This is a genomic window from Halorubrum coriense DSM 10284, assembly GCF_000337035.1.
Lineage (GTDB): Archaea > Halobacteriota > Halobacteria > Halobacteriales > Haloferacaceae > Halorubrum > Halorubrum coriense.
In genome coordinates this window covers 1-57,671 of the sequence record NZ_AOJL01000063.1, presented here as the reverse complement: position 1 = coordinate 57,671, position 57,671 = coordinate 1, and the positions used below count along the sequence as shown (strand labels likewise).

Annotated in this window: 47 protein-coding genes and 8 pseudogenes; 25 read left to right on the top strand and 30 right to left on the bottom strand. The window is 56.7% G+C overall.

Annotated features, from left to right (window positions below; translation table 11 throughout):
• Positions 1-285: 285 nt before the first annotated feature.
• From C464_RS18025 to C464_RS18015, 4 genes and pseudogenes are all read left to right on the top strand, one after another.
• Positions 286-918, top strand: coding sequence for a hypothetical protein (locus C464_RS18025; RefSeq protein WP_080510505.1), 633 nt, complete (start codon positions 286-288; stop codon positions 916-918).
• An 89-nt stretch (positions 919-1,007) separates the two neighbouring features.
• Positions 1,008-1,514, top strand: a complete 507-nt coding sequence (locus C464_RS18020; RefSeq protein WP_161781691.1) for a DUF1102 domain-containing protein — start codon at positions 1,008-1,010, stop codon at positions 1,512-1,514.
• Between the two features lie 81 nt (positions 1,515-1,595).
• Positions 1,596-4,067, top strand: coding sequence for a DUF1102 domain-containing protein (locus tag C464_RS16800; RefSeq protein WP_152421003.1), 2,472 nt, complete (start codon positions 1,596-1,598; stop codon positions 4,065-4,067).
• 113 nt (positions 4,068-4,180) lie between these two features.
• Positions 4,181-4,791 (top strand): annotated as a pseudogene (locus C464_RS18015) (transposase); the annotation flags it as partial.
• Between the two features lie 117 nt (positions 4,792-4,908).
• On the opposite strand, the gene C464_RS16795 reads toward C464_RS18015, so the two are convergent.
• Complete coding sequence (locus C464_RS16795) at positions 4,909-5,472, bottom strand: tyrosine-type recombinase/integrase (RefSeq protein ID WP_006114989.1); 564 nt, start codon at positions 5,470-5,472, stop codon at positions 4,909-4,911.
• Positions 5,473-5,821: 349 nt separating this feature from the next.
• Here C464_RS16795 and C464_RS19370 point away from each other — a divergent pair, with 349 nt between their 5' ends.
• Complete coding sequence (locus tag C464_RS19370) at positions 5,822-7,420, top strand: DUF1102 domain-containing protein (protein ID WP_006114988.1); 1,599 nt, start codon at positions 5,822-5,824, stop codon at positions 7,418-7,420.
• A 56-nt stretch (positions 7,421-7,476) separates the two neighbouring features.
• On the opposite strand, the pseudogene C464_RS18010 reads toward C464_RS19370, so the two are convergent.
• Positions 7,477-7,797 (bottom strand): annotated as a pseudogene (locus tag C464_RS18010) (PAS domain S-box protein); the annotation flags it as partial.
• Between the two features lie 358 nt (positions 7,798-8,155).
• Here C464_RS18010 and C464_RS16785 point away from each other — a divergent pair.
• Both C464_RS16785 and C464_RS16780 read left to right on the top strand, forming a co-directional pair.
• The gene (locus C464_RS16785; protein ID WP_006114987.1) at positions 8,156-8,374 is read left to right on the top strand and encodes a DUF7511 domain-containing protein; all 219 of its coding nucleotides are present in this window, start codon (positions 8,156-8,158) and stop codon (positions 8,372-8,374) included.
• A gap of 169 nt (positions 8,375-8,543) precedes the next feature.
• Positions 8,544-9,416 carry a hypothetical protein gene (locus tag C464_RS16780; RefSeq protein WP_049911392.1) on the top strand — a complete coding sequence of 291 codons (873 nt, stop codon included), beginning with the start codon at positions 8,544-8,546 and terminating at the stop codon, positions 9,414-9,416.
• Positions 9,417-9,691: 275 nt separating this feature from the next.
• Here C464_RS16780 and C464_RS16775 read toward each other — a convergent pair whose 3' ends face one another.
• Positions 9,692-10,330 carry a DUF998 domain-containing protein gene (locus tag C464_RS16775; protein ID WP_006114985.1) on the bottom strand — a complete coding sequence of 213 codons (639 nt, stop codon included), beginning with the start codon at positions 10,328-10,330 and terminating at the stop codon, positions 9,692-9,694.
• Between the two features lie 431 nt (positions 10,331-10,761).
• On the opposite strand from C464_RS16775, the gene C464_RS18005 reads away from it, so the two are divergent.
• Positions 10,762-11,202 (top strand): DUF3592 domain-containing protein, encoded by a 441-nt coding sequence (locus C464_RS18005; protein WP_080510502.1) that lies wholly within the window; start codon positions 10,762-10,764, stop codon positions 11,200-11,202.
• Here the strand turns inward: C464_RS18005 and C464_RS16770 are convergent.
• Positions 11,199-11,837 (bottom strand): annotated as a pseudogene (locus C464_RS16770) (IS6 family transposase). The gene C464_RS18005 and the pseudogene C464_RS16770 overlap by 4 nt on opposite strands.
• A 211-nt stretch (positions 11,838-12,048) precedes the next feature.
• On the opposite strand from C464_RS16770, the gene C464_RS18785 reads away from it, so the two are divergent.
• Positions 12,049-13,572, top strand: coding sequence for a DUF6498-containing protein (locus C464_RS18785; RefSeq protein WP_152421002.1), 1,524 nt, complete (start codon positions 12,049-12,051; stop codon positions 13,570-13,572).
• Positions 13,573-14,027: 455 nt separating this feature from the next.
• Here C464_RS18785 and C464_RS16760 read toward each other — a convergent pair whose 3' ends face one another.
• Both C464_RS16760 and C464_RS18780 read right to left on the bottom strand, forming a co-directional pair.
• Complete coding sequence (locus C464_RS16760) at positions 14,028-14,312, bottom strand: DUF5684 domain-containing protein (protein WP_239640266.1); 285 nt, start codon at positions 14,310-14,312, stop codon at positions 14,028-14,030.
• A 1,231-nt stretch (positions 14,313-15,543) separates the two neighbouring features.
• The gene (locus C464_RS18780; RefSeq protein WP_152421001.1) at positions 15,544-16,053 is read right to left on the bottom strand and encodes a hypothetical protein; all 510 of its coding nucleotides are present in this window, start codon (positions 16,051-16,053) and stop codon (positions 15,544-15,546) included.
• Positions 16,054-16,675: 622 nt separating this feature from the next.
• Between C464_RS18780 and C464_RS17995 the strand changes: the two genes are divergently transcribed.
• Complete coding sequence (locus C464_RS17995; protein WP_006114980.1) at positions 16,676-17,170, top strand: DUF3592 domain-containing protein; 495 nt, start codon at positions 16,676-16,678, stop codon at positions 17,168-17,170.
• 181 nt (positions 17,171-17,351) lie between these two features.
• On the opposite strand, the gene C464_RS17990 is transcribed toward C464_RS17995, so the two are convergent.
• The 3 genes from C464_RS17990 to C464_RS19365 form a co-directional block, all read right to left on the bottom strand.
• The gene (locus C464_RS17990) at positions 17,352-17,789 is read right to left on the bottom strand and encodes a TRAM domain-containing protein (protein ID WP_006114979.1); all 438 of its coding nucleotides are present in this window, start codon (positions 17,787-17,789) and stop codon (positions 17,352-17,354) included.
• A 103-nt stretch (positions 17,790-17,892) separates the two neighbouring features.
• Positions 17,893-18,186 (bottom strand): hypothetical protein, encoded by a 294-nt coding sequence (locus tag C464_RS18775; protein ID WP_152421000.1) that lies wholly within the window; start codon positions 18,184-18,186, stop codon positions 17,893-17,895.
• A 223-nt stretch (positions 18,187-18,409) separates the two neighbouring features.
• Positions 18,410-18,547, bottom strand: coding sequence for a hypothetical protein (locus C464_RS19365; RefSeq protein ID WP_006114978.1), 138 nt, complete (start codon positions 18,545-18,547; stop codon positions 18,410-18,412).
• Between the two features lie 53 nt (positions 18,548-18,600).
• Between C464_RS19365 and C464_RS17980 the strand changes: the two are divergent.
• Positions 18,601-19,690 (top strand): annotated as a pseudogene (locus C464_RS17980) (transposase); the annotation flags it as partial.
• A 369-nt stretch (positions 19,691-20,059) separates the two neighbouring features.
• On the opposite strand, the gene gdhB reads toward C464_RS17980, so the two are convergent.
• From gdhB to C464_RS16740, 3 genes are all read right to left on the bottom strand, one after another.
• Positions 20,060-21,352, bottom strand: coding sequence for a glutamate dehydrogenase GdhB (gene gdhB, locus C464_RS16745; RefSeq protein WP_049911380.1), 1,293 nt, complete (start codon positions 21,350-21,352; stop codon positions 20,060-20,062).
• Positions 21,353-21,354: 2 nt separating this feature from the next.
• The gene (locus C464_RS18770; RefSeq protein ID WP_152420999.1) at positions 21,355-21,498 is read right to left on the bottom strand and encodes a rubrerythrin-like domain-containing protein; all 144 of its coding nucleotides are present in this window, start codon (positions 21,496-21,498) and stop codon (positions 21,355-21,357) included.
• 195 nt (positions 21,499-21,693) lie between these two features.
• Positions 21,694-24,567, bottom strand: a complete 2,874-nt coding sequence (locus tag C464_RS16740; protein WP_006114976.1) for a bacterio-opsin activator domain-containing protein — start codon at positions 24,565-24,567, stop codon at positions 21,694-21,696.
• 338 nt (positions 24,568-24,905) lie between these two features.
• On the opposite strand from C464_RS16740, the gene C464_RS16735 reads away from it, so the two are divergent.
• Positions 24,906-25,142 carry a hypothetical protein gene (locus C464_RS16735; protein ID WP_049911378.1) on the top strand — a complete coding sequence of 79 codons (237 nt, stop codon included), beginning with the start codon at positions 24,906-24,908 and terminating at the stop codon, positions 25,140-25,142.
• 420 nt (positions 25,143-25,562) lie between these two features.
• Here the strand turns inward: C464_RS16735 and C464_RS16730 are convergent, their stop codons facing one another.
• Positions 25,563-26,336, bottom strand: coding sequence for an SDR family oxidoreductase (locus C464_RS16730; protein ID WP_049911376.1), 774 nt, complete (start codon positions 26,334-26,336; stop codon positions 25,563-25,565).
• A 455-nt stretch (positions 26,337-26,791) separates the two neighbouring features.
• Between C464_RS16730 and tnpA the strand changes: the two genes are divergently transcribed.
• A complete protein-coding gene (gene tnpA / locus C464_RS16725) occupies positions 26,792-27,184 on the top strand; it encodes an IS200/IS605 family transposase (protein ID WP_006114974.1) in 393 nt (130 codons plus the stop codon).
• 1 nt (position 27,185) lies between these two features.
• A pseudogene (locus tag C464_RS16720) lies at positions 27,186-28,449 on the top strand (RNA-guided endonuclease TnpB family protein).
• A gap of 106 nt (positions 28,450-28,555) precedes the next feature.
• Here the strand turns inward: C464_RS16720 and C464_RS17975 are convergent.
• Positions 28,556-28,798 (bottom strand): annotated as a pseudogene (locus C464_RS17975) (transposase); the annotation flags it as partial.
• Between the two features lie 71 nt (positions 28,799-28,869).
• Between C464_RS17975 and C464_RS16715 the strand changes: the two are divergent.
• Both C464_RS16715 and C464_RS16710 read left to right on the top strand, forming a co-directional pair.
• Positions 28,870-29,823, top strand: a complete 954-nt coding sequence (locus C464_RS16715) for an ABC transporter ATP-binding protein (protein ID WP_006114973.1) — start codon at positions 28,870-28,872, stop codon at positions 29,821-29,823.
• Positions 29,820-30,623 (top strand): ABC transporter permease subunit, encoded by an 804-nt coding sequence (locus C464_RS16710; protein WP_006114972.1) that lies wholly within the window; start codon positions 29,820-29,822, stop codon positions 30,621-30,623. Before C464_RS16715 ends, C464_RS16710 begins: the two co-directional genes overlap by 4 nt.
• A 268-nt stretch (positions 30,624-30,891) precedes the next feature.
• Here the strand turns inward: C464_RS16710 and C464_RS16705 are convergent.
• Together C464_RS16705 and C464_RS17970 are read right to left on the bottom strand one after the other, a co-directional pair.
• Positions 30,892-31,367, bottom strand: a pseudogene (locus tag C464_RS16705) (RNA-guided endonuclease InsQ/TnpB family protein); the annotation flags it as partial.
• A gap of 69 nt (positions 31,368-31,436) precedes the next feature.
• Entirely contained in the window at positions 31,437-32,282 is an 846-nt protein-coding gene (locus C464_RS17970; RefSeq protein ID WP_239640265.1) for a halocyanin domain-containing protein, read from the bottom strand.
• Between the two features lie 393 nt (positions 32,283-32,675).
• On the opposite strand from C464_RS17970, the gene C464_RS16700 reads away from it, so the two are divergent.
• Positions 32,676-33,995, top strand: coding sequence for a methyl-accepting chemotaxis protein (locus tag C464_RS16700; RefSeq protein ID WP_006114969.1), 1,320 nt, complete (start codon positions 32,676-32,678; stop codon positions 33,993-33,995).
• Between the two features lie 214 nt (positions 33,996-34,209).
• The gene (locus tag C464_RS16695; RefSeq protein WP_049911375.1) at positions 34,210-35,679 is read left to right on the top strand and encodes an aldehyde dehydrogenase family protein; all 1,470 of its coding nucleotides are present in this window, start codon (positions 34,210-34,212) and stop codon (positions 35,677-35,679) included.
• A 51-nt stretch (positions 35,680-35,730) separates the two neighbouring features.
• Here C464_RS16695 and C464_RS19020 read toward each other — a convergent pair whose 3' ends face one another.
• On the bottom strand, positions 35,731-35,898 hold the full coding sequence (locus C464_RS19020) for a hypothetical protein (protein ID WP_006114967.1): 168 nt from the start codon (positions 35,896-35,898) through the stop codon (positions 35,731-35,733).
• A 501-nt stretch (positions 35,899-36,399) separates the two neighbouring features.
• On the opposite strand from C464_RS19020, the gene C464_RS19360 reads away from it, so the two are divergent.
• Positions 36,400-36,573, top strand: a complete 174-nt coding sequence (locus C464_RS19360; protein ID WP_167539346.1) for a hypothetical protein — start codon at positions 36,400-36,402, stop codon at positions 36,571-36,573.
• Positions 36,574-36,666: 93 nt separating this feature from the next.
• Here the strand turns inward: C464_RS19360 and C464_RS16690 are convergent, their stop codons facing one another.
• Entirely contained in the window at positions 36,667-37,377 is a 711-nt protein-coding gene (locus tag C464_RS16690; protein WP_006114966.1) for a class I SAM-dependent methyltransferase, read from the bottom strand.
• Between the two features lie 61 nt (positions 37,378-37,438).
• Positions 37,439-38,011 carry a peroxidase-related enzyme gene (locus C464_RS16685; protein ID WP_152420997.1) on the bottom strand — a complete coding sequence of 191 codons (573 nt, stop codon included), beginning with the start codon at positions 38,009-38,011 and terminating at the stop codon, positions 37,439-37,441.
• Positions 38,012-38,135: 124 nt separating this feature from the next.
• Between C464_RS16685 and C464_RS16680 the strand changes: the two genes are divergently transcribed.
• Both C464_RS16680 and C464_RS16675 read left to right on the top strand, forming a co-directional pair.
• Positions 38,136-38,609, top strand: a complete 474-nt coding sequence (locus tag C464_RS16680; RefSeq protein ID WP_006114964.1) for a PaaI family thioesterase — start codon at positions 38,136-38,138, stop codon at positions 38,607-38,609.
• Complete coding sequence (locus tag C464_RS16675) at positions 38,602-39,444, top strand: amidohydrolase family protein (RefSeq protein ID WP_006114963.1); 843 nt, start codon at positions 38,602-38,604, stop codon at positions 39,442-39,444. Before C464_RS16680 ends, C464_RS16675 begins: the two co-directional genes overlap by 8 nt.
• Positions 39,445-39,827: 383 nt before the next feature.
• On the opposite strand, the gene C464_RS16670 is transcribed toward C464_RS16675, so the two are convergent.
• The 7 genes from C464_RS16670 to C464_RS16640 all read right to left on the bottom strand — a co-directional run bounded on the left by C464_RS16670 (position 39,828) and on the right by C464_RS16640 (position 48,214).
• Positions 39,828-40,994: a phenylacetate--CoA ligase family protein gene (locus tag C464_RS16670; RefSeq protein WP_006114962.1), complete on the bottom strand. Its 1,167-nt coding sequence runs from the start codon at positions 40,992-40,994 to the stop codon at positions 39,828-39,830.
• A 109-nt stretch (positions 40,995-41,103) separates the two neighbouring features.
• Positions 41,104-42,150: a branched-chain amino acid ABC transporter permease gene (locus C464_RS16665; RefSeq protein WP_006114961.1), complete on the bottom strand. Its 1,047-nt coding sequence runs from the start codon at positions 42,148-42,150 to the stop codon at positions 41,104-41,106.
• Positions 42,151-42,237: 87 nt separating this feature from the next.
• Entirely contained in the window at positions 42,238-43,191 is a 954-nt protein-coding gene (locus tag C464_RS16660) for a branched-chain amino acid ABC transporter permease (protein ID WP_006114960.1), read from the bottom strand.
• Positions 43,192-45,270, bottom strand: coding sequence for an AMP-binding protein (locus C464_RS16655; protein WP_006114959.1), 2,079 nt, complete (start codon positions 45,268-45,270; stop codon positions 43,192-43,194).
• A complete protein-coding gene (locus tag C464_RS16650) occupies positions 45,271-46,104 on the bottom strand; it encodes an ABC transporter ATP-binding protein (protein WP_006114958.1) in 834 nt (277 codons plus the stop codon).
• Positions 46,104-46,946 (bottom strand): ABC transporter ATP-binding protein, encoded by an 843-nt coding sequence (locus C464_RS16645; RefSeq protein WP_006114957.1) that lies wholly within the window; start codon positions 46,944-46,946, stop codon positions 46,104-46,106. The genes C464_RS16650 and C464_RS16645 overlap by 1 nt, the downstream gene beginning before the upstream one ends.
• Positions 46,946-48,214 (bottom strand): ABC transporter substrate-binding protein, encoded by a 1,269-nt coding sequence (locus tag C464_RS16640; RefSeq protein WP_152420996.1) that lies wholly within the window; start codon positions 48,212-48,214, stop codon positions 46,946-46,948. Before C464_RS16640 ends, C464_RS16645 begins: the two co-directional genes overlap by 1 nt.
• 172 nt (positions 48,215-48,386) lie before the next feature.
• Between C464_RS16640 and C464_RS16635 the strand changes: the two genes are divergently transcribed.
• The 3 genes and pseudogenes from C464_RS16635 to C464_RS17960 all read left to right on the top strand — a co-directional run bounded on the left by C464_RS16635 (position 48,387) and on the right by C464_RS17960 (position 50,473).
• Positions 48,387-48,782: a universal stress protein gene (locus C464_RS16635; RefSeq protein ID WP_006114955.1), complete on the top strand. Its 396-nt coding sequence runs from the start codon at positions 48,387-48,389 to the stop codon at positions 48,780-48,782.
• A gap of 117 nt (positions 48,783-48,899) precedes the next feature.
• Positions 48,900-49,402 (top strand): annotated as a pseudogene (locus tag C464_RS19770) (AAA family ATPase); the annotation flags it as partial.
• A complete protein-coding gene (locus tag C464_RS17960; protein WP_239640268.1) occupies positions 49,382-50,473 on the top strand; it encodes an erythromycin esterase family protein in 1,092 nt (363 codons plus the stop codon). The pseudogene C464_RS19770 and the gene C464_RS17960, both read left to right, overlap by 21 nt.
• Positions 50,474-50,933: 460 nt before the next feature.
• On the opposite strand, the gene C464_RS17955 is transcribed toward C464_RS17960, so the two are convergent.
• The 4 genes from C464_RS17955 to C464_RS16615 all read right to left on the bottom strand — a co-directional run bounded on the left by C464_RS17955 (position 50,934) and on the right by C464_RS16615 (position 56,102).
• Positions 50,934-52,079: an ABC transporter permease gene (locus C464_RS17955; RefSeq protein WP_006114952.1), complete on the bottom strand. Its 1,146-nt coding sequence runs from the start codon at positions 52,077-52,079 to the stop codon at positions 50,934-50,936.
• Entirely contained in the window at positions 52,076-52,741 is a 666-nt protein-coding gene (locus C464_RS16625; protein WP_006114951.1) for an ABC transporter ATP-binding protein, read from the bottom strand. The genes C464_RS17955 and C464_RS16625 overlap by 4 nt, the downstream gene beginning before the upstream one ends.
• Complete coding sequence (locus tag C464_RS18755) at positions 52,738-53,610, bottom strand: COG1361 family protein (RefSeq protein WP_239640264.1); 873 nt, start codon at positions 53,608-53,610, stop codon at positions 52,738-52,740. The genes C464_RS16625 and C464_RS18755 overlap by 4 nt, the downstream gene beginning before the upstream one ends.
• A gap of 587 nt (positions 53,611-54,197) precedes the next feature.
• The gene (locus C464_RS16615; RefSeq protein WP_049911368.1) at positions 54,198-56,102 is read right to left on the bottom strand and encodes an ABC transporter ATP-binding protein; all 1,905 of its coding nucleotides are present in this window, start codon (positions 56,100-56,102) and stop codon (positions 54,198-54,200) included.
• Between the two features lie 176 nt (positions 56,103-56,278).
• On the opposite strand from C464_RS16615, the gene purT reads away from it, so the two are divergent.
• Complete coding sequence (gene purT / locus C464_RS16610; RefSeq protein WP_006114948.1) at positions 56,279-57,475, top strand: formate-dependent phosphoribosylglycinamide formyltransferase; 1,197 nt, start codon at positions 56,279-56,281, stop codon at positions 57,473-57,475.
• The last annotated feature ends 196 nt before the right edge of the window (positions 57,476-57,671 follow it).

Here is a 57,671-nt window from a genome sequence, read left to right as displayed (position 1 = left end):
TTGAAACATTACAGAATCCGCTCTTGGGTCTTCAAGCTACTCTTGATCTGTCCGTAATGATGCCCTGAACGCTGTGATACAGATACATGTCCGCTTCAAGTACTGCTTGATGAGAATAATGAGGCGTGCCTGAGCCAAATCGAGTTCACCATTCGATTCATCAACTCCTCCAAGATGTAGCCTCGAGCGTCTCATAACGAAGTAGGTCCCCCTACATTCCTCATTCGAGTGCTTCCGGCCTGAACGGTCAGGCTCGGGGGTGCCAGAACACAGGTGAAATCCAATATGCAACGGCGAAAGTTTGTCGTCGGACTGGGCGCATTGGCTTCTGGAAGCGCAGCTGCTGTAGGGACTGGCGCGTTCACGAGTGTGACTGCGGATCGTTCGGTTACGGTCTCTGTCACTGGTGACGAAAGCGCATACCTTGGGATGGATGCGGAGGGCTCTACTAATGGAGCCTATGCTAACGAAAGCGGCGACGACGGCGACCTCTCGATCAATTTTGACGATCTCAGTAACGGCGACGACCTAACGGAAACCAGTGGCGGCTCGGGTGTAAATCCCAGTGCTGTCACGACGGCTGAGGATGTTTTCCGTATTACGAATCAGGGAACCCAAGAGGTGGAGGTTGACCTCAGCGGCGGTTCAAATATTAGTGTTACTGATCCATCGAGCTATTCAGCAGGTTCTGACGACGTATATATTTTCTTTAACGAGTCCGGCACCGGTACAAGTGTTAGTAGCGGTAACAAACTGACAGGATCTGCCAGTGATATTGAACTGGCCCCTGGTGATGTAGTTCAGGTGGACGTAGTTGTCACCACTGGCAGTGATACCTCGTTTGCGTCGTTGGGAGACCTCACTGTCTCGGCCAACGCCGGAGACGTTGACGGCGGCGCTGACGACTCTGCCACCTAATTAAAATGAGGCGGAGACAATTCGTATCGTCACTCGGTCTTATTTCCGCTGGTGGCGTCGGTGCTGTTAGTACTGGTGCCGTCACCAGTGTGCGCGGTGACCGACGAATCAGTGTCTCTGTTGCCAGCGAAACGGAGGCCTACCTCGCTCTAACGAGAGGGCGGGGACTAAACGGGGGCTTCTCTGAGCAAAGCGCCCCGATAGCGGGGAATCAGATTGGCCTTGACTTCAACGGAGCGAACATTAGTGCCAGTGGCGAGGGTGTCGGCCAGAACTCCACATACGAGTTCAACGATGTGTTTCGTGTAAAGAATCAAGGGACTCAGCAGGTATTCATTCAGATTGACAACGTTGACATCGATGGTAATGGCCCAGAAGCAGATGCGTATGCGGAGTTCTATGTGCTTGACACGGGTCATAACCGTGACCGAATTGATGGGACGGAGGCACAGCTGAGCCTCAGTCCTGGGTCACAAGCACAGGTAGGAGTTCGAATTCTCACAGCCGACACTCAGGAACAGTATTTCAACAAAAGCACTACTGTACACGCGAAAGTGGGAGATTTTGGCGCAACTGAGACAATTTCGGATCCCTGATCTCTGACTGGCTTGTACCCACGCTGGCATTTCGGCGGTTCGATTCCGCCGGTGGGCATTTCCCCCAAGGGGGAGGTCAATATGAACCGACGCAAATATCTCGCAGCGCTGGGCGTGTTAGGAAGTGGAACTGCTGCGGCAATGGGGACTGGCGCATTCACTAGTGTAAGCGCAAGCCGTGATGTAAGTGTCTCCGTCGCAGACGACACGAATGGGTACCTCGGGCTCTCTGCTTCTCCTAATGAAAACGGAGAGTTCGCATCAGTGGACACCAGCTCTGGTGGTGACGGCGAGATTGCGTTGGACTTCGGGACGTCAGACGGCGGTGGATCTGGTGTCGGCCTCAATTCAACGTACGACTTTGACGATGTCTTCCGACTTGAGAACCAGGGCACCCAGACGATCTACGTGTGGGCCAATTTCAGCGGCGAGGATCTCGACAACGACGATATTTGGTTCTATCCGGGAAGCGACTCGGATCGCGAATTAAACGACGGTAGTAATAGTGTTGTGACACTCACTACCGGCCAGCAGGTCAACGTTGGCGTCCATATTGACACGAGTGTTCTCAGTTCAACGGACGATCAGGCACTCACTGCCTCGCTAACTGCTGATGTCGATGTGCCGGGTGGCTCACAACCAAGTGATCCAGTTGGTGAGGACGCTGCCGTTGTTAGTAAGGATCCAGATACTGGAGAATTCGATTCGATTCAGGGCGCAATTGATGCTGTTGATGGAACAAGGATACTCGTTGAGCCCGGGACGTACGACGAGAGTGTAACAATTGACGTCGATGGCCTGACGCTTGAAGGCCCGAACGCAGGGATCGACGGTAACAGCGATACGCGGGGCGATGAAGCCAGCTTCGAGCTTGGGGGAGATATAACGGCCGACGGTGTCACTATCGACGGATTTGAGCTCGTTTCTGGATCGAACGCGGGCAGCGGAGGGTCCAGAACGGAGATCGAGGGTTCGAATACGGTGATTACGAACTCAGATATCACCATCCCAGGTGGTGATGCTCCGTTCCGGCTTCAGGATGGTAGCGATAACACCGTCATCACGCAAAACCGGTTCGCAGGTGGCTCTGGCGGAAACTTCGTTCTCAACGCCCGGCAAGACTCCGAGAGCGTAATTGATGGCGTTGAGATCACCGACAATACGTTCCAAGGCACCGATGGTGAAGGGACGACTGCTGTCCAAGCTGCTGGGTTCACCAACGCCGAGATCAGCGGCAACAGCTTCGATACCATCGGAGAAGATGCGATCCGCCTCGCTGGCGACGTTAGCGGTACTGTGGTCACTGATAATAACTTCAGTAACTACGCACAGAATTCCGGATTCCAGGCTGGTGCAATCATTGCAAACGGTGCGTCGGGTGAGGTCCAGGTCAGTAACAACCAGTTCAATGACGCCGGTGGGGACGATATTTACCTTGTGGCGTACAGTAGGAACGACCCAACGGCACTCGATCTGGAAGCCATCAGTGAAAACAACACCTTCGACTCCAACGCTGTTGTCTACGATGGACAGATTCTCCCCGAAGACGTTGCACCCACGCTAATCGAGGATTGGAACGATCTAGAGAGTATCCGTGGCAGCGGTGACGATTCTTTTTTCGTAACTAGTGGAGACTTCGCTCTGGTAAACGACCTCAATCAAAGCACCGATGGCTACACTAGCGTGGTTGAGGACCCAGAGATTGGGTTCAGTCCATTTTTTCGGTTTGATGGTACATTCGACGGTAACGGTCACGTCATAGAGGGGCTAAAAATTGATACAGATGGAACCGCCGCTGGCCTAATCGATACAGCTAGGTCTGTAGAAATAAGGGACCTCGGACTTGAAGCCGTAGATGTGTCTGGTGGGAGTACGGTTGGTGCGCTTGCCGGATCCACCTACCCGGAAACGACCATTACGAACGTATACGTTACTGGTGAAGTCGAGGGTAGCGGCGACGGAAGTACTGATTCAACTGGTGGACTTGTTGGAACTAACCACGGTGAAATCAGTGAATCGTTCTCTGGAGCGACCGTCACTGGCGGTAATAATGTCGGCGGACTCGTTGGGAAACATGTGCCTGAGGTACGTGAACCTAGCCCCACCATCGAGAAGTCATATGCAACTGGTGATGTCTCCTCGAGGGGCTCGGGGAAATCTGCCGGCGGGCTTGTTGGGAATATGAACGCATTCGACACAGGTACAACCGTCACGGAATCGTATGCAACCGGGAATGTTGCTGATTCGTTCAATGCGGGTGGCCTCGCCGGGAATACCGGAACTGCCGACGAAGACGCCATCGAAACCTCTTACTGGGATAAAGGAACGACAAATCAAGACGTAGCGACCGGCTCTGAAGCTGGTACCGGTACCGGTGTCCAAGGCTTCGGCTCGACGGACAACACGGAGCCTGCGACCGCAATGACGGGGAGCGCCGCATCCAATAATATGGATGCCCTCGACTTCGAGGACACGTGGAATACGGTCGTTGGGCCTGACGGCTACCCGGTCCTGGAGGCGATTGACGAACAAACGCAACTCGACGCCCGCTAGCCTTCGGACCGCTCGCTCACTGACCGCGGCTTTCTCCCATTCTTTCACGACTCGACACCTACGGGAGCCTGTCATAGGAAGCGTCACGTGCGAAGCAGCAGGGTTTAGAGACTGTGTCTACAAGCTCCAAAGGCCTACAAAACGAAGCTTCGGTCAACGAGTTTTTGAATGCAGCGGCTACCGAGACGGTTCCGCTGTTTGAACATCTTGACTTTGAGTTTCTACTGGAGTACGAAGTGTTCGCCCCGCTCGCCGGAGGCGAACACGAGTTCACAAACCACCAGACCTCTTTTTCGGCTTTCTACACTGCTACTACGAGGGTGTCTACAGCACTCGTCCAATCACACGAGAACTCCAGCATAGCCTTGTCTGGTACTACTGCGGACTCGACAAACCTCCCTCTAGAGACACTATTAATCGGTTTCTCACTGATCTCGAACACGTCGTTGACGATGTCTTCGGCAGACTCGTCGAGCAGGCCGCCGCCCGCGGCCTGCTCGACTCCACGTACTCCATGGATTCGACTCACATCGAAGCGATCCAGCACAACGACGCCGCCTCGTGGAACTACGATCCAACAGCCGAAGAGTACTGCTACGGCTTCGGCTGTACACTCGTCTCGACCGGCGCAAAGATTCCGATAGCAGCGGAGTTCACACAAGCTAAACAAGCGGATCAGGAGACGGCGATGCGCGTCACGCGTGACGCGCTTGCCGTCGATAGTGTTCCTTGCGCTGTGTCTCCGTCTCGTCGTTGTAATCACCAAATTTGAGCGGGGAGACGACCATAGCCGCGAGAAACTCAAGCTATGAGATGGTTTCTATGACAGGCTCCTACGGGGTTATTCAAGCACTGTGATCCCTGCCTCGTCGTAGATTTCCTTCAAGCGTTCCGGGGAGTAATCGAGATAATGCTGCTCCAAGACGCTTGAGGGCGTCCGTCCACAGAACGCGTCGATATACTTCGCATCCACGCCGCATCGACTCATCTCAGTCGCAAACCAGCGACGCAACTTCTGTACCGTGACCCTCACGCCCGTATCCTCCGAGACGTGCCGGAACTTACGATTCAGGAGTTGCTTACTCGTCTGGAACACACGCTCGTCGTCCGGCTTGTACTCGGGTTTGAACGCCTCGAACGCCTCGGCCGCTTCGTCGTTGTAGAAGGTCAGCCACGTCTGCTTCGTGCTTGACTCCTTCTCCGGAACGAGCATCCGCTTCTCCTGGTCAATGTCGTCCATCGTTAGTTGACACAGTTCGCTGGACCGGAGTCCCGACGTGGACGCAAACAGAAACGCTGCCTTGTACTTCGGATTTTCAAGAGTACTGTAGAACGTCTGTAGCTCTTCCTTCGAGGGGATGTCTGTGGGTTTCGCGGACTTCGAGGGCATCTCAAAGGCGTCCATGACCTCTCAGTCGAGGAAGTCTCTGAAGAACACGCGGAGTACGCCGATGATGTTCATCCGGGTCACGTCGGTCACGTCACCCCGAAGTCGAGGTAATCCGCGTCTTGGGTGATATGTGACGGTGGTGTGTCGGCGTGTTCAAGAAGTGGTGCGATGTATCGCGTGTGGAGGTCAGTCGTGTTTTCACTACCGTTAAGAATGCTCGTAGCGACTCGCAGTAATTAGCGAACACACCATCAACCGACGTATCGGCACTAAAATACGTTTATGCCGCAATCCAGTTCAAGAACACCTCGATACGGTCATGTGGGGCGATTTCTTATATACTGACGACAGTTAGTATAGGCGGATGAGATGGCAGCGTGGGCCAACCGCCCTACTCATCACGATCTCGTTAGGAGCAGTCGTCCTGCTCGTTGTCTCCAGCGGCGCAGCCATCCTCGACCAGCCGAGCGATTCACTCAACGATGAGATCGCACTCCAGCCCGGCGACAACCCCTACGCATACCTCAACGAGAACGACGAACTCGCGGTTGATATCACTGAAAACAATCCGAACCTAGATAATGAGGGTGTAAACCCAGACACATTTGCGGCTCAGGAGGCACTCTTCTATATTGCCTACGACGGAAACGCGTCCGCAGAAGCATGGATCGACCACGAGGGGACAGGCGTCACGTTTGTCGTAGACGGCGAACCGATCGAGACCGAGTCGAACGCTGTACGGCTGACTTCAGAAAACGACGCGGTTCCAGTCGGCGTCGAAGTTGACACCCGTGTAGCCGAAGTCGCTCCGGGCGACCGACTCATTAATGAAATTTCGGTCCACGCCCGTCCGTCCGATTCAGAGGCGGTCGGGGACGCAGATAACGATGGCAATAGTGACGACGATGACGATCCGGGCACAGTTACGACGGTAGAGTCACCCGACTCAACCGCCCGGAATGTCGAAATTCTCTCGCTCGCTGCTGAGGTAGAGACTGAAGTCGATCTCCGACAGCTCCATGTTGGTGACCCAGCGGTTCGACTCACCGACCTGACGTTCGTCAGTACGGACTCCGGTGATGTCGAGTTCGAAGTAAGGGGTACCACCGACCCACCGCCAGAAACTTCCGCCATGCCGCTTGGTGTGGACGCGCTCGGGTACTACACAGTTGAGTTTACGACACCTGACCAGCCAATCAGCGAGGCGACTACTGAGCTCGTTGTGGATCGCGACTATCTCGCGGCAACGGACGTTGACCTTGGACAACTCGCCGTCTACCATGAGACAGAGGCGGGCTGGAAGCGAACGACGACGACCGTAGTCAACAGGAACAATGAGACGGTCCGACTCCAAGTTACCTCCACAGGGTTCTCTGCGTTCGCAGTCACAGCCGAGCGCCCAGCATTAGTCCCGGTTGAGGCGACCCTCTCAGCCAATCAAGTCGCGGCTGGGGAGACGCTAACTGTTACTGTTAACCTCGATAACAATGGGCTGGCCCCTGCGAATGAGGTGGAGGTTCAAATTGTAACCGCTGATGAAAGAGAGTTGGTGAGTGACGAGGTAGCCACAGTCAACGCTGAGGTTGGCGAGACGACGACCGAATCAGTAGTTGTCCGCCTCAACTCCCCTGGAGAGTACAACCTCGTCCTGACAGGTCCAGCTCTTGAACCTGGATCGGGGGATTCCGGAATGGGAACCGATCAAATAATCGCGCAGTCTGTTACCGTGACCGAACAACGCGGTGGCGAAACCGGTACCGAGGCCGGAAGTGCTTCCAGTGTCAACACTCCAAATGATGGCTCTGCCGATACGGGTGTCTCAGGCGAGACAGAAGTGAGAGATGACAGGGAAGAAGCAGTGACTGAACGTTCTGGCATCGATCTTACTGATCTTGGAGGGATTGCGTTGCTCATCGGTATTGTCCTCACAACTCTGTTCCTGTTCCGACGCGTGCCGCGCTGATGGGTGTCGTAGTGCTGCGTGATATCCCGAACCTCCACGCGGACACAGCGGTCGGCTGTCGGACGCTGTTGCGAAATGAACACTTGGATCCAAATGAGTTCGCCGTCCGCTCGCTTCGCCCGCCACATGAACTGCTGCGGGTTTCCGTTGGCGGCTGCGGAGAGTCGATCGTGGAACTCGGACTCGGTGTGCGGGTAGGTGTTCGTCGTGTATTCGGCTACTGAGAGCTCACGCAGTTGGTTTGGAGTGTAACCGAGTATCTCCTCTAGTCGCGCGTTCGCGTCGAGAACGGTCCCGGAGACGGCGTCGTAGATCGCCACACCAGTGTGGAGCGTATCGAGTACCGCTGACAGCGTCTCGCACTCCCGAGAGGACATACAGCCGGAGATTTCACCGCGATACGGTTTTTCTTGCTATGAGTGATCTATATCGCTCCGTACGAGATCAGCGGCCGGACAGGCGTTCTCTGTTCAGGAGGAAATGAATTTGTATCAAACCGATCATGACATGATCGCCCATCTCCCGAGTCCCGTCCGGTGCCACGCCGTACTCTGATTATTTCAATTTGAAAGACCATAATTTAAATACTGGAGAGAAATTGTCTTTGCCGAGCGAGAACGGGAACGACTGACTGGTCACGACGAGTATATATCCCACCGGTCGGCTTCTGACGCGTCCGTTCACCTATTATAAGCGTTCAAGCGTAGGCTGCCGAATGGCCCGAACGAGTAACAAATGACAACAGATATCAACCGGAGGTCAAGGAACGACGAGACGACCGGGCGGAAGTCGGTGAGTCCCGCGTTCACCGGTCTGGTGTATCAAGTCGACAGGCGGTCGTCGGGTCCCGATCGGGTCACGGTGTTCCCAGCTGAGGCGACCGATGACGAGCGGCTGTCGACGTGGGTGACGGTGGACGTCGACTCCGTCGTCAAGCCCGAATGTTTCCGATAACCGCCCGGATGTACCGCGACCGCGGCGGGCGAGAGGGTCAAGAGGCCCGACGGTGCCGGCCCGTGTCGAATCCGATGCCCCGGTCGACACGGACTCGGATGTTTCGCCCCCCGCCGAGTCGGACGCCTCTACCGGTAACGAACAAATCCGAGGTGGTCCGTCGGTGGGCATAAAACGACGGGAACTCTTCGACAAAGCGCTGGACCGAGTCGCGCTTGGGGTCGTCTTTTTTTCGGTCGTCGAACTATCTGATCTGTGGTCTGCGGCGCTGTCTCTTTCTGCGAGTGAGCCGACGCGGCCGACACCCATCAACGCGAGAGATCCGACTACTCGGGAACGGACTGCGGACGGCTACGTCATGACGTACGAGTGGACGGACCCGTCCGGACGTGAGTGGCATCTGGAGTTCCCGATTGAGCGGTCCGCGTACAGAGAAGCGGCCGATGAGGCGCACGGATATCTGAGCGGCTTCAAAGCGGCGAAGGCGAGTGCTCATGCTGAGCGGCTCACGGAGGCGCTCGCCAACGCGAGCGCGACGGGCAAGTATACTCGGCGGCCGCTCCCTGAGTCGGTCCTTCTCGACGGGGCGATCGGACTCGTACACTCGCTCGAATACGCGACGGATGCGGAATCGATAGGAGCGCCGGACTACATCCGAACCGTCGAGGAGACGCTCGTTGATGGCTGTGGTGACTGCGAGGACCTCACGTATCTGCTGGTCGGGATGCTTTCGCAGCCGGCGTTCGGCTACCGGACCGCGATGGTGATTCTTCCCGGCCACATGCTGGCGGGGGTTCACAGAGACGACCTCCCGGCGGCGTACGCCGACGCACCCACCCTTCCGGGAGGAACGCACGTCGCAATAGAGTGTACTACGTCTCGCCCGATTGGCGAGTTCAAAGACGAGCCCGTGCTAGCAGTGTACGGTGACGGCGTCGAATACATCGATCGATCGGCGATCACCGACACAGGCGAGGAGTTCCTCCAAGACCCGACGCAGTTTCAGACGATTGCCGACGCGTCGGCGAAGCGCCCCCAGTGACCCGAGCAACCGTGGTCAACAACCCCACCTTACCTCGCTCAGTCTATCGACTTCGCTCGGTGGGAGAGATTCTTACTCACCGATGGACTACACGAACACACATCTTGATTGTTGAGTATGTTTCACGAGTTCCTCCTATGCTGGGTCAGCGCGTTGTATCTTGTACAGCACGTTCTAACAGAATTCAGGAAGGACTGTTCCGCTATTTTCGGGGAGATTCAACTCCAATTACGCCCTCGTTAGGATCTGTCGAGAGCGGTGACCCCAGTTAGCAGCTAGTTCCGCTGGTTCATACTATTTTCTCCTAATAGAAATCCGCCTAGACCCGTCACCCACACCAACAGCGGGTACACCACCCAGCGCTCGATACCTCCGAACGCTAGCCCGGCGAGCGGGCCAGTGTCTCCAAGCACTAGCGCGTACAACAGCGACGCCAGCGAGAACCCACCGAGGAGCACACTGACGGAGGAGAACGGCTTCGGAGTCGCTCGTGCGGCCAGTACCGCCGCGATTCCACCACTCGTGAACGTCAGCAGTGCGAAGAGGCCGTGCCAAGGCGTCATATCCCCGGGGAACACACCGACGCCGAAGACGCCGAACCCGAAGACACCGAGCGGGAGCCAGAGTACGCGCGGTCGCCCCACTCGGTAGAGAAAGTACACAGCGACGAGAACAGCCGCACCGCTGGCCAACATGGTACCATTAAAAATCGTCGCGGTCGGTTCGTAACTCACCGGATTCGGGGGCGCTGTTGAGCCCAGATCGCTGATCTCCTGGGTGGTGGCATAGTCAGGGTGGTATGCCTCGGCGGTGATGATCCCGAGGAGCGAAATCCCTCCAGTGAGCAATAGTGTGACCCCCGCGATTGCTGTATCGGCGACGCTGTCAACGAGCGGTTCTTTATCTGGGGACATATCGAGGTATTTAAATTTTGATTATATAAAACTGAGTCTATCATAGGACAGATAGAACATCAAAGAGGCTGGAGAGGAGTTATACGAACCACTACATCAGTCATGGGCTGTGGTCTCGGACGGTCGCACTCTCGATGCCGCATCCAATTTAACGAACAAATTGGTACGGAGTCTCCCGTACTGACCGATCCCTAATCTGTCTCTCAGCGTGTAGACCACTAACCGATTCGCGCCCTGTATACAGCGGTGCCGATAGCACCTACTCACCTCCTGTCAGTACTGGCGTGACCAATACAGAGAGTGTAGTCAGCACCTGAACGATATTATTTTCTCCGTCTATATTCTGAATCAGCCGGTAGAATTCGTGTGTATGTGTTGCGCAGGGAGACATACGTCGAAATTAATATTCAGTAGTCTAAACAATCGCCAATATGCCGAGGCTGTCTCTGATAAGTATAATACTGGGGATTGTGCTGCTCGGAGTTGCTGGATACATGGCATACTCTCAGCAACAAAGCCTCTCGTCGGGGGTGCAGATTGAAGCCACGGTAGAGAGCAAAGAAGTCACCATGGATTCCTCAAAAAGCGGGGACAGGTACACCCCCCACGTCACTTACAGCTACACGTACAACGGAACCCAATACACTTCCGACAACATAAGACCGGGAATAGGAACAAAAGCGTCCGACACAAGGACTGCCGCGGAAGACAGAATTGACCAGTACAATGTCAGGGAGACAACCACGGCCTATGTCGTCCAAGGCTTGCCCTCGAAATCGTATCTTAAGAAAAAGAGTAGCCCTCTACCACTTATATTCGGCATCTTAGGCCTATTCTTGATCGGAAGACCAGTCTACAAATGGTCGAGTTAAGTCTGGCGTGAATTATTGTAGACGGCGAGGGCTTCGAGCCAATCTTGAGCTGTCTCGAGCGCGACATTGCCGAAACTATCCGCAAACGATGATGTTCGTCGTTCTATTTCTCAAAAGACACGTTCGATAGCATTCCGATTTCCATGTTGAATGACTTAAAATCGCTAGCCGTCTTCAGCGAGAACTGATCCGAGGTAGTCTGCGTCATCGACGAGAAATCCCACGTTGTCGAGCTGATAGCGCCGGTGTAGCTCGGTTAGAAACCATCGCGTCGTCTGTTTATTTGCGGTCGGATAGAGACTCACGTGAAGGATTTCGTTGGTATACGGATCAACCGCGCCGTACAGCCAGAATTTCTGTCCGTGAAGGCGGATCATCTTTTCGTCAACCGCGAGTTGGTCCTCGGAGACGGTCGAGATCGGCTGTAGATCAGCCTTATAGACCCAGTTGTTAACAGCGACATGGCTCCGCTTGATCCCAAACAGTTCTAGATGCTTACTTACCTCACGCAGCGACATACCGGCTAAGTGACAGCGGATCCCCACTTCAATCGCCCAGCGCGGTGTTCGATCTCGCTCCACAAACGACAACTCGATCCACGTAATACGTTCGCTGAGGCGTTCGATTTCGGCCATAGACACTCTGAAGTCGAACGCCTCATTCTCTAACTTTACGCGACCCAGCAACCATGACTTACTACTATTAGATCCGCTATCGGTTAGTAACGTGAATGCCCTCCACAGCACCCGTTCAAAAGTCACGAGACAGAACTATGATTGATGTTGAGAAGTCTGTGCTCCATACCCAGGGTACGCGCATCGGGTCACCTTCTCACAACATCCGTAGATGAGCTCAGAAGCCACAACTCACGATACGGAAGCTAGTCACGCCCCAGACCCCGAACTCCTAGCCCTTCTTGTGGCAAATCTGGTTCCGATTGTTGGGATTGTTATGTTCAACCTGTCGGTTTTAGAGCTGTTGACGTTATACTGGCTTGAATTCGGCGTCGTATGCTTTTGGGCGGTTGTTCGAGCGACGTTTGCCGGGCGGCCAATGGAACGGAATGGGGATCCAATCCTGTTGGGGGCGATTGCCGCAAAACAGACCTCCATTTCAGTCCCACTAATCGGAGCTAGCGTCCGACTAATGACGATCCCGACACTTTTGTTCGTGGTACCGACCCTCATCGGACTGTGGCTATTCGTCGGGGCACTGGTTGTCGGCCCCGCAGCAACTGTGAATCCAAATGCCAACATCTCGTCGTGGCTCATTATTGGCGCGTTTGGAATCTTCATCGCAGCAGGATGGCGAACTCTCACTGCTTACTTCCAGGATGGTGGTTATCGTGATCACAACGTCGCAACCGCTCTTCAGAGTGTTGTCACGGAAGGCGCAACAGTACTCATCGCGAGCATCATCGCGCTGCTCACCGCAGCCCTGATCGTCTCTAACGGTGGAGTTGGAGAGTCCTCTCGTGCGGTTGAACGAGTTGCGACGGGACCACTTGTCGCTGTGGTAGTCTCAATTAGGCTCCTCACCGATCTCACAGGGTACTACTATGATGGCCGTCTCGGTGTGGGGTTGTGGTCACTTGTCGGTCGTGGGGAGGCGTACAGTCCCCCAGAGCGTGAGATGATTGAGACAACGTTGTCAGGAACCCCCACAGATCTGCGCCCGTCGCTGTCGGGACGACTGCTACCTACGGCGTCACGTTTCCGGACACACCCTGGACCGTGGTTCCTGACACCCCTCGCCTTTCTCGCCGCATCACTTGCTGTGTTTGAGGGTGCTACCCAGATAGCGGGTGGCATCATGTTTCTCGGGATCGGCGTCCCGCTTGGTCTCATCCATCTCGACTACTGGATCCGGTACGCTGGTGTTGAATACCGGTTAGATTCAAGCACTATCGTTGCGGCTGATACCCTGTTTCAAACCCCTCTTTGGCGGTACGAATCGCTGGCTGATCATGAGATTCGAATCGAACGTGACGCCGTCGACAGGCGGTTGGACACCTCGACGGTAATCGTTGACCGCGGTGACAGACCGATCAAGCTACCACGAATCGAAGATACGACCCCAATCACGAATTCGCTTGTTGACGCGAGTACTGCTGACAATGACGCTACTGACAATTGGAATGTGAATATTAACGAGCCAGACACTATGGCAGAAACTAGCATCAAATTGTTGCGGTTGGATGGTACAGCACCCCGTATGTCGCTTGCATCGGTGGCCCTGTTCGGGGTCATCTCACTGATTGCGTTAGTGATAGCTGCTCAGTCCGAAGGCGGTGTGGCAGCTGGTGTCTTCGTATTTCTGTTCACTACGATTCCGCTCGTCGGGCTTATCATCTATTATCTCAAACAATAGTTACCGTCGTTGACCCTCCAGTATTAAGCTGTGATTCCACGCATTGGAGACAATGATCTCTATTGTCGAGGTGTCGGTACTAGGAACATCTCTTTGACAGATGGATAGTACCGCTGGACAGGGTCGAGGGCCGTCCTTCCAGCGGGGGATGATCGATGGAGCGTCGCGGGGGAGTAGATGAGCCTCTCATCCGTTGGGNACCGCTGGACAGGGTCGAGGGCCGTCCTTCCAGCGGGGGATGATCGATGGAGCGTCGCGGGGGAGTAGATGAGCCTCTCATCCGTTGGGGGGAGGTGAGCGATGGGAGAGGCTCAGCGACCGGACATTTGTTGAATACCGCCTCCGGCCGGCGGCTGCCTGTATATAATACTGGAAATAGTATCAAGCCCGTAGCAGCGTTTCATCGAGAGAAACACGGCGCAGTTGGACTTGACTCAGGTTCTTTGAGTGTTAGGCTATGCCCCAGTTGAGGTAGTGGTATCGTTATACTGGTAGCCACCGAACCCGAGAAGTGGGTAAAAAATGAACGAGAGAAACGTGAGTCCGAGGCCAAACAGAATTCCTTTATTGAATTTGCCAGCGATGTCGATACTAACCTTCAGCGTGGCGAAGAAATTGATCACCGGAACAAAAAATAGAGCAAACCAATACCATGCGTTTCCGCTTATTTTGACTAAGACGTAGAGGTTGTATATCGGGATAATTCCAGCCCACCCTGATTTACCCGCTTTCTCAAACATTCTCCAAAATCCGGCAAAAATCAAAATAATAAGTCCTAATGTAACGAACAATTCAATATTGGTACCACTAATTCCTTGTATCGAAACGGATGAACCCAATGCTGATCGCATCAGTCAATGAATTCTCTTACATTAATAAGAAATCCAAGTCAGCGTTTCACGCTCTGAATCACGACCGTTAGAATAATTATAATCCGAAGTGTGCGTCACGTGCGACAACAGTATACCCCTGAACCGAGAGCACCTCGTCACGATACCGATTCGCGATCAGCTGTTGTGGGACACGTCGTAGTCCGAACCGCCGATTTGAGGTGTATGTCACGTCGATCGTTGTATGTTCACCCGAGCTGTTAATTGTCGACGTATATGTTGCCCATGGTTGGTCATCAACCGTGACTTCTGATTCAATTACATACCCACCACCTGCTGTCGAATCGGTTTCGGTTTGGACAGTCACGTCGGCCGATCGGAGTCCAAACAGGTACGAAACGGAGTATATTGCTGTGTCACCTTCTGTAGAGACCTTATCAGCCATACCCCATTGAAGTCCGAGAACAGGCGGCACGGGCCCGGAGAATTCGTCAATAACAGTATCAAGCTCGTTACTAGTTCGAAGTCGGAACATCCCATTTGACTGAAAAATAGAAAACTGTACACTAGTAAGGAGGAGAGTTGCGACGAGAACAGCTGGTAGCAATGCTGTTACGAGATACGTGTCGAGGGATGCTGACACCGCGAGGACGACGACAAACGCGTTGAGTGGACGTTCGCGTCTGAGATATTGTTGTGCGACATCAACCGCTTCCTGTGAGCGCTCGGAATCCGTGGAGGAGATCGTGGAAACCGTTGGTGACAGGAATTGTGATTATTGTGTTTTGACACAACCTCTCAACATCAGTAGAGGTTGAAATGGTGAACACAGAGCTAAAAAGAAGCAAATGGATGTGGCAACTAAGATTAATCTTGACTCTCGAACAAAGCAGAGTCATGGTGATTAATAGACATGATAGATGACATCCTCGAGTCCATATTTGAACTACTGCTGGAGTTGGTCCCAAACGCGGTATGGAAGGTTCTGCTGAGTGTGGTTGGGATCGTAGTGACGGTAGTCGGCGCGACAAAAATCACAGAGTCAACACGAATAGGGGCCGCATTAATCGTCATCGGTATATTCTTGTTTGTAGGCTCTATCGTCTCGTTGTATCGATAGAGCCAATTTTTCGTTCGTCTATCACGACGCCGTCACGAGGACGAACGCGACGACACCGATAAGGATAAACACGAAGCCGGTCAGTTTCACTCGGCGGCCATAGACATTGAAATCGTCTCGGAAATATATGATTGTAACGAGGCGCGACGGATGTCGGAACGGGCTCAGTGGCCGCGGGTCTGGAATACGGTCACGCAGCCGTCTGTACTCGGTAAATGGCCAGATGGCATAGAGTTTGAGCCCGAATACAAACCCCAAAACCGATACAAGGGCCGCAAGTAACGCGAATCCGACTAGATCAGTCACACTGACCTGGAGCGATGAACTCTCCGCGTTCAACAGAAGTGCCACTATATTGATCTCTTCTCCCGCGTGAACGCGGAGGAATCCGCCCATCGGATTCGGGCAGTCGATGCCCTTTGGTTCCAACCCGCACTTGGAGGGAACCGGCGACACACCGGGTGAACTCTCGTTTGTCTCCCTCGCAGGGCTGTGGCCCGGCCAATGAGGCCTCATCGGATTCCATGTCATCGCCGTGCGAACCACCGCTGGTTCGCCACCCCTTGTGGTTCGGGGACGGCATCTCACCGAATCCGTAGCGTCCGTATGGGCAGGGCCACGAGTTTCAATCTATCGGGACAAACNGCCACCCCTTGTGGTTCGGGGACGGCATCTCACCGAATCCGTAGCGTCCGTATGGGCAGGGCCACGAGTTTCAATCTATCGGGACAAACAGACCAAGTGTCGCTCGACCCCCGCCTGAAGACGGGGGTATGCGCTTGTCTCTCTATCATAATCGGTGAAAGGCATACCCTGAAGCTTTCGACGACTGTGACGATCTCAGACACGATGTGCCCACATCCGGTGTTCTTCCGTGGCTCCGTCGATCCCATTGAATCGAAAACCGTATTCAGGTCGGTTGTCTACCGTGAAAATGTACAATTTTTAGTTGCTAGGCGAATAATCAGCGAAGCGATGTATCCAGCCCTCCAACAGAACGATTGTACATTCGGACGACGCATACAGCGACTCCCGCTGCTTCGCCTGTTATACCGCTCTCGGTGGTGTGAGCAGGTCAGTCTGCAGTCAACTGAACCTCGCAGCAACGCCCGACTATCTCTCAAGTGTAAGCAGTCTCGTGGTGATTGACAGTATGGCCGACGATTCAGGTGTGAATATTAAGGGCCCCGATAGTCTCAAAGGTGCGTTGCTGTACATCCTCATTGGGATTGCTATCATCAGTTACGGGGGATACGATTACGTTCAACAGTCGGAGGCAGTTCGAGAGTCAGTTGAGGTTGATGTGACTATCACTGAAGTCGACATCGAGACGGACAGCGGAACATCATCAAATCCAGGTGCGAACTTTGATCCGGTGGTTGAGTTTGAGTATACATATAATGGGAGTGAATATACTGGGACAAAAATATACCCCGCAGATATTGAACAAAACTACGAAACGCAGTCAGGCGCCGAATCAGCCATTGAGGAGTACGAACAGGGGACACAAACAACCGCATATGTTTCTCCCGATCAGCCGGGAGATGCGTTTTTGAAAAATCAAACGTCGAACGCACCGATCATCGCAATTATACTTGGTGGAGTATTCACCCTCTTCGCAACAGTTTCGGCCATGAGGAAAATCTAACACGTTGAATCTGCGCTGAAGATGGTTAGTTGGGTGTAGAGCAGAATATATACGCTGCTCATCAGAAATACTTGGCCTGAATGCTGGGAATCTTTTTGTTTCTAAGTCAGAGAGCGTGGATAACACCTATACAATTGCCGGATACCGACTGAATTATTGGAGTATTCCCAATCAGCCGGTGCTAGACATCTTGGCGAGGGTTTCGATCGACGACGTCCGCGAACGCAACGTTCTCACGCACCTGTTGTATCTCGACGGTGACGCGGTCTCCGACACTCGTTTCGGGAACAATCACAACGTAGCCGCGCTCCACTTTCGCGATCCCGTCACCTTGGTCACCGAGATTCTCGATCTCAACGTCTCGCTGTTCACCTTCTTCAACAGGCGGGCCGTCGTATTCTTGCTGGTGACCATCGTCTTCAGCCGACTGGTTGATCTCAGTCGTGTTCGTGGCTTTGGTATCCGACGTCGACGTCGAAATAAGCGCAACACGGTATGTTGATCCCTCACTAACTGTCCCAGTCGCTATCTCTCGTTCCGGCACAGTGATCTGGTAGGTATCATCGTCTTGCTCAACAGTCGCAGTATACAGTGTCTGGAGCGTCTCAGAAACTTCCATAAATCGTGTATTGTTTCAACTCGAGCCAGTTGACTTGTTTCTAGCGTTTCTCGTGCCCTCAACTGACTATCGGGGCTCTGACAGAAGAACGCGATGGGCCACTTCAGGACTTCTCACCATCATCAAACACGGCGGCAAATTCCTCGAGAAGTTCTTTTTCTGACCGTCCATCACCACGAGAGGGAAGTGGTGCTTCCCAGCATTCGATTTGGAATGTATGCGCACTTGACACCGACTCCGGCTCAGTTACCACATTGAAGATGCCGGTCCGATAGATTGCCAGAAGTCGCTGGTCATGAACAGTAACATAATCAATTCCAGCCCGGCTCAGGACGGCAGGAATGTCAGTCGGCTCAGATAGCGACACAGAGGCGGTTGGAGACGCCGAATCGCTCATACCTCGGTTTGGTCAATCGTGCCGATAAATGCCCTGAATAGAAAGGGATCCTATTGTTGACCAGCCAGACCACCATTGATCCGGGTTGAGAAATCTTGAATGGTATATTATCAGCAGACTCGAGAACCATTTTCTCGTTGTAGCTACCTGACTCAAGGAGAGAGTCCCGCCCTTTAGAGCGGGCGTGAATCCGACACACTACGACACATACCCCGTTCGACGCTTACTCCGGGGTATCCTCCCTAACTTTCTTCTCTCCCTCAAGGAGCAATCCCTTCCATGTCAACCCACGATGTTTCTTCAGTTGCTTCAGTCGTTCGTACTGTTCGTCGTCATCGAACTCGATGCGAATTGCGACCATACAGTATCACATGAACGGAACAATTATGTGAGTTACGGTATAACCAATAGGTGATGAAGCGGGCCAATACGTTCGATGTGATTCCGCAGTCCAACGAGAACGAGGAGTTGCTTCGACGCCTGTTGGACGCTTCGGCCGCTCTCTGGAACGAAATCAACTACGAGCGCCACGAACACTATACTGACCCAGACGAAGACGTGTGGGACATCAGCGAGTATCGCAGTCGCTACGGCGGAACACTCGGTGCGTCCACGGTTCAACAAATCGAACGCAAGAACCGCGAAGCGTGGAACTCGTTCTTCAGCCTCAAAAAGAATGGCGAAGCCAACGGTAAACCCGGATACTGGGGGAACTCGGAAGACGGACGAGAACTCCGAACGTACATCCGCAACACGTCNAACCCGGATACTGGGGGAACTCGGAAGACGGACGAGAACTCCGAACGTACATCCGCAACACGTCATACTCAGTCGAGTGGGGTGAATACGCCCGGCTCGAAATCCTCGTCGGCAAAGACCTGAAAGACGAGTACGGGTTGGGACACCGCGAACGCCTCCGGCTCGAAGTTCGAGGCGAACCCAACTGGAAGGAGTACGAGAAACAGGGTCGGTTAGAGTTGTTCTACGACGAGCAAGCACAGACATTCAGGGCCTTTCAGCCAGTCACAATCAGCGAAGACCATTCTCGACTGGCACACCCACTGGCTTCGGAAGAAGCCGCTCTGGATATTGGTGCGAACAACCTCGTCGCCTGTACAACCACGACCGGTCAGCAACTCTTGTACGAAGGACGCGGGCTNAAGCCGCTCTGGATATTGGTGCGAACAACCTCGTCGCCTGTACAACCACGACCGGTCAGCAACTCTTGTACGAAGGACGCGGGCTGTTCAAGCGGTTCCGTGAAACCACGCGAGAAATCGCCCGGCTCCAATCACTCTTGGAAGAAGGACGATACAGTAGTGACCGAATCCAACGCCTGTATGACCGGCGTACTAATCGACGTGACCACGCCCAAGATGCGCTCGCTCGTGACCTCATCGAACGCCTGTACGAGGATGGCGTTTCGACGGTGTACGTCGGGGCGCTGACGGACGTGCTTGACACGCACTGGTCGGTAGAGACAAACGCGAAGACGCACAATTTCTNATACGAACCCGCAAGTTGCCTCCGTGGGTCGGTAAGCGATACCCCCCAGCGCGAGGAAACCTCGCCGTTCACGGCGAGGAGGATGTCATCAAATCTCTGGATTCACGGATTGTGTTGGTTAACGCTAGAGAGCAGATTTTCTCTAAACCCCGATCCCACCGACAGACCTCCGGCAGATGGCACCAACACGCTCAACGAGGTGGGTTCAGAAGGGATCAGATCCCGACAACCGTGATCACGTCGCCTGTGACGGCTGTAGACTGGTCGTCAGCGAGACCACAGGGTCACAAGACGATATCGGCGCTGAAGCGGCAGTAAGTAGGAAGAAAGGCAACGATCCTTCCTCAGGAATCGGCTATCGTCGGGGTTACGGCCAGAGCCCTCGAATCTCGTGAGCTTCGGCAATTCGAGAGAGGGCGACGATGTATGCCGCGTCACGCCACGTCACGTCTCGTGTGTCGAACTCCTCGCGCACGTCGCTCCAAGCCGCCAGCATCTCTTTCTCCAGTTCGTCATTGACGCGCTCCAGCGACCATGACCGGCGGTTAATATCTTGGAGCCACTCAAAGTAGCTGACAGTCACCCCGCCAGCGTTCGCCAGAATGTCCGGAATCACCGGAATGTCGCGCTCGGCGAAGATTTCGCTCGCCGCAGTCGTCGTTGGGCCGTTCGCCCCCTCGATAATGATCTCCGCGGAAATGTCGTTGGCGTTGTCCGCCGTCAGCACGTTCCCGATTGCCGCTGGAATCACCACATCGACGTCAAGTTCTAGCAACTCCTCGTTACTCACGGTCTTGGGCGCCTCGTGGTCCATCACCGCTTCGGGCTCTTCGTGGTGGGAAGGGATGGCGTGTGTGTCCAAGCCGTTAGCGTCGTAGACGCCACCATTGACATCGCTGACAGCAACCACGGTCGCACCCCAGTCGTCAAGAAGACGGGCAGCGTTCGACGCGACGCTGCCGTACCCCTGAACGGCAACATCAGTCTCCATGATGTCTTTGTCGTAGTAGTCGATCGCCTCGCGTGCGATGATGGCGACGCTCCGCCCTGGTGCCCCATCACGTCCCTTGCTGCCGCCGACAATCGGGGGTTTCCCCGTGACAACGCCGGGGATGGTTTCGCCTTCCTGTATTGAGTAAGCGTCCATCAGCCATGCCATCGTCTGCGGGTCCGTCCCCATATCAGGGGCAGGAATATCCTTCGTTGGCCCGATTACGGACCGAATCTCGTCGGTGAAGCGGCGCGTCAGCTGCTCTTTCTCGTCGGCGGTGAGGTCCTTGGGATTGACGGCGATACCGCCCTTTGCGCCGCCGAATGGGATGTCCATCACCGCGCACTTCCAGGTCATCCACATCCCGAGTCCGACACACTCTTCGCGCGTGACCTCGGGGTGGTACCGGAGCCCACCCTTGAACGGGCCGCGGACGCTGTCGTGTTGGGCCCGATACCCGGTATATACCTCGACATCACCGTTCTCGCGTTCGACCGGGACGGTGACCTCTTGAACCTTCTTCGGATGTTTAAGACGTTCGACGATGTGCTGGTCGATGTTGAGGTGGTCAGCGGCGTGTTGGAGCTGGCGGCGGGCCGTCTCCAGAGCGGACTCTTCCTCGGTTGGTTCCTCCATCGTCTCGTTGGGTGTCGTTGATGTCGAAGCCATTCTTATTCGAACGGCATCTGTCGATTCCGCATCTCACCTGCGCAGTCCGGGCACGTGCCAGGGTTCTCTTCTGTAACGACCACATTCCCGCATTCGAAACATTCGTATGGTGATTCCTCGGCCGAGTTTTGATTGACATCTCTCATGGCTAATTGCGAGTCCCAGCACCGCCAGGTGGGGTACTCTATTCACTAATAATGAGAATAGAAAGGAATACTCGGTAGTTGAAAACTAAGCCTTAGTTCAGCGAGAATGTTTACTATACAACCGGTGTCGATATTGATGTGGATAGGCCACAAGGCAGACTTGAACAGTAGGATCGCTCCAGAAACCCGAAGCGGTCAGTCACTGTGTCCTACAGCGACCGGTTTATGATCGTCGACGAGTGCCGCGAACAATTTTCGCTGTGCGGATCTGATATGCTGATAGAACGCCTGTGGTGAGATCCCTAACGAGTCCGCGACAGCCTTGCCATCGGCTTTCCGTGGTGATGCGAAGAACCCACTATAGTACGCCGTCTCGAGGACTTCGAGTTGTCTGTTCGTTAGACGATCGAGAACAGAGGCGTAGAACCCGTGTTCCGAGGCCTGTTCCCGGGTCTGCTTCGACACCAAGGCAGTATCACCAAACCGGTCAGTAAGCAGCTGAGTTACGTGCCGGACACCGCTACTTGCTGGTAGATCGATGATTAGCGTCGTACCTGTTACTGTAGATGTCACACTCCGAAGGACAACCCCGTGACCAGCGAGCTCTGTCGCGAGGAAGGGTTCGGAGAGCCGAAGTCGCAACACACCGCCCGTCTCGCCACCACGAATCTGCTGGACGTCTTCGACGACCGTGAGACCATCTGTTGCGGCGACGACCCTCTCAAGTGGTGCGTCATCGACAGTAACAAACAAGAAATTCCCGGTAGCGGTCTGTTGAACACCACCTTCGTAGGTCAGCGTACAGTCGGCCGCTGTAGCCAGTTGTGTAAGCACGAACGACGGGTCGCTCACCTCGTACTCGATTCGCGTCATCGATGTCGTGAGCAGCGCCTGCTTGCGCTCGGTTGCGCTGATCGCGGCAGCGATCGTTTCCCCGAGCTCCGAAACGACCATCTGAATGGTTTCGTCGAACGCGTCAGGTGTCTCCGCGTACATAGTCAAAACCCCGTATGAGAGGTCGTTATACACCAATGGAACACTCAACACGGATAGGAAGTCCCGGGAAATTGCCTCTTTGCGCCACGAGGCCGCATGGAGGTCAGCCGCGACGTTCGAGATGTGTGTCGCCTCACCTGTTGTCGCCGTTCGACCTGCCGGCTCGACCCTCTCCTTGGAGACACGGAACGATTGGGCGTCGAGATACCCCAGATTGGTTCCTGCCCACGCGTGCGGCGTCACCGTCTTCCCTGCGTCGTCGAGCGTACCTATCCAAGCGAACTGGAAGCGGCCGTCAGCAGTGAGCTGCTCGCAGACGGTGTGATCAATCTCCTCGCGGGTCTCAGCTTCCACGAGTGCTTGGTCGATTTCACGGATAGTCTCGTTGATCCGGTTGAGCGTCGTGAGCTGGTTGTTCTGGCGCTGTAGTTCGCGGTCCTGTTCGCGCAACTGTGACTCACGGCTGACACGGTCGAGGGCGGCTTCCGCGGTCGCCGCCAGTAGATCGGCGAGTTCCCGCGTAACGTCGTCGAAAACGCCGGTTTCTCTCGACCCTGATATAAACACGCCGTGATTTCCGAGGGGAATATAGGCGGCACTTCGGATGTCAGTCGCGGGATTGATGAGACGATCCGCATCGTGAACGTCGTCGAAGTACAGGGTCTCGTTTTCGACGAAACTGCGGCTCGTGAGGTCAAGGCCATCTGCGTGAACCGCAGGAAGCGGGCCGTGAGCCTCTTGAAGTGCCTGAGAATGGGTAGTGGGTCGGAGTTGGTTGTCATCGGCATCAAAGAGGTAGACAGCGCTGGCGTCGAGCCCGAGGACATCGAACGTGTCATCGACGACGTGCTGGGCAATCTCTTGGTGGGTCTCGGCGTACAGGAAGTCCCGAGCAGTCTCCTGAAGCGTCGCCAAGGCCTGTTCGCGCTGTTTGCGCTTCGTAATGTCCCGACAGCTGTACAGTACCGTACCGTCCTGAATGGAGACTTCACGGACGTTTACCAGTAATGTGTGTTTGCGGCCGGCTTTGTCGGTCGCCGTCGTCTCGATGTTCTTTAAAACCTCTCTCTCGGCCAGTTCCTTGCGGTCAAAGAGATCCTCGCCAAGGAGATCTTCGATCGTGCCCAACTGCTGGATTTCGTCGGCAGTATACCCGAATATAAAGTGGACGTTCGGGCAGACGTATGTGTACTCACCGTCCTCGTCGGTCATGAGGACGGTATCAGTCATGTTGTTGAGTGTAACACGGTGTAGTTTCTCTGATCGCCGGAGTTGCCGTTCGAGGTCGACACGCTCGGTGATCTCGACGCTGTCAATGATGATAGAGGTGAGCTCGCCGCGCTCGTCGGTGACCGGCTGGACGGAAAGATCTAACACACGTTTATCAGTTGCCGATGCTTGTGTGACGACAACGTGCCCAAACTCGCCGCGTTGCGCTGTCTCGATAAGTCGACGAACATCGTCGCTAGTCTGTGTGTCACTCGGCCACCAAGGGAGTGTCCAGAACGGGTCGCCGACCACGGCGTCAGCATCGACGTTGATGATGTCACGAGCGGCCTGATTGACGCGCTTGAGCGTTCCGTCCGTGTCGAGTACCCATGTTGCCGACCGAGTGTCGTGGAAGGTGGCATCGAACTGTCGTGCGCGCTCGCGCTGTGCCGCCGATCGCTGGGCGTCCCGAAGGGCCCGTTCGGTACGCTGTAGCGCATCGGGAACAATCTTCTCGGGGGGTACACGGATGGCGATGTAGTCGGAAACACCAGCTTCGATGGCCTCACTAGCAATGACTTCGCTTCCTTCAGTTGTCCCTAGTAGTATGGGGAGCGTCGTCGTTGTGTCGCGAATCCTACGGACGAGATCGATACCAGTGGTCTCGGGGAGACTATAGTCGGTAACGATACAGTCCACGGTGGTTTCGTGGAATTTCTCTTGAGCTGCCGTGACTGTCGAGACTGACTGTACAGTTGCGTCAAACCGGGCCTCGAGCCGGTCAGTATACGCCGCTATCCACGTTGTGTCACCGACGGTGACGATTGTTGATTGGTCGAGGACACTCTTGGAACTGGAAATCATATGTGAAGGGGGGCACTCATCTCGAATCCAAATATAGCACTACGCAACGTGTTGATGCCGACGGCTACCTCCTCCTTAGTCAAAACCCTCGCTGTTTAATATTAAACCCTAACTCATTAATTGGGTTTCTAGTTCAATGATTATTGACATCCTCCTCCGGCTAAACACAGAGGAGGATGTCAACGAGGCCCACATTACTTGGAGGCGGAATTAAGAACGCGAAGATACTGAAGATGGCGATGACGAATCGACAGTGAAAGAAAGTGCCGTAGAGTAGCCAAGAGTGCCACTAACTTCGATGGGGAAACCCATATACCCCTTCGGATTCTTGTAAACGTGTGGATAAATCAGACGAAACTGCGACTGAACTGGTAGACGATATTGATACCGGCGGTCTGGGGACAGCCGTGATCGCATCCATCGGGTCGGTCGCACTCGCACTGTACTTCTATTATGTTCGTGGAGACAAACAGCGGGGACAGTTTGTCGGCCTGTGGCCAACGACCATTCTCGCTGTGGCGTCGTACTTCAAACTCGAAGAGATCAAACAGAAACTTGACGAACTCAGTGAGTAAGCCGCTTCACTGATAACTACACGTATTCAGTGGCGAAACGGTCTCAGGCCACCTCAAATTGACAATGACATTAACAGAGTCCGATAACGTCCTGACTGATGACCAGTGGTTCGCAATACTCATGATTGTACTCTCAGTTGTACTATTTGTTTTAATTCGCCGAGATGAAACGGACACCTGACTCGTTCCGATTGAATTGGCGGTGAGAGTCTGCCTTGTTCTGAATGGGATTCACTGCTACCGTCGATTCGACGACAGAAAGAAGATCCACCGACAAGCCAACGACTTCTGTCCTAGTCACTACCTAAGATACGTAAGCACGAAAAATATGCCCAAGCCGGCTCCCGATGCCGGCCATGCCACCCGTCTGTAGATAGCGCCCACCCGTGGCCGGCGTTTCAACTTTGGCTCGAACACCGATTATCCCGTGCTCGACATCCCGCCGTCGAGGACAAGTGACTCGCCGTTGACGTAGTCACCGAGGTCGCTGGCCAAGAACAACGCGCAGTCGGCGACATCCCCGGGATCGCCAAAGCGCCGGCTCGGGATGGTCTGTTTCATCTGCTCACCCTGTTCGCTACCAACGATCGGGACGTCATCGGTGGTCATCGCCGTTTCGATGACCCCGGGATGGATGGCATTCACCCGAATCCCGTGAGGGCCGAGGGCGTCTGCTGTCGCGTACGTCATCAGCCTGACTGCGCCCTTAGAGGTACAGTAAGAGACGTACTCGCCGGTTCCTTCCAGCCCGGCAACACTCGAGAGGTTGACCACGGCACCGCCGTCAGCGTCGGCCATCCGCTGGCCAGCGACCTGCGTGCCGAGGAATACGCCCTTGACGTTAATGTCGAATATCTGTTCGAACTCCTCTTCGGTGACCGAAAGGAACTCTTGGCCCCGAAAAATGCCGGCATTGTTGACCATCACATCCACGCCGCCGAACTCCGCGGCGGCGTCCATCGCTGCTTCCAGATCGCCACGCTCGCTGACATCACAGTGAACGAAGGCTGCGCTGGCGTCAGTCTCTGCTTCGATGAGTTCGTGGGTCGGCAGCCCGCCCTCGCGTGGATCCTCCCGGATGTCCGCAACCACGATATCGGCCCCGTGCTCCGCGAAGGTCCGGCAGATTGCCCGGCCATTGCCGCTCATTCCGCCCGTTACTACCGCGACACGGTCCGTGAGTAGTGGGTCCATCTCATGTCACCCGATTAACTCTCATTATCTTTCGTTATAAATCTTCGCCTGGCTTCCACTCTGTCAGGAAACGCGCTGGGTGAGGTTCTGGATCGGACAGCCGTCCTGCTTGCTTGCTTCGGCAGGTGGTGTTCCGAGCCACGTTGTGGCTCAATGGCGCGAGCGGTTCGTGAGACAGGTGTGGTCGCTGGTGATCTCCTCCTCGCCGTAAACGGCGAGGCTTCCCACGGCACCGCACTGCTGAGTTGGGATATTTGCTGGTTTACGGCCTGTCGGCATGACGGGGTGATGGCGGGGCCACACCGCCGTTACTATTTTTTCAAGGCGAGAATCCCGCCGTTTACGGCGGGCGTGAAGCCGACAACTCCTACACGAACCACCATCGGTTACAGACCGAATACCCTACGACTGTAAGCCTTTATTAGAATTGGGTGTATAGAAATCAGTACGGCCAAATGAAGTACAACCTCGAAACCGGGTCGCACACGGTCTATGCGCTCCAATATCACTTTGTGACCGTCACGAAGTACCGTGTAGACCTACTCACCGACGAAATCGCAGAGCGGGTCGGTGAGATTGCCAGCGACATCTCAGAGGACTTCGGCGTGAACATCCAGAACGTCAACGGCGGAAGCGACCACGTTCACATTCTGTTCACGGCGAAGCCAACGACCGACCTCACCAAGTTCATCAACTCACTCAAGGGCGTCACGTCCCGCAAAATCCGTGACGAGAACCCCGAGGTTCGGCAGGCGCTCGATAAAGCGTTCTGGCAACCGGGATACTTCCTCGCCACCACCGGCCAAGTGAGCATCGACGTACTCATGAAGTACGTGGAGGATCAGTAGCGTGTCTCCGACCGTCACGAAGACGTTGCAGGCGACGTTCGCGCCACCCACGGCGCACAAGCAGTCGAAACTGAACCACCTGCTCGAAACGTACCGTGACGGTCTGCAAGAGGCGTTCGACGCCGGGGCGAGTACCATGTCGGCGGTGAGCGACATCGTGACGCCCTACGACCTGCCGTATCAGGCCAAAGCCGCTCTCTGCAACTACGTCCCGAAACTCCGCAAGACGTACAACGCGCAGGAGTTGGACGACGAACACCCGATACGGCTCACCAACCAAGCCGCGACGTTCGACCACTCCGGGGAACGCGACTACGAGTTCACGTGGTGGGTTCCACGTCCCGGTCGGGGAACGAACTTTTGGATACCGCTCCGCATCAACCCCGAGCAGGAAGACCTCTGGCACGGCCTCGTATCGGAGGATGCGAAAAGCGGGTGAGATACGGCTTCAGAAGCACCGGCAAAACTGGGTACTACACGTCACCGTCGAGTACCCGGTCGAAGAACCAGCGACGGACGGTGACGCCACGCACATCGGCTTAGACATCGGAGAAACCGCCCTCATCACGGGCTGTGCCCTCAAGGATGGTTCTCCGACTGACCCGTTCGTGTGTAGCGGAAGCAGAGCGAAGCATCTCCGCAAAGAGATGCACACCACCCTGAAACGACTCCAAGAGCGTGACGCATCCGAGTGGCGGATTGGCGACCGCTTCTCGCACTACCAGAACGCGCTCACCGACATCGTGGAGAAAGCGTCTCGGCAAGCCGTCGAGTACGCCAAGCAGTACGGGAACCCGGTGTTGGTGATGGAGAATCTGACGTACATCCGCGAACGACTCGACTACGGGAAGTACATGAATCGTCGCCTTCACTCGTGGGCGTTCGCCCGACTACAAGGACGCATCGAGGACAAGGCGACGGAAGCAGGCATCCCGGTCGAGTATGTGAATCCGGCGTACACGTCGCAGACGTGCCACTCGTGCCACCGTATCGGTCGGCGGGACTCGCAGGCCGAGTTTCGGTGTCCGAACGACGACTGCCACGTTTCGACGTTTCAGGCCGACATCAACGCTTCTGCGAACATCGCACGACGGATTGACCCGTGGGGAGAGAGCGTCCCGCTTGACAAGGCGGAACGCGATGACTCGCCACGGGATGGGAGCAGTAGTGACACCGCCACGACTCACCGTGAGACGAGCGAGACACCCTCGCAGATGACGCTCACGGCCTACGAAGAGTCGAAACCCTCTGCCAGCAACAACTAACTGGTATTCCCCATGCGTGGGAAGCCTCGCCGTTTACGGCGAGGAGGATGTCACCAGGGCGATGGTCGGGTGGGAGTGTCAGACTAACCCACGGGAAGTCTCGGGGCTTGACCCCGAGGCAGTTCACGGCCACAAGGTCGTATTCTCGGGCGTAGTAGTTCGACAATTTGTGAAGGAAGTCGCGGCGCTTCCGTTTTAATTCGGCGTGACGCTCGGCCACGACCCGGCGCTGTTTCTCCCAATTCGCAGACCCGTGTTTCTTCCGCGAGAGGCCGCGCTGTGTACGTTCCAAGCATTTGCGCTCATCGGACAGGTCAAGCGATTTGACCGCCGTACCATCGGTGTCGTTTACGCTGTATCAATGCCAGAAACGCTTGTTTCCGGTTTATGCCACAGTAACATATAGCTGTAGCCACGGCAATGACCGAACCAGCGATCGACGCGAACAGCTTGACAAAGCGGTTTGGTGAAGTCAAAGCTGTTGACGGGTTAGACCTTACTGTCGAGTCGGGCGAAATATTCGGCTTTCTCGGGCCAAATGGGGCCGGGAAGTCGACGGCAATCAATATGCTGCTTGATTTCGTGTCCCCGACCGCCGGGACGGCGTCGATGCTCGGGTTGGACGTTGCGTCCGAGCGTAAGCAGCTCCACAGTCGTATCGGCGTTGTCCCAGAGAACTACGGGCTGTACGAGCGGCTGAGTGGGCGTCGACATGTTGAACTCGCCGTCGAGTTTAAAAATGCGACTGACGACCCGGATGACCTGCTCGAACGGGTCGGGCTGTCTCAAGAGGATGCGAGCCGCCCGGCCGGAGAGTACTCGACGGGGATGGGCCAGCGGCTTGCCTTGGCGGTAGCACTGGTTGGCTCGCCAGAGTTGCTCATCCTTGATGAACCGACCAGCGGTCTTGATCCCAACGGCGCACGCGAACTTAGGGAGCTTATTCAGGCAGAAAACGAACGGGGTGCGACCGTGTTCTTCTCAAGTCACATCCTCGAACAGGTTGAGGCCGTCGCCGACCGGGTTGGTATTATCGATGACGGGCGATTTGTCGCAACCGACTCTATTGAGCAGCTCCGGGAGAACCTTGACGCCGGGGCTCGCGTGACACTCCGCGTGGGGCGCGAACCTGAGGGAGAACTAGGCGACCTTCCAAACGTCCGGGATATCGAGGTCGCTGATGGGACCGTTCACGGGACCTGTCTTGAGCCGGATGCCAAGCTCACCCTTATTGATCGGGTTCGAGAGATGACGACCGTCACTGATGTCCGGATCGAAGAGTCCTCGCTTGAGGATATGTTCGCCAGCTACACGAGCAATGCTAGCGACGATGGGGACACTGAGACGGCAGTCGCCGGAGGTGTCGAAGCATGAGCGTCCGAACCGTCGCCCGAAAGGATCTAGCTGACGCCGGCCGGTCGAAGGCGCTCTGGGCGGTCACGCTGGCGGTCGTGTTGTTCACCGCTGGGATAACAGCTGCTGCCGCGGTGACCGTTGGCGAGCCGGCCGCTGTACTGTTTGGCCAAGTGTTTCAGATCATTACCGTGGCTCTCCCTATCATCGCGCTGTTCGTCGCTAAAGGGGCGATTACCGGCGAGCGTGAGTCTGGGTCGCTCCGTGTACTGTTGAGCCTCCCGCCGTCGCGTCGAGATATTCTCATTGGGAAACTCATCGGCCGGATGGCGCTGATGGTCATTGCGACACTCATCGGTGCGGTCGCGACAGGGTTCGTCATGATCACGCTGCTTGGTGACGGACTCGCCCTGTTGGTACCGTTTATGCTCTTTCTCGCCTTGATGGGGATGGCATTCGTGGGTATCGGCGTGGGTATTTCGGCTTCCAGCGCGAGTGACGGCCGGGCTACTGCGTTTGCCGTCGGGGCATATCTTGTCCTTGTCGCCATGTGGAGCCTAATCTTCCGGGTCATCCAAGTCGGCGCCGTTGAACTCGGGCTAATCGAAGCCGGGAGCCAACCGGCCTGGCTCCAGTTTATTAGTCTATTTCCGCCGAACCGCGCTGCGAGTGCCGCATTTGAGGCCGTGAGGAGTGGTGGGCAGATCTTCGCTACCGATCCGTTCGCTTCGGTGTGGTTCCCGACGCTCATCCTGCTTGCATGGATTGTCGTGCCGGCCTTGGGTGGGTATCTGCGGTTCCGGGATGCTGATATCGGCTAAAGGGAGTCGCTGGGACACGACAGGGTGGTGTTGACCGAGAAACGCCCTGACTGCTCCCCCTCGGCCTTGTTTAGACGCTCCTGAAGACACTGGTCAGTAGTACTATTGGATGGACACAATCCATCCCTGAGTGCTTCTCACCTCGAATCTGTCCTTTGGGCAACGATCGTAGCGGACGAGCTACACCACGTCTAAACAAGGCCCTCCCCGTCTACTGGCGACTGTGAATCCAGTACTCGCTATCGTCGCCGTAGGGAAGTCAAAGGGTGTCCTCGTGCGTGAACTCACAGTCCGTCCGAGAACAGCGTTGAGCCGTGTGGGCCGGCTTGGCCTACTCCGCGGAGACGCCCTGCTCAAGGGCCTTGTATGAGACGTACTCGACAGGACATCGGAACGCCCAGACGTGGTGCCACCTCGCCCGTGGAAGCCGCTCTCGACTGTCTATCAAGTCCTCAAACATGATAGCGTCGCAGCCATGTTCGACGGCTTCCGTAACGAGTTTGTTGGCGACGTTGTGGATGATACTTTTTCCCATGCGTCTTCACGCTTTCTGAGGCGAAGCAGCGCGTTGTGCGCGGTTTGTGCGCTGCGCCGTTATATCTCGCCACGTCGTTTCTCGAACTCACGACACCAGTGGTCGTAGTTGTCTCCCTACCAGAATGTACCGGTCGATGAGACGGCGAAATTGTTGACGCCGAGGTCGATATCGAGGGTCGTTTGATCAGAGTGGTCGGTATCTACAGAGAAAACAAGGCGAGTACCTCGGGGCTTGACCCCGAGGCAGTTCACAAGAGATACCGACTGAACGATCCATCATTCGACAATGATGGCACCACGGTGTCCGAGGGCATGGTGGGGCTGACAGGCGTATCTGAAGACGCCAGTTTCAGAGAACGTTTCTTCGAAGTGGACGCCAGACTCAGCGTGGGTAGATTCACTATCGAAGTCACCATCTTTGAATACAATATTATGTGCGCCCCCTTTGCCGGTCCACGACCACCGGATTGTCGTACCGGCCGAGACCTTCACTGCGTGGGGTTCGAACGCAGAGTGACCACTATTACCCTTCGCTCCAGTGGTGATCTCGACAAGACTAGTGTCTAGTTGATCCGTAATGGTCCCGTCGTATCCGTTTGTTCCAGCGAGCCACTCGTCAACGGTCGGATACTCGCTCGACGGTGCAGTATCGACCACGACGACACCTCGCATCCCCGCATCGGCATACGGTTCGCTAACGTATCTGTACGTCCCTTTCGCGTCGAAGGTGTATTCAAATGTTTCTCCAGCCTCCGAAAGCGGTTGCCCACTGTCGAAGGTCCCATCGATCGCTACAACATTGTACTCAACGTCTTCCGAGATCCACTCCCACGTTACCGTGGTCTCTGGTGTCACCTTGATCGCAGGCGGGGAGAACGAGTTTGTATTTGATATGCCGAGGTACACCGTCGGCGGGTCGTCATATCGGAAATCGCGGATCTGGTGCGTCTGTGGGTCATTTGCGGCTGCGAGCCAGGTGTCAAGAGAGTCTTCCCCGTCACTATCGGCTGCTGTGAAGGTTGTACTAGTACCCTGTGTCCGGAGTGCGTGAACCCCGGTCAGCGAACCGAGTCCAACAGCTGTACTTGCGGCAAGGAACGTGCGGCGATTGTTGGAGGGCATTACGCATAGTAGTTAAAATGGTATTATATACAAGCTTGTGGGTAGTTTCAATCTATTAGAATAAGTCCGTTTAGATTCTGACACGGCGAGTTAAGGAGAAACCTCGCGCTGACGAGTGTCGCTGTCGGTGCTGGAATCGCGTTGGCGTAGACGACGGCAACCGACCGGCATCTACAGAGAAAACAAGGCGAGTGCCTCGGGGCTTGACCCCGAGGCAGTTCACATTACTCGTGGTCGTTGCTTGATATCCTCCCCGCGCTGAAGCGCGAGGATTCCCACGGGACCGTACCGCTGGATTGGGATATTGTGGTTTAGATGAGATGCTCTAGGTAACTCTATCAGCTGTAATAATAGGATCCTGACACACATATATCCCACTAAGATGATACCTGTATGGCTCAAGTTGCGGGCACTAACCAAATTCAACAAGAGAGCGAAGACTCAACAGGTGAATTTTGGCGGCACGCCTTCGAGGAGTTCATCGCAAACCTCCCTGAAGCAGCATTCGTCGTTGACGAGGGAGGCACCATCACACAGTGGAACTCAGCGACAGCGGACCTGATCGGACTGCCGGCAAACGAGGCCATCGGCATGAACGCCTACGATGTGTTCGGAACCGAAGACGAAGAGGAAACACTCGCTGAAGAAGTGGTTCGTACTGGAACTCCCATCCGTGAAGAAGAGTTCCGCTCCGCAGAACGCCCAGACGGATCGAAAGCACACGCTCGGGCGATCGCGACACCAATCCAAGCTCCCACCGGAGCAGTCGTCGGCGCAGTCGAGCTGCTCTTCGATGTCACAACCGTTGTTGACCAGCGGGAAACGCTAGCAGACCTCCAAGAAGAGCTTTCAAGCAATGTGGAGGCATCGATGGAGGAGCTCAGCGAGTCAACAAACGAGGTCGCGAACCGCTCGAACGAGATCACCCAACTTGCCTCTGAACAGGCGGGTAAACTCGAAAGTACCCAAAGAGATGTTTCCGGGTTCAGTGCGACAGTGGAAGAAATCGCGTCCAGCGCCGAGGAGGTCAGTAACCAGAGCGCCGAATCGCGAGAGTTAGCTGAAGAGTCCGTTGAAACTGCCGGCGAGGTCATCGAGCAAGTTGAAGACACAGCTGATACATCTGCGTCAGTCGCAGACGACGTCGCCGACTTAGAAGATGAGATCGAACAGGTCGGAGAACTCGTTGGCGTGATCGAGGAGATCGCAGAGCAGACGAACATGCTCGCGTTGAACGCCAACATCGAAGCAGCACGCAGCGACAGCGACGGCTTCGCAGTCGTCGCAGATGAGGTGAAGAACCTCGCAACCCGCTCTCAAGAACAAGCCGACGAGATTGGAGATATCGTCGCGAAGATCAGAGAAAAAGCAAACCAGACGACCGACGAGATGGAGACAGCCAACAAAGAGATTCAGTCTACGAGAGATGACATCAAGATTGTTCTCGAGAACCAGAAACAGATCCTAGCGGCAGTTGAGCAAACTGAAGGCGGGATCAGCGAAATTGCGGATGCGACAGACGAGCAAGCGAGCGTTGCCGAGGAAATCTCGAGTGCCGTCAACGATGTTTCCACCCGTGCCCACACCGTCAGTGAGGAGATATCGGAGATAGCAGATGAAAATGAAAGTCAGAAAGAGATGGTCTCACACCTGACCCAAGATGTCGAAGAACTTGACCAACGACTGTGTAAAGTAACTGATCGGTCAGCCTGAACGGTCTACGATCTAGTGAGATCGGACCTCACGGTATTTTTTGATCGCTTTGTGAGCCCCCGACTGGATGAGTGGAACGGAACGACGGATCTGGTCGTGACCAGTGACTCCTGTATCGAAACCGCCGACTGACAGATCGTCGAGAACCGTGTACCCTTATTCGAACACCGGCTACCAAAGCGATAACAGTCCGTGGCGCTGTCCATAATGTACTGTGTCGCAACCTGATAACCAGACGGCGTGGAGCCGACTATACATTGATGGAAAGTGGCGCAACGCCGGATCGTCCGATACGATTCCGGTGACGAACCCCGCGACGGGCGAGGAAATCGCGGCGGTACCCGCTGGGACGGTGGGCGATGTCAACGACGCCTATCAGGCCGCCGACGCGGCCCAGTCCGACTGGGCGGCGCTGTCGCGCGAGGAACGTAACGAGTACGTCGAGTCGATGATTGCGGTGATGCAGGACCGGCTCGATGAGATCGTCGAACTGCTCGCGGTGGAGTCCGGCAGCGTACAGGCCAAAGCGACTGCCGAGGCCAACTTCTCTCTGGCGGACTTCCAGAGCGCGCTGGAGATGGTCCCGCCGGAAGAAGAGGTCCGCGATTCGATGTATCACGATGATAAGGACCATCACATCGTCCGCGAGCCCGCTGGCGTCGTCGGAATCATTTCGCCGTGGAACTTTCCGCTACATCTTACGACGCGAGCGCTTGGCCCCGCGCTTGCGCTGGGGAACACTGTCGTCATCAAACCTGCGACAGACACACCGATTACCGGTGGGCTCCTGCTGGCCGACATCGCCGAGGAGGCCGGTTTCCCGGACGGCGTCGTCAACGTCGTCACGGGCCATGGATCCGACATTGGCGACCGGATGGCCGGCCACCCGACCGCTCGCGTGATGTCGTTTACCGGGTCGACGGCGGTCGGCAGGTCCGTGGCCAGTCAGGCCGGAGACGCGCTCGCGCTCCCAGCACTTGAGCTGGGTGGAAATGGGCCGTTTGTGGTTACCGAGGACGCCGACATCGAGGCAGCCGCAGAGGCCGGCTCGGTCGGCGCGTTCGGTCACCAGGGACAGGTGTGTATCTCAATTAACCGCCACCTTGTCCACGAGGACGTCTACGACGAGTACGTCGAGAAGCTCGTCGACTACGCGGAGTCGTTGAATATCGGGAATCCACTTGATGAGGACGTGGAATTCGGTCCGATTATCAACGAGAGCCAAGTCGAGAAGCTCACCTCGTTCATCGAGCAGACCGTCGACGCCGGCGCGACGCTGGAAACGGGCGGCGAGGTCGAGGACCTGTTCCTCGAACCGACCGTTCTCTCGGAGTGTACCAACGATATGTCTGCGGCCTGTAACGAGCACTTCGGCCCCGTCGCTCCGATCATCCCGTTCGAGTCCGACGAGGAAGCTGTCGAACTCGCTAACGACACCGAGTACGGCCTCGCCGCGGGCGTGTACAGCGGTGATGTCGAACACGGCCGGTCCATCGCCGACCAGATCGACGCTGGGATGGTCCACGTCAACGACCACCCGATTCAGGACGAACCCAATGCCCCGTTCGGCGGGATGAAGAACTCCGGCCTCGGTCGGTACAACGGCGAGTGGATTATGGACGAACTGACCGAAACAAAGTGGATCTCTGTCCAGCACGAAGAGCGCGACTATCAGCTGCTTTGAACGGGGCGCTGCCAACGGCGTCACAGAAAGAGCCGGTTGCTCCGCACCGGCTTAGAACTCGTCGATGACAGAGATGCCGGTCACCTCGTACTCGTCCACCGACAAGGGGGTGGCCGGCACCCTTTCGAGCGCGAGCGTTTCCCTGATAATCTTGGAGGGAGCGAGTGTCCCGGCGTCGGTGATTACGATTCGGACGGGCAGTACATTGCGGTCATCCATCGACCTGAGGCCGGAATGACGATCAAGAACGGAGCGGCTGGTGAGCGACTGATCGCGCTATCGAATGTGGTGTGCCACTTGTTCAATGACTGGGTCGCAGATCAACGGCCCGGTGTGGATGACAAATTCGGCAGACGGCCGCTGGTCTCAACATCTGATGAGCGTGCGTATCGATCCACGCTTCGGAGAAATTGTGATAGACACGCAAAACACTTCGTTTCAACCGGAGAGTACTCCCACGATCGCGATCCAGATGGCTGTCACGTCATAAAATATACTGCCGCATTCGACTGTCCCTCAAGTGTGAGCCACATACTCTTCGGCGTGGTGGGATCACTCACCATTTGAACAGTGGTGTTCCGAATTCATTTCATTTTGACTCATGACACACCCGTGTGATGAGCGCGTGGGCTGTATCTCGTTTCTATTCCAGCTGAGCTATTTTAAGCCTCTTCAAGAGCGACGTAAACTATTATATCCGCGAAGTTATATCTAGAACAGATGCCCTCCGTACTTGAACGCCCAGCATTCCACTACGGGATTCCAGTTATCCAAGCAGTAATCGTCGCGGTGATTGGGTTCACCGTGTTCGATGGAGTAGCGCGTCTGTTCGCACTTGCTCTTGCCGCCATCGCACTCATTGTCGTACCGCAGGTGCTAAAGCGCGCAGCGTAGCCAAATCGACCGTTTAGTAGCATAGGCATAATTAATCACAGAGTTCATGATCTCCTCCGAAATTCGGATACACATAATCTGGACATCATATATTCACTTCGGAACGTAGACGAGAGGTTCGTATCGGTGGGCAGGGTAGCGACCGGCCTCATCGACTACCGAGAACAAGCTTTGTGGCCATGTTCCTAGTATCTCGTGGATGCGCTCGTACGATAACAGGTTCCTGCCTTGAATGACGAGTTTGAATCGCTCGGCGAAAGTCTCGGGGTTCCATACAGCATCTTCGTCGAGATACTCAGAAGGCGACTCTGCGATACTACTGTAATGGGCTTGTGCGAACCGATTGTGGTAATGAATGACGAGGTACCCACCGGATTTCACCGCATCGTAGAGGTTCACCAGAGCGCGCTCAATATCTCTAACGTAGCAAAGTGTGAACAAGCAGGAGACGATATCGAACTGCTGTTCGGGGTCAAACGTCGGAAGAACCGCCTGATTGAATTCAGCGTTTAGCCCGGCTTCGCGTGCGTGACCACGATTTTCTACGAGGACTGCCTCGGCAGAATCATACCCGACCGCAGTCGTGTCAGAGTAGCGTTCGGCGACCTCGAACACAAGATCACCGGGGCCACAGCCAACATCGGCGTACGCATCCGGGTGTTCAGATAGCTTCGTATTGATAAATTCGACGAGGGGTTTCAATACGAGATCTTCACTCGGGCTCGTGTCTTCGCGTCTGCTCTCGTCAGCTCCCTCCCAGTACTCGTCCCAATTGATGGTATCCGTGTATGTTTCTTTTGTCATAGTAATCTGCCGGGTCAGTGACTGAGGCGAACGTATATACTGGCGTGTTTCTTCGGAGCGATCAGTCGCGGCGACCCATTGCGTAGAACTCGTCGTTTGGACGCATGTCCGCGACGGTTGCCATGCGGTTAGAGAGGTTGAAGAACGCGGTGACCGAAGCCACGTCCCACACTTCCTCTCGCGAGAAGCCGGCGTCTCGGAGTCGCTGTACGTCTTCACCGGTCACGGCCTCGGGAAGCTCAGTGAGCTTGACGGCGAAGTCTAACATTGCCATGTGCTGGTCAGATACGTCCGCCTGTCGGTGGTTGGTGGCAAGTTGGTCGGCGAGTTTTGGCGCACCGGAGTAGACGCGACAAAGCGCGCCGTGACCGACCACGCAGTAGAGGCAATTATTTGCGCCTGACACCGCAACAATGATCATTTCGACTTCCTCGCGAGCGAGCGGCGTGTCCAACATGAGCGCGTCGTAGTACGCAAAGAACGCTCGGAAGTGACTCGGTTTGTAAGCGAACGCCGAGAACACGTTTGGAGTGAACCCGGCGTCGTCGGTCTCTTCGTCGATCCGTTCGCGAAGATCTTCGGGGAGGTCGTCGTAATCCGGCACCGGGAATCGTCGCATCGCATCCTCGTTCATGTAATTAGAGGTAGGCCGTGACCACATAGCCGTTGCCCCAGATACCCTGCCATAGTTGCTATATCGCCCTGTAGGGGGCTGGGCGGTTACTTTATGTGAGGGCGTGGTGTGTAGTATCACACTTATGCCCGACCCGAGCGAGACCGGTCTGGAAGCTGGCGAGGGCGATCAGCAGCAGGCAGCAAGTTCGGACGTGACTGACCGGACGGCAGTCGTAGAGCGGCTGTATGGTGACGTTCCCTTCCACCAACGGCATGAGTTGGAGGTGCTCTCAGTAACTCCCGAGTGTGCTAGGGTAAAGCTGCCGTTCGGCCTCGGACTCGTGGGAAACCCAGACCTCGGTGCCGTCCACGGCGGTGTTGTCAGCGCACTTGTGGACCTCACCGGTGCCGCCGTCTTTGTCGGTGGCCGGGAAACATACACGCCGACTATCGACCTCCGGGTGAACTACCTCGAAGCTGCCGGCAGCGCACCGCTGTATGCGACGGCTACGGTGGATCGTCGCGGCACCGATGTCGGCGTGGCAAGCGTCGAAGTCGAGTCCGAAGGCACCGTCTGTGCGACCGGTACGGGCGTCTACAAGCTTACCGATGGCTGAGTTTCCCATCGGTGATGTCGTAGACGCGCACGTTCACCTGATGCCGGAGCGGCTGATGGCCGCAATCCGTGAGGCGCTCAGCGACGCCGCCGGCTGGGAGTTCAACCATCCGACCGACCGCGACGAGATGGAAGCAGCACTGACTACAGCGGGCGTCGAGCAATATACCGCACTCCCGTACGTCGCGCGTTCGGGGGCGGCGGCCGATCTTAACGAGTGGGTGATAGAAGCCACCGCAGACTCAGACCACGCGGTCCCGTTTGCCACCGTCCACGCTGCCGACGATGTGGAGGCAGTTGTCACCGACGCCTTCGACGCCGGCGCGTGTGGCTTGAAGCTCCAGCTCCCAGTACAGGGGTTTGGAGCCGACGACCCCCGCCTCGGTCCCGCCTACGAAGTTGTCGCCGCCCGCGACGCGCCGGTTGTGCTCCACGCCGGGACAGCACCGATGTTCACGGACAGCCCCCACGTCGGCGTTGAGCGCTTCGAGTCGTTTCTCGCCTCCTACCCGGATATACGGGTGTGTGTTGCTCACATGGGTACATATGAGATTGAGGCGTTCCTCAACCTCGCCCGCGACAACGACAATGTCTTTCTCGACACCACCTTCGCCATGTCGAGCGTGGCCAAGACGTACATGGACTTCGACCCGACGACGGTCTCCGACGACACGCTGGCTGAACTCTCGACGTCGATCATGTACGGGTCAGACTATCCGAACATCCCATACCCCTATGCTCGGGAGCGAGAACACCTGCTCTCACGGGACCTCTCGGTTGAGGTCCAGCGCGACATCTTTTCACGGACCGCGCAGCGCTTCCTTGGCAACGATTGACCCCTGCCAAGCTATCTTTCTTCGAGGAGAGAATTCCGCGTTTACGGCGGGAGTGAATCCGACAACTCGGATGTATCCGCAACCGACAGCAAGACAGATATTTAACTGGTATCGTGGCGTAACATGATGTACTCCGAGGCGGTCACACCGCCCTCTCAAATACACAGTATCGGGATTCCGAGGCCCAGAACGTTCGAGACACCCATCTCGAACCGCTGTGGTGTCTCGGTCACAAGATAACTCCGAATCCCTCGCCGGGATAGGAGTAACGGCGGTGTGGCCCCGCCATCGGCTCGTCATGCCGACAGGTCGTAAACCAGCAAATATCTCAACTCAGTGGTGCGGTGCCGTGGGAAGCCTAACCGTTTACCGCGAGGAGGAGGTCACTCGTACCGGTTGTCGACGATACCGGTCTCGTCGAGATCCGCGACCAGTTCGACGGCGTCCGGTGTCACAACGAGGCGGTCGGCGAGCGCCGCACGTAGTTCGTCGGCGTCGGCTTCACCCTCACAGACTACGACGAGTCGATCGGTGGTCTCTGGTTGTGACACTTCGACACGGTATGACCCAGTCAACCCGTCAAAACCGGCCAGAACTGTCTCGATGCTCTCCGGATACACTTTCACGCCCTTGACTTTCAGCCGCTCGTCTGTGCGGCCGATGACACCGTCGGGTAACACCACGGATCCGTCTTCGACGGCGAGTTCGGCGAGGTCGCCGGTCCGGTAGCGTACCAGCGGAATCCCCTCTTTCTGAAGGTGCGTCACCACGACTTCCCCGCGCTCACCGTCATCTAACACGTCGCCTGTGTCTGGGTCCACAACTTCTACGACTGCGTAGTCATCGACGACTCGGAGTCCGTTTTCGGCTGTAGTCTCGGCAGCTACGGGCATGATGTGTCGCGTGCCGAAGTAGTCCACTGCCGTGGACGCGTCAAGTGCATCCTTGACCGCTTCGCGACGGCCCGGAACGGAAGTGAATGGCTCGCCCGCGCCGACAAAGGTATCGACCGACCCACCTTCGGCACCGATTTTCAGTGCGAAGCTCGGGTTGCCCACGATGGCGTCCACGTCGTACGTCTCAATGGTCGCAGCGACCTGATCAGAGTCACCAGGACCAAGCGGGAACACCTCTGCCCCGAGGTGTTCGAGCGCTCGGTGGAGCACGTACCCGGTGCCGAACAGTTCATAGCCGAACGTGTTGACAACACGGTCGCCTTGTTCGATCCCGGCGCGTTCGAGCACGTCTGCATTGGCAGCGGCCTGCTTTTCGAGGTCGTCTGCCGTGTCGAAGACAGGTCGCAGCTCCTCACCCATCGGCGAGAACGTGACCATCGCCGCGCCGTCGTACAACGATCCAGCCGGTGGGGCATCCTCGAAGTCATTCTCGAGTTCTGCCGCCGTCGTGAACGGAAGCGATCGGAAGTCGTCCCACGAGTCGACTGCTGCCGGGTCAGTGCCCGCGTCCGCGAATTTCTGCGCATAAAAGTCACGGCCGGCGACCTGTTCTAGCTGCTCTTTGACTGCCGAGAGGGTGGTAGTGTTGTACATCACGTTAACACACGACAAGCTGACACATAAATCTCCGTCACCGGCGTGGCAGCAACGATGATGGGCGTACTCGGCATCTCGTTGAGCCGAAGGGTGTGGGCCGTCGCGTTCAGTACGCGAACGGCCACGTACGCAAGTACTCCTTGATCTTGCCGAGCCCGGCTAACACCCCTTTCGGCTCGACGGCAAGCACAACGATGATGATCGCGCCGAAGAACACCGGCAGCAGCGCCGTCGAGTTTGTTCCGGTGAGATCGGCAAGGTAATTCAACCCCTCATTGAGGTAGTCCTGAACGAGCGTGACGACGCCAACGCCAAGCAGCGCTCCCCACACCCGCCCGAGGCCGCCGAACAATAGCATGACGTAATGTTCGAGCGTCAGTCCGAGTGTGAAGTACTCGGCGTTGATGAAGCCAATCTGGAATCCGAACATGCCGCCCGCGACGCCAATCATGAAGCCACCAATAGCGAACGCGAGCAGCTTGTTCTTAAATACATTTACACCGAGGACGGACGCTGAAAGGTCGTTCTCGTGAATCGCGCGGAACGTCTTCCCAATGCCGGTCCGAGAGAGGTTCAGCGACAGCAGTGCGAACGCCAACAACAACACCAGTGCGAGCAGATACTTGTCGATGGTCGTACCGAGAGCACCGACCGGTCCGACGACCCCCACATTCGAGGGGAGAGACTGGGTCGTCCCGCCGTGGATGAACGCGAGCTGAGGGTTCACGAAGAACCATTCCTCGGCGATGAACTGGAGCGCCAGCGTCGAGATGGCGATGTAGAACCCCTTGACACGGAACGATGGCAGGCCGAAGCCGACTGCGACCGACGCGGAGATGATTCCACCGACGGCGAGCGCCGGTAACAGCCCCGCCCCAACGGCGAGTAGTCTGCTCGTGCTGTACGCGCCGATGGCCATGAACGCGCCCTGTGCGAGCACAATCTCACCGGCATAGCCGAGGATAACGTTCAGCCCCAACACCGCAATTGTGAAGATGTACGCCTGCGTCAGTAGCGTCACGGTTCCCCCGCCGAGGAGGAACGGCGCGATGAATGGGATTGGCAGTCCCAACGCAAGCGCTATCTTTTGTGTCCGCCACCGAACGAGCCCCATTCGCGACTCGTAGTCGGTGAAGTACTCACCACAGGGCATGCGACCACCTCCCGTCGATCGCAACCGTTCGAGTCGTCGGTACCTCTCCTAAGCGCCGCGTGACGCATGAGTTGTGTCTGTTCATCTTTAGAGCCTCTCTATCCGCTCGGTGCCGAACAGGCCATAGGGTTTCACCAGAATGACGACGAGCAGGAGGATGAGAGGAAGAATCTCGCCGAAGCCCGCGCCGAAGTTGGCCTGAATGTTCGTAAACGGGACGTACACCGCGGTGCCGCCGACGAGATAGTACGAGCCCAGTTCCTGTAAGACGCCAACGACAATCGAGCCGATGAACGCCCCGGGAATGCTGTCTAGGCCGCCTAACACGACGGCGGCAAAGATGATTATCCCCGTGTTCTCGATGGAGACCGCTGCCCCGCCGCTGGAGGTCGCCAGTAGGATGCCGCCGAGTGCGGTGATAGCGATAGAGAGCGTCCATGCGAGCGCGATAGTGCGCTCGATGGAGACGCCGAGCACCATCGCGGCTTGCTCGTCGCTTGCCGACGCCCGAAGAATCGATCCCGTGACAGTCTGGCGGAAAAAGAGCATTAACACGGCGACGACGATCAACGCGATGGCGACGGCGACGGCGTACGCCGCCTGTATCGACGTCCCGAGCGGGAGACTGAGCTGCCCGCCGAGCGTCAGTGCCCCCGGATACGCCTGCGCGTTCTGGCCGTACAAGAAGAAGATGACTCCTTCGAGGATACTGCCGAGCGCCAGCGTCACGATGATAACCGACAACACCGGTTCGCCGATGAACTGACGGAAGACGACGCGTTCGAGCGCCAGCCCGAGCACGACCCCGAGCAAGACCGTCACAAGTACTGCGGCCCACGCCGGGATTGCCGCCGGGAGTACGGTGGCCGTTCCAAAGATGACGACGCCGTACGCGCCGACCATTGCGATCTGCCCCTGCGCGAAGTTCAGAACCCCGGTCACTTTGTAGATGAGCGAGAAGCCCATCGCCACGAGCGCGTACAACGCGCCCAAACCGAGACCGCTCAATGAGATGTCGAGGAACGTGACCCAGTTGACCATTCAGCTCACCTCCAGGTCGGGTCCGCCGTTGAGAACGGGTTGATCCACATTGACGATACGCATAACGCCGCGCTCTTCGGACTCTCTGCCGTCTTGGTACGTGATCGTGAGTTCCATTTCTATCTGGTCGCTGCCGTCGTACAGGGCTGTCACGAGGTCCCCGTACCGGTCCACGACGACCTCGCGGCGGAGTTTCCCGGTGCGAGTAAGTTCTCCGTCGTCGGCGTCGAACTCCTTGAATAGCAGAACGAACCGCCGGATGGGATTGTCAAGGTCTTCGTTGGTCTCCGCTACGACGCCACGCAAGAGTTCTAAAACCGGTTCTTTCCGCGTCAGGTCGCTGTAGCCCGCATACTGGATGTCCCGCTGGTCGGCCCACTCGGCGACGTTGTCGTATCGAATGTTCAAGACCGCAGTGAGTTCGGTGCGGTCGTCGCCGACGACCATCGCCTCCTTCACATACGGATTGAACTTCAACTTCGTCTCGACACTAATCGGTGCCACAGGGGTGCCGTCGGCCATCTCTAACACGTCGTCCATCCGGTCGAAGATCCGCACGTGGTCGTCGTCGGTGAGCGCGCCGAAGTCGTCGGTATGGAGCCAGCCGTCTTCGAATGCCGACTCGGTTTTCTCAGGCATCCCGTAGTAGCCAGCGGTAACGACCGGGCCGCGGACAAGCAGTTCGCCGCCCGGTGTGATGCCCACTTCGACGTTCGGGAACACTTCTCCGACAGTCTCCACCTGAACGTCATCGTCCCGGTGCATCGTTACAAACCCACAGACCTCAGACTGCCCCCAGATCTGTTTGAGCGGCACGCCCATCGAGTGGTAGTACTCGAAGTGGTCTTCTCCGAGTGGGCCGCCGCCGGTATAGACATTTTTCGCGCGTTTGAGCCCGACCTTATCGAGGATCGGCCGGTACGCTACCCAATGTGACAGCCAGTGTGCTCCACGCAGCCATGCCGGCGGCTCCTTGTCGTTTTTGTCGCCGATGACGTACTCGGCGTACCGTTCGCCGATTCTCATTGCCTTCTCGTACACCCAGCGCTTGAATCGAGTGGTATTCTCGATTTTCGCCTTGATATCCGCAACCCACGCCTCGTATCGCTTTGGCGATGAGAAGATGATCTCCGGGCCAATCTCTCGGAGGTCCTCCTCTTCCGTTTCAGGCTGTTCGGGGAAATTCGCGGTCCAACCTGCGACGAACGCGGCCGCGAGGAGAATCATCTGTTCGCCCACCCACGCCATCGGAAGGTACGAGAAGTAGTCTGACTCCTTCGGCAGCGGGTCGATATCGATAGCAGCATTCGCGAGGTTTACGAGGTTGAAATGAGAGAGCCGAACGCGTTTCGGCATCCCTGTCGTCCCCGAGGTAGGCGCGAGCATCGCAGTTGCCTCCGTGGGCACCTCTTCGATCTTGGACACAAGGTAGTCGTCACTCACGCCTCCGGACTCGCGACGCTTGCGGCCTCGCTCTTCGATATCCTCGTAAGCGACGATTTCGGGGTCGCCGGGCTCTGTCTTCTCGCCGTTTTCGTACCGGAACATGCCCTTGTCGTCCCGGTATATGATAGTCGACAACGATGGCACGTTGTCTGAGACGAGGAGGAGTTTATCGACCATCTCCTGGTCTTCCGCGTACACCACCTCGGGTTCGAGCAACTGGAGTTGCTTCTCGATGTCCTCGGGCAGCATGTCCTCGTAGTTCGGGGCGGCCATCCCGCCAAGTGACTGCGCGGCGATCCACGCCCACAATTGGTGGGGCCGGTTATACCCGATGGTGAATAAGATGTCCTCCTCCCCGAACCCGTACTCTTCTAAGCCGAGCGCGAACTGCTCCACCCGATCATAGTACTCCTCCCAAGTGAACTCCTGCCAGACGCCATACCGCTTCCACCGTAACGCGATGTCATCGGGGTGTTCGGCAGCGTGGTCGATGAGAATCTCGGGGAGCGCACGGTTAGAGACAATTGGCACCGACTCGCCTTCTGGTGCAGTCAGGACACGTTCTACGGACAGCCCCGAGTCGTCGGAGACGCTTGACGCAATGCCCTCACTTTCGGCGTTGTCGGTCGCCATCTAATCAACCCCCGTGTAAACGCGGGCGACCTCGGGGTCGTCTGTCACTCGGTCTGGCGGTCCTCGAGCGATGACGCCGCCCTTCTGCATGACGATCATCCGTTCGGAGACCGCAGTGACAACTTCGAGATCGTGTTCGATCATCACGAGCGTCAGCCCTTCCTCCTCGTGGAGGTCAGTCAGGAACCGGATCATGTCGTACTTCTCGTCGAAGGTGAGCCCGCTCATCGCCTCGTCGAGCAGGAGTACGTCCGGTTCGAGCGCGAGCGACCGCCCGAGGTCGACGCGCCGTTGGACGCCTAGTGGTAGGGTCGAGACGGTCGTGTGACGGTACTCCCAGAGTTCGAGGTAGTCGAGAATCTCCTCGACGAACCGCATGTTTTCAGCCTCCGTCTTCTGGCCAGTGCCATAGTACAGCAGCGCCGAGAGAATGTTTGGGCGTTCGGCGACAGCTCGAGTCGTCATCACGTTCTCTAAGACGTCCTCGCTCTCGAACAGCTCTAACCCCTGAAAAGTCCGACCGATGCCACGTCGAGCGCGGTAGTGTTCTGGCTTGCCGCTGACCTCCTCACCATTTAGGAATACCTCGCTCCCAGGGTCGGGGGTATAGAAACCATTGAGGATATTCAACAGCGTTGTCTTCCCGGCACCATTTGGCCCAACAATAGATACCCACTCGCCATCGGCGATACCGAGTTCGACGTCGTCCACGGCGGTGATCGAGCCGAACGTCTTGGTCACGTTTCGGCAACCGATCGCGGCATCTTCCGGGAGCACGTGCGCTCCGCTTCTGAGTGACGCTGCGCGCGCTTCGGGCCCCTCGTCGACGCTCATCAGGTCCACCTCTTGCGGATCTTGTAGTGTCTCACATCGGTGTAGCGCGAGTTCTCACCTGACGTGCCGAGATAGAACTCTTTGATCTCTTCGCGTTCGACGAGCTCGTCGGCGGGGTCATGGAGTTCGATTTGGCCGTTCTCCATGACGTAGCCGTAGTCAGCGATCTCGAGTGTGCGCTTGGCGTTCTGGTCTGCGATGAGCATCGTGATGTCTTCCTGTCTGTTGATCTCCACGAGCGTCTCGAAGATATCACGGACCAGCTTTGGCGCGAGACCGAGCGACGGCTCGTCTAACAGGAGCAGGTTTGGCCGGTGGATGAGTGCCCGAGCGATAACGAGCATTTGTTGTTGCCCACCGCTGGCGTAGCCGGCTTTGAGGTCCATGATATCCTCCAGTTGCGGGAAGTACTCGAAGGCGATCTGGTAGTCGTCCTCGTTGAACCGAAATCTGCGGCCCTGCCGGTAGAGCCCACATCGGAGGTTCTCCTCAACGGTAAGATCCTCGAACACTCGCCTGCCTTCGAGAATGTGTGTGATGCCGCGCTGGACCATCTCATTTGCGCCGTCATTGGTCACATCCTCGCCACGCAAGAAGACGCGGCCACGAGTTACTTCGCCCCGCTCGCTCCGCCCGATACCGCTGATCATCTTCAATATCGTCGATTTCCCCGCACCGTTGGGACCGAGCAGCGCGACGATATCACCCTCGTCGGCCGACATCGATACTCCCTGAACCGCGAGGAAGTGCCGGTCATAGACGATTTCGACGTTGTCGAGTTCGACGACCGGTGGTTCACTCTCTTCGGCCGCAGCCTCAGTTGTGGGTTTGTTCGTTGCCATTACAGACCGATCCACGAGTCGCGGCGGGGCAGTTCGACGGTGGTATCGAAGCTCAAGCTGCCGTCGGTGACCTCAAACAGCCGCCCGTTCATCGTCGGGCGGCGATCGTCTTCGGCGAAGCTGAACGGCTCGGCGAGATCGAACATGTTGTCATCCTCTATCCCGAACATCCCCTGTCTGACGTTCGGCCCGCTCGTCGGGTCGTTTCCGGCCTCAGCAGCGTTCTGGATGCCTTTCAGCATCAACAGCGCATGGATCACACCACGTACGTAGTTGAGTTGGGCGACCTCAGGATCGTCCATGCTGCGCCCCTCGCGCTCGAAGTTGGCTTCGATGATATCGGCACCCCGGCCACCGCTATCCAGAGCACCTTGGAACGTGCGGAACGCATTGACGTATCGGACACCCTCGAAAATGTCGGGAGACTGCTGGACCACCCGTTCGTCGACGGTGTAGGTCAGGCCACACACCGTCAGCTCGGGGTAGATGTCCTGTCGATCCTCTAAGAGCACCCGCATCGGCGCGGACGTGTTCTGGTGGATGAGATAATCGATATCTTGGTCTCTGGCCTGCCTGAGCTGTGTGGTCGCAGAGTTGGCGGTCAGCGGGAGGTTGATGTCCGGAGCTACGTCGAGTCCAAGCTCCTCAGCGTACTCCTTGCCGCCCTCCACGGGCGACCGGCCGAAAGCCGTGTTCGAGAAAATGAACCCAACCGTCGCTTCGGGGTCGTTGTCTGCGATCCACCGCAAGTGTGCGCGGGCCTGACTCGTGTAATCGAGGTTGCCGAAGAAGTTGTACGGGAACTCTTCGGTGACGAGGTTCGCGGAGTACGATGCCGAGACGTAGACAACCTCGTCTTCCGCGACAGTGCCCGCCAGCGCCTCGGTGTCAGCAGTTCCCCAGCCGATGATCAGCGGTGGCGACGAATCCGAGGTGTACTGCTGGTAGTACTGCTGGGCCTGTGGCACCTCGTAGGCGTAATCATTGTTCGGGTGGTCAATGCTCGCGTCTAGCAGGCCATTCTCGTTGATGTACGTGATCGTGTCCCGAGAGCCGATTGCCGTCGGGCGGCCGACGTCTGAAGTCGCTCCACTCTCGTCGTAGATCCCTGGGATCATGACTGAATCGGCTCCGATTCCGCCGCCGCCTCCGCCATCATCGCCGTCACTGCCGCCGCCAATACACCCGGCGAACGCCAGCATTGCTATTCCCGCGGTACCGGTTTTTACTACGTCCCGTCGTCGGTACAGTCTCTCTGACTCTTTCATGTTATTATGTGACATGTGTTCTACATGCTCACAGAGGCACGTACTACATAATTATTAGGGATAAATTCACTCGCATGCGGGCAGTTACCCGGCTCATCATTGCCCACGAGCGGCGGCCAGCGCAACCGAGTCCGTCGAAACAAACAAATGAGAGTGCTGCGACGGTCGTCCCATGTTCACATTTCTTGTCGGTATCGACACGGACGAGCAGCGTGCCAGAACACAGGCTGAGACGATTGCGTCGATGCCACTCGAATCGGACAATGTAGAAGTGGTGCTTGTCCACGCGTTCAGCGAAAACAGGGAGGGCGGCACTGTCGAACAAGTCAAGTCGGTCCGAGTCGCTCAGTCTCGGCTTGAGGAAGCTGGGATCGAGGTGAGGCCCGAAGGCTATGGCGGCGACGCGGCTCGAGCGATACTCAATGTTGCCGACAACCACAACGCCGATCAAATCGTCGTCGCTGGCCGGAAGCGATCGCCTACTGGGAAGGTCCTGTTCGGCAGCGTCACCCAGAGCGTCATTCTTGATGCCGAACGCCCCGTTCTCGTCTGTAGTGGTGACGAGTGATACACTAGCCCGACCCGTCTGTATCCAAATCCGTTATTTGTGATTCCCGTGACCGGTCGTCGCTATTTGACTTCAGCCGTTCCGCGTAGGCTCGTTCGGCACGCTCGGTGGTCCCTTCCGAGTGGCGTGCTCCTTCACGGTCTGCCGGGGACGGGCAAGACGATGCTCGCGAAGGCCGTCGCCAACGAGACCGACGCGACGTTTGTTCGGATGGCTGGTTCCGAGTTCGTCCACAAGTTCATTGGTGAGGGCTCCAAGCTAGTCCGAGACCTCTTCGAGATCGCCCGCGACACGGTCCGTCGGTGCTGTTCATCGACGAGATCGACGCGATTGCGCCCAAGCGTACCGACTCGAAGACGTCGGGTGATGCTGAAGTCCAGCGGACGCTCATGTAGCTCCTCGCTGAACTGGATGGCTTCAACGACCGCGGGGATGTCCGGATCATCGCTGCGACGAACCGTCTCGACATGCTCGATGACGCTATCCTCCGTCCGGGTCGGTTCGACCGGCTGATGGAGGTGCCGCCGGCTGATGAAGAGGGACGCGAGGACATCTTCGAAATCCACACGCGCGAGATGAACGTCGATGACAGTGTCGACATGGAGGAGCTCGCCGAACTACGATTCCGGCTCATACGACTGCTCGTTGAGGAGTTCGGGCTTCGGGCGGTTGCTTTCGAAGCGCCGTTCCACCAGTTCTGTCGGATCGACGAGGGAGTTACAACCGGCACGAGCGATATTCGCTCGATTCTCACCGGAACGGATGGCTACCGCCCGATACAAACTGCGCCCGTAGCCGAATTGCTCGAATGGCTACAATCAGTCAACGCCGAGCGTCCGGCTGAAGACCACGTCCACGTCTACGGGTTCGATACGACTATCATTGAGGACGCGGCCATCGGAATCGAGCCGTACCTCAACCGTGTCGGCGCTGATATCGATGGGTCGCTCCGCGAGGATCTCGACACCATGAAGACCGGTTACGAATCTGAGGACGAACGCCAGGCGCTGCTCGAAAGCGCACGACAGGTACATTCGATTGTATCGCCGATGCTTGACGCCAACGAGTCGGCGTGGGTCGAGGCGGAGTCCCGTCGGGCGTACGAACGCGTTCGACACCGACTCAACCTCATTGAGGTACAAATCGAAGCTCACGAACTCGGTCGGGAAGATCGGCACGCGCTTCGAGACGAGGCGATGGCCGAGAACGTCAAGTGGATCCATGACCGCTCGACAGGTCCGGTCGTCATCTGGGGGGTCAACGCACATCTCGGCCGGGGCAGACACGTCCTCGACGAATGGGACGTGGATGTTCCGTCGATGGGGAACCGGCTCGCCGACTCGTACGGTGACCTGTACTACCCGGTCGTCTTCAAAACCGGGACTAGGAGGGTAGCTGCCAAGGACTTCACAACGGAAACAGTTGAAGAGTATCCTATCCCGGACCCGCCATCGATGTCGATTCCAGCGGTGTTTCAGCAGGTAGCGGAGCCAGTGTTTTCTGTGTCGGTTGAGGACCTCTACGACGATTTGTCGATTCGGGACTGGCCCCGGACGCAACCACGGCGACACACCATCTGGGGCGGTACTCCCGATGGCGACAACCCCGTGAGGTACACACCCCCCGATCTCAGTGAATTCGATCGGGCCGTTTTCGTCCGTGAAACATCGCCGCTCGTCCACCTAGATTGAGGGCGAACGACGCCTCGATTTTTAATCGCCGGATCGACAGATCATCACGGGACGATTATCCGTATAGACTGGCTGTACTGAGCGATTCCTGAGTCACCTGTACTGAAAGGCGTGAACCATACACGGCCTAACACTTCGGGTGAGGCGAACCGTGCTACCTCGCTGGTTGAATAGCCAGCCGTCGTTGACGCCCGCTGTATGCGGGGATGAAGGCCCCATTGACAGGGCTACACGCGCTGGAAAGCACGTCCTTGGTCACAACTGGATGGCGACCTTTGACGGGTCACGCGAAAGCGTATTTGAACCCCGAGGAAACGCGCAACCTGAATATCCCCTTCGGGGAATCCTCGCTCTTTAGTGCGGGGAGAATGTCAAAGAGAGACAAGGGCATACCCCCGTCTTCAGGCGGGGGAGGAGGTCAATAAATAGGCACACTTAGGTCGGGTTTCAATGTGTGAGATCAGTCTCGAAGTGCCTCAACGGGTCGTTCATTTGCTGCTTTCCATGCTGGATACAACCCACTAATCGAACTTGCAGCAACGGCAAACACCATGCCATAGAGGAGGTATTGTACGCTTTGCCAGCGGAATGCATTCAGTGGGCTCCCCACCAGGAATTCAAACAATACTACACCGATACCGGCGGAAACGACGACTCCCAACACGCCGCCAATTACACCGAGGAACACCGCTTCGGTAAGGATCATTCGAAGAACTTCGCCACGCGTGATGCCGACAGCTCTGAGAACACCAATTTCTCCCCGCCGTTCGACGGTACTCATCAGCATCACATTGAGAATCGCGACGCTCGCAACCACCAACGAAATTGACCCAATGCCAAGAAGCCCGAGCCGGAGCGTACCCAGAAATGATCCAACGTTCTGCTGTACCGAAGCAAAGTTTCGAACACGAATAATGTCTTCGTCAGCAGTATTGAATGACGATTCGATGTCGGCTGTAAGAGCCTCTACTGATTGCCCAGGTTCCGCCAAAACAGTTACCGAATCATAATAATTCTGATCACTCATTGCCGAGAGTGGTAGCACGAGTACTCGCCGCTGACCGCCGAGGCCCTGAGATGACGAGAGGATTCCTTGAATGCGATAAAGTTTTCCGTCGTAGGTAACCGGATCACCAATCTCAATCCCAAGCCGTCTGGCATCTGCCTGAGAGAGTAACGCCCCTGACCGGAAACGGTTTGAGATGCGTCCTCGAGAGATATTATACATTGTATCCGCCTTCGTCAGCGCGGTTACCCTAACGCGTGTTTCAGCCCCATTCCGAGCAGAGAGTGTTGTCACATTGCTCCGCTCGGGTACCACTGTTGCATCACCTGCAAGTCGCTCAATATCATCAACCTGCTCAGCGGAGATTCCGTCATTGGGGTTGTCCGGCCCTGCAGAGACTGTCACCTCGTTTGATAACCCCTCAAGATTTGCGGTAGCTTGTTGTTGGATTGCGGCCGTAGCCATTCCCAGCGATGCGATCGCAACAACGCCAATCAGGATGCCGAGTGTCGCGAGAGCGGTCCGAACTCGATTACGGCCAAGATTCCGCCACGCCATCAATGCGCTGGGAAATCGCCGCAGAGGATGTCGTCTGCTCATGTGTTGATACTCCCGTCAACTAACTCAACAATCCGATCAGAGTACTCGACTAACTGCTCGTCGTGAGTGACTGCCACAATAGCAATGTTCTCGCTTTCTTTGAGCCTCGTTAATTCATCTAAGATTGTCGCTCCGGTGTCTTGGTCGAGGTTACCAGTCGGCTCGTCCGCAAGAAGAACATCCGGTTCGTTGACTAATGCACGCGCAATGGCGACTCGTTGGCGCTGGCCACCGGATAGTTGAGGAGGCTTGTGTGTCAGTCGGTCACTAAGTCCAACGCGGTTGAGCAATTCAACAGCCCGGTCACGTCTGTCAACCTCGGTGTCCCACATTGTTGGCAGTTCTACATTTTCGGTCGCTGTGAGCATCGGAAGTAGGTGATAATCTTGAAAGACGAACCCAATGTCAGATCGCCGTTCTTCGGTTAGTTCATCCGTAGAAAAGTCTGTGACATCACGCCCGTTGAGCCGGACACGTCCAGCTGTCGGCGTATCGAGTAGCCCAATCATATTCAGCAACGTACTCTTGCCCGAGCCAGAGGGGCCGATGATTGTAACCATCTCGCCGCGATCGGCACGAAAGTTGACACTAGCCAGCGCCTCAATGACTTCTCCGCCGGTTTGGTACCGCTTTATCGCATCCTCAAGTACAATGACACTCATCGGCTGCGCCACCTGTAGGCTACACCGCCGAGGAGAATGGTGATAACTGCGATACCGCCAGCAATAAGCCAGAGCGGAGGTCCACCGGGGCCAGCGGATCCGGCACGGGGGCCAGACGCGTCGGCGCCGGAAGCAACGCCGTCACCAGGCGCCGAGCCGCTGCCCGCAGATATGGAGGCACCCGTCAAGTCAACCTTCTGTGTCGTTGTCACACGCTCGTTATCAACGATATACGTGATGGCGACAGGAACCGATGAAGCGTTTGACTCGGTCTCTGCGGTGAGTTCAAATGTGGCGAACTCGCTGGCCTCCACGCCACCAACGAAGTATTCACCCGACGGGGACACGGGTTGGACATCAGCAGTATCGTTGATCTGGACGAGCACAGAATCAACGTCGGTGCCGCCAAGATTCGCAGCGTCACCTTCGATCATTACTCCGGACCCGGCACGTGAGACCTCAACCGCGGTGAGCCGAATTTCACCGGGAACTTGAGTCTCTTCGTTGACGTTGGTGGCAAGCGATGTAGAGTAACTGTCGCCAGCAGCGTTGTACGTCGCGGTAAACTCGACCGTATCTGATACAACGCCGCTCGTGTCAAAGGCGGTAACTCGGTTGGACTCAGGTGACACGTCACGGACAAAGTTGCGGTCGAGGACGTTACCATTAGCTGTGGCAGTAACCTCAACATCGGTGAGGTCAGTGTTGCCAAAGTTCGTCAGTGAGACCTCGATCATCCCAGAATCGTTTTGTGGAGCTGTTGCTGACAGATCAGCTTTCACCTTCGGCTCAGACACCTCAATATAAACTGGATAGGTGTACGAGTGATACTTGCCATTGGCATCTTGTACAACAAGGTTGATTGCCAACTGTTTTTAACCAGGTGTCTCAAACGTTGCTGAGATTGGAACAGAGAGGGACCCACCAGGAGAGACTGATCCAATATTCTCGATGCGGTCAAACTCTTGTGTAGTCCCTATTGATCGGACATAGATGTCAGTAACATCGACGATTGAATCACTATTTTCGAGGTTAGAGATGGTAGCTTCGATTGTGACTTGTTCGCCAGTGGTTGGATCGTCAGGTGTTACTGCTACTGACGATAGTTGGACAGCCGGGCCACTGGCGGTTGCTGCGACCACGCCTGTGCTGCTCAAAACGAGAAGGGCCAGTACCAGTCGGGAGGGGAGGGACCTACGCATTAGTGGTGGTCGGTTCTTATGATACTAAGATTTACTGATGCGGTTCAACAATTGAAACACACCATCAACTATGTTGAGTGCTGTGACGGTAGAAATCGCGTCATGGTACGCAACAATGTAGCGAAATTGTTGATTATGTCTAGAGTTATGTTGAGCACACCACCCAGACGAGCTTGATCGCTAATAAGGGAGACTGGCGTCCGGGGAGTAGGGGAGAGCCGGGCTGGCGTGCCAACAAAACCTCTGGCCGAAAGTCAGTCGTCGGCAGGAGACGCCTCAGCCTGCCCCTGCCAGAGGTTCGCATATGTTCCGCCGCCCGCAACTAGTTCCGTGTGAACCCCCTGTTCGACGATCTGGCCCTGATCCATTACGACAATCTCGTCGGCGTTCTGAATCGTTGACAGCCGGTGCGCAATGATGAACGCGGTCCGCTCTTCGACCAGCCGCTCAAGACTCTCTTGGATCAGTTCTTCGGTCTCCGTGTCAACGTCTGATGTGGCCTCGTCAAAAATGATGATCTCGGGATCGTTGAGCAGTGCTCGGGCGATGGCGAGGCGCTGCCGCTGGCCGCCAGAGAGTTTGACACCCCGTTCGCCAACCTGGGTGTCGTACCCGTTGGGGAGATCTTCGATGAACTCGTCAGCTTCGGCGGCCTCAGCCGCCCGCTCGACCCGAGCCCGGGCGCTCTTGTCAGGGCCATCCGACCACTCTGAGTCAAGAATTTCGCGGTCGCCGTACGCGATATTCTCCGCGACGGTTCCTGAGAACAGGTACGGATTCTGCTCGACAATGGCGATGGCGTCCCGTAACGACTGGAGGTCGTAGTCCCGGACGTCAGTCCCATCAACCCGGACTGTACCGTCATTGACATCGTGGAACCGGGGAATGAGTTTCAGGAGCGTTGATTTCCCGGCCCCGGTTGCCCCGGCTAGCCCGATCGTCGTTCCCGACGGCACATCGAGTGAGACATCTTGAAGTACCGGCTCACGGTCCCCGTAGGCAAAGGTAACGTCGTCGAACGTGACCGCCCCGTCGATCGAATCGGGGACGTGCGCTTCGTCAGGGCTGGTGATTGTGGGCTCGCGGTCAAGCAGCCCGAACACGCGTTCGGCGCTAGACTTCGCAAGCTGGTACTTGTTCGCTGACTTCCCGACCCGACGCATCGGTGAGTACAGCCGCCGCAACAGGAGGAAAAAGAGCGCGAATCCGCCGAGGGTCAGTGCTCCTGCCTCACCGGGAACGCCTGTGATGATGTCAGTCCCACCGATGTAGAGCACGAGGACGAACACGACGCCGGTCAACAGTCGTAACGTCGCAAAGAACCCGCGTCGAATCCGAAGTGCTGCGACCTTCTCGTCGTGGTACGCCTCGCTCTGCTCAGCGACCCGACCGTGCTCGAAGCTGTACCGGTCGAACGCCTTGATCACCGCGGCGCCGCCGAGGTTGTTCTCAAGCCGGGTGTTCAGCCGAGCGACGGTCTCGCGAATTGATTTATATCGGGGCTCGATCCAGGTGAGAAACTGGCTGCTCGCCAGTCCGATGACCGGGACCGGTGCGAGCGCAATGAGCGCCAGCTTCGGCGAGTACGTCCAGAGAATGATCGCAATGCCGCCGACCGTTGCGACGACGCGGATGAGTTGTCGGAACTCCGTGTTGAGGAACTGCTCAAGCCGATTGATGTCGCTGTTTAGAATCGACATCATTCCGCCGGTCTGATGATCGGCGAAGAAATCCATCGAGAGCCGCTGAAGGTGGTCGTACGTGTCGTTCCGCAGATCACGTTGGACCTTCTGCGCAGTCGCTTGGAGCAGATACCGGGACACAAACCGAGCGACCGACCGGACCACGTACGCGAGCACCGCGATGAGCACGAGTTGTTCGAGCACCGCGAGGCGAGCTGCTTCCCCGGTGATCTCACCCGGCGGCAGCAAGCCCACGTCGGTCAACAGTCCCGCATCAGCCGACCCACGGATTGCTCGATCGATGGCCGCTGCGACGACAATTGGTGGCACTAGTCGGGCGAACCTGGTGAGAAACGCCGCAAACACGCCGAGTGTGAGCGTCGGCCAGTAGCGTTTGGCGTAGCTGAGCAAACTCAGCATCGGGTGACCGTCTACGTTCTCGCGAACGTGTTCAAACCCGCCGTGGTCGTCTGTCACTAACTGGGGTAGCGCTCTCGCGCACAAGTATCCGATGACATGACGCTGTCGACCACTTGGTTGGGGATGATTCGTTCTAGGCTCTCTCCTAAACGGCTCCGCATGAGCCGCCGTCTGATCTTGGTCGTAACCGAGACGGCTGTTGTTTTTTTCCTGCCCGGTTCTAAGTGTATACGATGACCGACACGCTGCGGTTGGGAACGCCGGGTGCGGCAAACGCGACAACGCTGCTGTTGCTTGGCAGCGGTGAACTCGGAAAGGAACTGCTCATCGAGGCACAGGCGCTTGGCGTCGAGACGGTTGCCGTCGACCGCTACGAGGGTGCCCCCGCGATGCAGGTCGCACACCGCTCGCACACCATTGATATGACGGATGCCGAGGCGCTCCGACAGCTCGTCGCCGAAGAGGAGCCCGATTATATCGTCCCCGAAATCGAGGCCATCGCGACAACGGAGCTCGAACGCCTCGAACGAGAGGGGTACGACGTCGTCCCGACGGCCGAGGCGACGCGGCTGACAATGGACCGCCAACGCATCCGGGAGTTCGCTACAGAGGAAGCGGACGTGCCGACAAGCGAGTTCGCCTTTGCCGACAGCGAGGCCGCCTATCGGGACGCAGTCGAGGAGATCGGCTACCCAGTCGTCGTGAAGCCGACGATGTCCTCATCTGGGAAGGGCCAGTCAACTGTCACCGCCCCAGAAGAGGTTGACGCAGGGTGGGAGACGGCTCGGGCGGGGACCAGGTCGGACACCGGCCGTGTCATCGTTGAGGAGCTCGTGGACTTCGACTATGAGGTGACGCTGCTGACGGTACGCCACGCCGATGGAACGACGTTCTGTCCGCCCGTTGGCCACCGGCAGGTTGACGGTGACTACCGTGAGAGTTGGCAGCCCCACCCGATGAGCGAGGACGCCCTTACAGACGCACAGTCGATGGCCAAGCGGGTCACTGACGGGCTCGGGGGTCATGGCATCTTCGGTGTGGAGTTCTTTGTCCGCGACGGCGAGGTACTGTTCAGTGAGCTTTCTCCTCGGCCCCACGATACCGGACTCGTCACGCTTGGGACCCAGTCCGCAAGCGAATTCGAGCTCCACCTGCGGGCCGTGCTCGGCCTGCCGGTCCCGGAGGTTACCGCCGAGCGGCCCGGCGCAAGCCACGCGGTCGTCGCGGAGACGGCCGTCGACCAACCGGCGTTCGTTGGTGCCGACACGGCACTCGAAATCCCAGAGACGACGGTCCGGCTGTTTGGCAAGCCAGACGCGTACGCCGGCCGTCGCATGGCCGTAACCGTCAGCACCGGCCACGACATCGACACCGCCCGCGAGCGGGCAGCGACTGCTGCGGACCACCTCGAACTACAGGACGACCGGTAATCAGTCGCCAGCAAGAGGCTGGTGACTTTCACCGTTCACCATCCCACCATTCACACGCATGTCTACTCCAAGAGGTTGTACGTCACTCTTGGCTAGAGACCTCTATCTTTCTACGAGGAGAGAATCCCGGCGTTTACGCCGGGAGTGAATCCGACAACGTTGACCCAATCCCTCACGGACGGTAGGTTGGATATTC

What these genes read in the sequence shown, in the direction of transcription:
- C464_RS18025 (WP_080510505.1), top strand. Translation starts at nt 286, where the DNA reads ATGCAACGGCGAAAGTTTGTCGTCGGACTGGGCGCATTGGCTTCTGGA.
- C464_RS16800 (WP_152421003.1), top strand. Translation starts at nt 1,596, where the DNA reads ATGAACCGACGCAAATATCTCGCAGCGCTGGGCGTGTTAGGAAGTGGA.
- C464_RS16795 (WP_006114989.1), bottom strand. Translation starts at nt 5,472, where the DNA reads ATGGACGCCTTTGAGATGCCCTCGAAGTCCGCGAAACCCACAGACATC.
- C464_RS19370 (WP_006114988.1), top strand. Translation starts at nt 5,822, where the DNA reads ATGAGATGGCAGCGTGGGCCAACCGCCCTACTCATCACGATCTCGTTA.
- C464_RS16785 (WP_006114987.1), top strand. Translation starts at nt 8,156, where the DNA reads ATGACAACAGATATCAACCGGAGGTCAAGGAACGACGAGACGACCGGG.
- C464_RS16775 (WP_006114985.1), bottom strand. Translation starts at nt 10,330, where the DNA reads ATGTCCCCAGATAAAGAACCGCTCGTTGACAGCGTCGCCGATACAGCA.
- C464_RS18005 (WP_080510502.1), top strand. Translation starts at nt 10,762, where the DNA reads ATGCCGAGGCTGTCTCTGATAAGTATAATACTGGGGATTGTGCTGCTC.
- C464_RS18785 (WP_152421002.1), top strand. Translation starts at nt 12,049, where the DNA reads ATGAGCTCAGAAGCCACAACTCACGATACGGAAGCTAGTCACGCCCCA.
- C464_RS16760 (WP_239640266.1), bottom strand. Translation starts at nt 14,312, where the DNA reads ATGTTTGAGAAAGCGGGTAAATCAGGGTGGGCTGGAATTATCCCGATA.
- C464_RS18780 (WP_152421001.1), bottom strand. Translation starts at nt 16,053, where the DNA reads ATGACATGGAATCCGATGAGGCCTCATTGGCCGGGCCACAGCCCTGCG.
- C464_RS17995 (WP_006114980.1), top strand. Translation starts at nt 16,676, where the DNA reads ATGGCCGACGATTCAGGTGTGAATATTAAGGGCCCCGATAGTCTCAAA.
- C464_RS17990 (WP_006114979.1), bottom strand. Translation starts at nt 17,789, where the DNA reads ATGGAAGTTTCTGAGACGCTCCAGACACTGTATACTGCGACTGTTGAG.
- C464_RS18775 (WP_152421000.1), bottom strand. Translation starts at nt 18,186, where the DNA reads ATGAGCGATTCGGCGTCTCCAACCGCCTCTGTGTCGCTATCTGAGCCG.
- C464_RS19365 (WP_006114978.1), bottom strand. Translation starts at nt 18,547, where the DNA reads ATGGTCGCAATTCGCATCGAGTTCGATGACGACGAACAGTACGAACGA.
- gdhB (WP_049911380.1), bottom strand. Translation starts at nt 21,352, where the DNA reads ATGGCTTCGACATCAACGACACCCAACGAGACGATGGAGGAACCAACC.
- C464_RS18770 (WP_152420999.1), bottom strand. Translation starts at nt 21,498, where the DNA reads ATGAGAGATGTCAATCAAAACTCGGCCGAGGAATCACCATACGAATGT.
- C464_RS16740 (WP_006114976.1), bottom strand. Translation starts at nt 24,567, where the DNA reads ATGATTTCCAGTTCCAAGAGTGTCCTCGACCAATCAACAATCGTCACC.
- C464_RS16730 (WP_049911376.1), bottom strand. Translation starts at nt 26,336, where the DNA reads ATGGACCCACTACTCACGGACCGTGTCGCGGTAGTAACGGGCGGAATG.
- tnpA (WP_006114974.1), top strand. Translation starts at nt 26,792, where the DNA reads ATGAAGTACAACCTCGAAACCGGGTCGCACACGGTCTATGCGCTCCAA.
- C464_RS16715 (WP_006114973.1), top strand. Translation starts at nt 28,870, where the DNA reads ATGACCGAACCAGCGATCGACGCGAACAGCTTGACAAAGCGGTTTGGT.
- C464_RS16710 (WP_006114972.1), top strand. Translation starts at nt 29,820, where the DNA reads ATGAGCGTCCGAACCGTCGCCCGAAAGGATCTAGCTGACGCCGGCCGG.
- C464_RS17970 (WP_239640265.1), bottom strand. Translation starts at nt 32,282, where the DNA reads ATGCCCTCCAACAATCGCCGCACGTTCCTTGCCGCAAGTACAGCTGTT.
- C464_RS16700 (WP_006114969.1), top strand. Translation starts at nt 32,676, where the DNA reads ATGGCTCAAGTTGCGGGCACTAACCAAATTCAACAAGAGAGCGAAGAC.
- C464_RS19020 (WP_006114967.1), bottom strand. Translation starts at nt 35,898, where the DNA reads ATGGATGACCGCAATGTACTGCCCGTCCGAATCGTAATCACCGACGCC.
- C464_RS19360 (WP_167539346.1), top strand. Translation starts at nt 36,400, where the DNA reads ATGCCCTCCGTACTTGAACGCCCAGCATTCCACTACGGGATTCCAGTT.
- C464_RS16690 (WP_006114966.1), bottom strand. Translation starts at nt 37,377, where the DNA reads ATGACAAAAGAAACATACACGGATACCATCAATTGGGACGAGTACTGG.
- C464_RS16685 (WP_152420997.1), bottom strand. Translation starts at nt 38,011, where the DNA reads ATGAACGAGGATGCGATGCGACGATTCCCGGTGCCGGATTACGACGAC.
- C464_RS16680 (WP_006114964.1), top strand. Translation starts at nt 38,136, where the DNA reads ATGCCCGACCCGAGCGAGACCGGTCTGGAAGCTGGCGAGGGCGATCAG.
- C464_RS16675 (WP_006114963.1), top strand. Translation starts at nt 38,602, where the DNA reads ATGGCTGAGTTTCCCATCGGTGATGTCGTAGACGCGCACGTTCACCTG.
- C464_RS16670 (WP_006114962.1), bottom strand. Translation starts at nt 40,994, where the DNA reads ATGTACAACACTACCACCCTCTCGGCAGTCAAAGAGCAGCTAGAACAG.
- C464_RS16665 (WP_006114961.1), bottom strand. Translation starts at nt 42,150, where the DNA reads ATGCCCTGTGGTGAGTACTTCACCGACTACGAGTCGCGAATGGGGCTC.
- C464_RS16660 (WP_006114960.1), bottom strand. Translation starts at nt 43,191, where the DNA reads ATGGTCAACTGGGTCACGTTCCTCGACATCTCATTGAGCGGTCTCGGT.
- C464_RS16655 (WP_006114959.1), bottom strand. Translation starts at nt 45,270, where the DNA reads ATGGCGACCGACAACGCCGAAAGTGAGGGCATTGCGTCAAGCGTCTCC.
- C464_RS16650 (WP_006114958.1), bottom strand. Translation starts at nt 46,104, where the DNA reads ATGAGCGTCGACGAGGGGCCCGAAGCGCGCGCAGCGTCACTCAGAAGC.
- C464_RS16645 (WP_006114957.1), bottom strand. Translation starts at nt 46,946, where the DNA reads ATGGCAACGAACAAACCCACAACTGAGGCTGCGGCCGAAGAGAGTGAA.
- C464_RS16640 (WP_152420996.1), bottom strand. Translation starts at nt 48,214, where the DNA reads ATGAAAGAGTCAGAGAGACTGTACCGACGACGGGACGTAGTAAAAACC.
- C464_RS16635 (WP_006114955.1), top strand. Translation starts at nt 48,387, where the DNA reads ATGTTCACATTTCTTGTCGGTATCGACACGGACGAGCAGCGTGCCAGA.
- C464_RS17960 (WP_239640268.1), top strand. Translation starts at nt 49,382, where the DNA reads ATGGAGGAGCTCGCCGAACTACGATTCCGGCTCATACGACTGCTCGTT.
- C464_RS17955 (WP_006114952.1), bottom strand. Translation starts at nt 52,079, where the DNA reads ATGAGCAGACGACATCCTCTGCGGCGATTTCCCAGCGCATTGATGGCG.
- C464_RS16625 (WP_006114951.1), bottom strand. Translation starts at nt 52,741, where the DNA reads ATGAGTGTCATTGTACTTGAGGATGCGATAAAGCGGTACCAAACCGGC.
- purT (WP_006114948.1), top strand. Translation starts at nt 56,279, where the DNA reads ATGACCGACACGCTGCGGTTGGGAACGCCGGGTGCGGCAAACGCGACA.